Here is a 57,052-nt window from a genome sequence, read left to right on the forward strand (position 1 = left end):
GTCGAACGCCTTGTCGATCACGTCCTGCGTCATGCCGATACCCGTGTCGGTGACGGACAGCGCCAGATATTCTCCGTCCGGTATGTCGGCCGACCGCATTGCGCCGCGATCGAGCCGCCGATTGACCATCTCGATCGTGATGCGGCCGCCATCGGGCATCGCATCGCGCGCGTTGATGCACAGGTTGAGCAAGGCGTTTTCCAGCTGAGGCGCATCGACCAGCACCGTCCAGGGATCGTCGCCGCGCGTCTCGACCGTGATCCCCGGGCCGACGGTGCGGCGGATCAGGTCGGTCATGTCCGCGACCAGCCCGGCGACATCGGTCGGGCGCGGGTCCAGGGTCTGCCGCCGGGAAAAGGCGAGCAGCCGGTGGGTCAGCGCCGCCGCACGCCGGGTCGCCCCCTGCGCCGCGTCCATATAGCGGTCGAGATCGCCCACCCGCCCCTGCGACAGCCGCAGCGCCATCAACTCCAGCGAGCCGGAAATCCCGGCGAGCAGATTGTTGAAGTCATGCGCGAGGCCACCGGTCAACTGGCCCACCGCCTCCATCTTCTGCGACTGGCGCAGCGCCTCCTCGGCGCGCATCAATTCGGCGGTGCGGTCGGCGACACGCTGTTCGAGCTGGTCGGTCAGCGCGCGCAGTTCGGCGATGGCGTGATCGCGCTCGGCCTCCAGCGCGCGGCGGATCCCGACATCGATCATCACGCCCGGAAATCGCAACGGCGTGCCGTCCGGCGCATGATCGACCCGACCGATCGCCTCGACCCAGTGATACCGCCCGTCATGGCGTCGCACGCGATATTGGTGCGCATAGGGACCACCCCGCGTGATCGCCTCGCGAACCGCCTCGGACAATCCGGCGCGGTCGTCGGGATGCAGCACCTCCACCACCTCGGCCAGATTCAGCCCGGCATGACCGAGCGCGGGGTCCAATCCGAAATGGCGCGCAAAGGGCTCGTCCACCGTGAACCGGTCGGTCGGCAGATCCCAGAACCAAGTGCCGATGATCGCGCCCGCCTCCAGGGCCAATTGGACCCGCTCGGCGTTCAGATGCGCCCGCGCCTCGCTGTCGCGCAACTGATGCTCGATCCGAACGCGGTCGGTGATATCGAAGCTGACACCGGGAAATCGGACACAGCGCCCGGCCTCGTCGACGATACAACGCCCGCGCGCCGACACCCAGCGGGTCGCGCCGTCCGCGCGGATCAGTCGATATTCCGATATGAAGCGGCCCGCCTCGCCGCCCTCCTTCGCGCCCGCGAGGACGGCCTCGATCTCCGCCTCGACACGGGCGCGATCGTCGGGATGGATACCCCGGAAGAACTCGGCGATCGGCATACCCGCTTCCGCCGCCGCCGGATCGACGCCGTACATCGCCGCGAACCGCCCGTCCGAGCGGACCTTGTCGTTGACCACGTCCCAGTCCCACATGCCGACATGCGCACCCGAGCTGAGCGCCATGTCCAGCCGCTCATCGGCCTCGTGCTGGCGACGCTCGGCCAGCACACGCGCGGTCGTCTCTCCGGTAACGCAGATCATGCCCGCGATCGCGCCCCCGTTGTCGAAGACGGGCGAGTAGGAGAAGCTCCAATAACTCTCCTCCGGCTGTCCCTGCCGCGACAGGTCGAGCCGCATATCGGTCACCTGTGCGACGCCGCCCGACAATGCGCGATCGACCAGTGGCGCGATCTCATCCCAGATGCTGCTCCAAAGGATCCGAAAGGGCGTCCCCATCGCGGTCGCCGCGCGATAGCCGAGCATCGGCCGATAGGCGTCGTTGTAGAAGGACAGGAGGTCCGGGCCCCAGACCAGATACATCGGCACCGGGCACGCCAGCATCGTCGCAAGCTGGCTCCGCAAGGCGACCGGCCAAGTCTCGGGTCCGCCGAGTGAGGTCGCCGCCCAGTCGAAGCCGATGATCTCATCGACCACCGCCCCCGACACGCCGCTCAGAAATTCGAAGGAGGAGGAGTGCGCCATGGCTCCGTTCTGCAACAAAGCCCGATCGGGCGCCAGCGACCGATAGACCGCGTTCGGTCGTCGGAATGCAATGATTTCATGCTCCTACTTTGATCCAGGATAGACGGTCCGCCGGTCGGGCCCATTCTGTCCAAGTGACAAGCCCATGACCCTTCGCTACGCCCACTCGCGTGACGGCGATCCGAAGCCTGCTCGCGCAACGCCAATGGGCCGTGCTGATCTGCGCGGCGGCGCTGCTGCTCAAGCTGATCGTGCCGACCGGCTATATGGTCGGAGCGGTCGACGGGCGGGTCGCGATGATGCTGTGTCCGGGCACCCACACGATGGCCGTCACGCCGGACGCGCCGATGGCGATGGCCGGTCATGCGATGGCGGCCCGCCATCCGGTCGATCAGCCGCCCGGCCATTCGGACAGCGGCCACGGGCGGGAGATGCCCTGCGCCTTTGCCGGACTGGCGGCGCCGTTGCTCGACTCGATCGACCCGATCCAGCTCGCGGCGTTGATCGCCTTCGTGATGGCCGTCGGCCTGGCCGTGCGCGTCCTGGCCCACCCGGTCGACGCGCCGCGTCTCCGGCCGCCGCTCCGGGGACCGCCCGCGCTTTCCTGACCCGTTTCATCCGGCGTCGCCTGCCGCGACGCCTTCATGATCCTCGTCCGCCGCACCGAAGCGGCGGACCGGTCGAAAGCCTATCGATGTTCCTTCCCCCGACGATGCCGGACGCCGTCGCGTCCGGTCCACAATCCGCGCCTGCCGCGCCCACGGTCGTGGTCACGGCGCAGCGACAGCCCGATACCCCGGTCACCGCCGCAAGCCGCCTGCCGCTGACCATCCGCGAGACTCCGGCGACGGTCGAGATACTCTCGCAGGACGATCTCCAGAGGCGCGGGGTCCGCACCGCGCGCGAGGCGTTCGATCAGGTCGTCGGCGCGATCGCGGGCAACGTCCCCGGCAACCCCGCCGTCGTGTCGATGCGCGGTTTTGCGGGCAACACCGTCTCGATCCTGCAGGACGGCGTCCGCCTCGCCGCCTCCACCGTGGCGCAGCGCGACAGCAACATCTGGCATTATGACCGGATCGAGGTGCTGAAGGGCCCCGCATCGGTCCTGTACGGAGAGGGCGCGCTGGCGGGCGTCATCAACAAGGTGACGCGCAAGCCGGTGCTCGGCGAACGCCGTCTCGACATGTTGCTGTCGGGCGGTAGCTTCGGCACGACGTTCGCGGCGGCCGGGGTCAACCTGCCCGTCTCCCCCGTCGTCGCGGTCCGGGCCGACGCCAGCTACCAGCGATCGGACAGCCTGTACGATGTCGACCATAATGCCAGTCTTTCCGCCGGACTGACCGCCAGCGCGCTCTATCGACCGAGCGACCGGCTGTCGCTCCTCTTCGCGGTCGATCATTTCGAGGATCGCTACGACGCCACCTATCAGGGCCTACTCCTCATTCCGGCGCGCTACGCACTCGCGCCGAGCGATGCGGTCCGGACGAGCAGCGGCCTTGTCGCCGATCGTTCGCTTCGACGGCGCAACTACAATCCGCGCGGCGCCTGGTCGGGCGCGGACGAGACGACGATCCGGTCACGGCTCGACTGGGCGATCGGCGATGGCTGGACGCTGGCGGTCGACCTGACCGGCTATACCGCCAGGCGCGCCTTCCTGCTGGCCGATACGCAGAGTTTCCTGGCCCCCAGCGCACGGTTTCCCGATGGCGGCATCCGGCAGAGCTACCAGGATTTTCGCCACGATCAGCGGTTCTGGAACGTGCGCGGCGCGGTCGGGCGTGACGGCAGGATCGCGGGCCTTCGCCACCGTTTCACGCTGGGCGCCGAATATAACGACACCGATTTCACCAGCCTGCGCCAACAGGCGCCAGCGGGAGCGCTGCCCGATGTCGATCTCCGCGATCCCGGCGTCATCGCCGTTCCGGCGTCCCCGTCGGTGTTTACAAGCGGCAACGTCACCTTCGACTCGCGGCTCAGGCAGAGCGCGGTCTTTGCCGAAGATGCGGTGAACCTGACCGCCAAGTGGCTGATCGTCGGCGGCGTGCGCTGGGACCATATCGCGCTCGACCGCGCGACGATCCAGAATGTCGGCGGCGCGACCGATCGCAACGCGCCGCGCTTCGATCCGGTGTCGTGGCGCGCGGGCACGAGCTGGGCCGCGACGACCGGACTGACGCTCTATGCGCAATATACCACCGCTGTGTCGCCGGTATCGTCGATCCTGCTCGCCTCGATCGCCAACAGCCGTTTCCGCCTGACCCATGGCCGCGCGGTGGAGGCGGGGTTCAAGCTCACGGGCTGGGCCGGACGTGCCAGCCTGACGGGTGCGGCATACCGCATCGTGCAGACCGACATCCTCACCCGCGATCCGGTCAACCCGTCGCTCAGCGTCCAGGGCGGGCGGCAATCCTCGCGCGGGGTGGAAATGACGGGGCAGGTGACGCCCGTTCCGCCGCTGACCCTGTCGGCGGGGGCATCCTATACCGATGCGCGCTACGACCAGCTCGCCGAGACGATCGGCGGCGTGCGGTTCGACCGTAGCGGCAACCGGCCGATCAACATCCCCGATACGACGCTATACGCCGCCGCATCCTATCGCCTCGCTCCCGGCGTAACGCTGGGCGGGACGGTGCGCGAGGCTGGGGGCTTCTACACCGACACGGCCAACAGCATCTATGTGACCGGGCACACGCTGCTCGACGCCAGCCTGTCGCTGCCGGTTTCGCCGGGCATGACGCTGACGCTGCGCGGACGGAACCTGACCAATCGCTTCTACGGCGAATATTCGGGTTATCCGGCGACCAACATCTATATCGGCGCGCCGCGATCCTTCGAGGTCGCGCTGGCGGCCCGGCTGTGAGGGGACCGGCCATGCAAAGCGCACCCGCCTTTCACCGCACCATCTGGCGCTGGCATTTCTGGGCCGGGCTGCTGGTCGCGCCGGTCCTGCTGATGCTCAGCGCGACGGGGGCGATCTATCTGTTCAACGACGAACTGAACGACGCGCTCTATCCCCGGCTACGGTTCGTCGCGCCGCACGGGTCGACGGTGCCGGTGTCGCATATGATCGACGCCGCGCTCCGTACCTATCCAGGCAGCGCCTCGCGGATCGACATGCCCGCCACCAACGACCGGTCCGCGGTCGTCTTCGTCCAGCCCGACCATGGCGCGCCACGCCGTGTCGCGGTCGATCCCGGCAGCGGGCGGGTGTTGGGCAGCGTCGTCTATGACCGGACGCTGGTCGGCTGGGCCGATGCGACGCACCGCTCGATGCTGATGGGCTTGGCGGGCGAGCGGCTGGTCGAACTGGCGGTCAGCTGGGCGCTGGTGCTGCTCGTGACCGGCCTGATCCTGTGGTGGCCACGCGGGCGCTTCCACGCGGCGGGGACGCTCTGGCCGCGCTGGTCGGGCCGGGGACGGCGCTTCTGGCGCGATCTGCATGGACCGGTCGGCGTGTGGACCGTTGCGCTGATCGGGTTCCTGATCGTCACCGGGCTGCCCTGGGCGGGTGTGTCGGGGCCGCTGCTCCACCGGGCGAGCGGCGCGCTGGGCGTCGGCTACCCCCCGTCCTTCCGCCAATATAATATCCCCCACAGCCAGCCGATGAAGGCGGCGCTCGGCGAAGCACCCTGGACGCTGGAGGATGCCCCCATCCCGCATTCCACCATGCCCGCCATGCCCGCCATGCCCGAGATTCAGGGCGACCATGCGGGCCACGGCCCCGAAAGTCCCGGCGCGACCCGCGACCCGGCGGTGATCGCGGGGACCGACCGGGTCGCGGCACTGCTCGCCGCGCGGGGCTGGTCGGGCAGCTTCCGGTTGTTCCTCCCGAGCGGCCCGACCGGCGTCTATACCGCCTTCACCTATCCCGACCGACCAGCGGGACAGCGGACGCTCTATGTCGACCGCTACAGCCTGCGGCCGATCGGGCGCGAGGTCCGCTACGACCAATATGGCATCGTGGGCCGCGCGGTGGAGTCGGGCGTGCAGCTTCACATGGGCAACTATTTCGGACGCGCGAACCAGTGGCTGATGCTGGTTCCCTGCGTCGCGATCTGGGTGCTGGTCATCAGCGGGATCGCCATGTGGTGGAAGCGTCGCCCGAGGGGCCGGATCGGCGCGCCACCTCCGCTGTCGGGCGCGCGGGTTGGCGGACTGATCGCTACGCTGGTCATGGCAGGCGCGATCCTGCCGCTGTTCGGCATCTCGCTGCTGGTCATCGGCGCGATCGACCGGCTGGTGGCGAGGTTGGGAAATCGCCGGACCGCTGAACAGGGATAGGCCAGGACCGTTATCGCTAGCGCGATCGAGAGGACTGGCGATGACGGACGGACGGAAGACGGGATTTTCGCCATTGGTGGCGGGTGGCGTAGCGGTGGCGGTGCTGGGGTTGAGCGCGCTGGTCGGGCGGCGCAACGCGCCCGATCCTTCGCACCCGAAGATCCGGCGCTGGTATCGGCGGCTCGACAAGCCCGGCTTCACGCCCCCCGACAAGGTGTTCGGCGCGGTGTGGCCGGTCCTGGAAACGCTGGCGACGGCGGGCGGCTATCGGCTGCTGCGCCAGCCCGCCTCGCCCCGCCGCAATGCGGCGCTGGCGCTGTGGCTGGGCAACAGCGCGATGATCGGCGGCTGGACCGAGCTGTTCTTCCGCGAACGGCGGATCGGCACCAGCACCGTCGCCGCCGGGACGATGGCGGTCGGCACCGCCGCGCTGGCCGCGACGGCGTGGAAGATCGACCGCCCCGCCGCCGCGAGCGTCATGCCGCTCGCCACCTGGCTGGCCTTCGCGACGATCCTCTCGGGCGAGGTCTTGCGGCGAAATTCGCGACCGTGACAATTTGTTTCGCAGATGAACTTTCGATGAAGAACGCATGAACTATTCCACTATGGCAACGTTTGTTGGCCATGCGGGGGATCAGCGTAGCCATCATCGTCGGGTCGGCCGTTTCACTGACGGGATGTAACACGCATCAATCGACGCTCGCTCCGTTCGGGGCGGACGCCGCCGATATCCGGCATCTTTTCATCATCATGCTGGTCGGCGCCGTGGTCATCGCGGCCGCCGTCGCGCTGTTGATGCGCCACGCCGTCCGCGCGCCCGAAGGTGCGATCGGGCATCGAAAGGGGATGCGGCTCGTCCTGTGGCTGGGCGGGGTGATCCCGACCATCGTCCTGCTCGGACTGCTCGCCTATTCGCTGCCCTATATGCGCCCCAGGCCGGTGGCGCCGACCGACCTGACCATCGCGGTCGATGGCGAGCAGTTCTGGTGGCGCGTGGCCTATCAACCGCCGGGCCGCGCCCCCATCCTGGGCGCGAACGAGATCCGCATCCCCACGGGGCGCACCGTCGCCTTCCGGCTGGGCGCGGGCGACGTGGTGCACAGCTTCTGGATACCCGGGCTGGCCGGCAAGATGGACATGATCCCCGGCCGCATCAACAGCCTGGTCGTCCGCGCCGAAAAGCCCGGCCGCTATCGCGGGCAATGCGCCGAATTCTGCGGGCTGAGCCACGCGCTGATGGCCTTCGACGTGATCGCCATGCCGCCCGCCGCGTTCGACGCCTGGCTGGCGCGGCAGGCGCGGCCTGCCCAGGCGAGTGACGGCGCAGGAGCACGGCTGTTCGCCGCCAATGGCTGTTCGGGGTGCCACGCCATAGCGGGCGTGACCGCGCCCACGCGGATCGGCCCCGACCTCACCCATTTCGGATCCCGCCGGACGCTGGCGGCGGGCATCCTGCCGATGACGCAAGCGAACGTCGCGGACTTCATCCGCCATCCCGAAAAGACCAAGCCGGGCGTACGAATGCCCTCCTTCCCGCAATTGTCGGATGACGAGGCGGTCGCCCTCGCCCGCTATCTTCAGGGCCTGAAATGAGCCTCCACGCCCAGGACGACCCACAGCTTCGCGCCGCGCAGGAGGAACGCCTTCGCGCCGTCTGGAAGCCGCCGAGCGGCCTGTTCCTCCGCTGGACCGACACCAACAACAACCGGGTCGGCGTCTGGTACACGCTGACCGCGTTCGGTTTCATGCTGTTCGCGGGCGTGCTGGCGCTGATCATGCGCACCCAGCTGGCCGTGCCGGACAACGACCTAGTCTCGGCGAACACCTTCAACCAGCTGTTCACGCTGCACGGCTCGATGATGATGTTCCTGTTCGCCGTCCCGATGTTCGAGGCGGTGTCGATCATCCTCCTGCCCCAGTTGCTCGGTGCACGCGACCTCCCCTTTCCGCGCCTGTCCGCCTTCGGCTACTGGAGCTTCCTGATCGGCGGGGTGTTCGTCGGCGGCTCGATCTTCTTCAACGCCGCGCCCGATGGCGGCTGGTTCATGTATCCGCCGCTCACCACCCGCACCGACCTCAGCGGACTGGGCGCCGACATCTGGATGCTGGGGCTGTCCTTCATCGAAGTGTCGTCGGTCGCCGCCGCGGTCGAGCTGATCGTCGGCGTGCTCAAATGCCGTCCGCCGGGGATGCGGCTGAACCTGATGCCGCTCTATGCCTGGTACATCCTGGTCGTGGCGGTGATGATCCTGTTCGCCTTCCCGCCCCTGATCGCGGGCGACCTGTTGTTCGAGATGGAGCGGCTGCTCAACTGGCCATTCTTCGACGCCGCGCGCGGGGGCGATCCGCTGCTGTGGCAGCACCTGTTCTGGATTTTCGGCCATCCGGAAGTCTATATCGTCTTCCTTCCCTCCATCGCGCTGTTCGCGATGCTGATCCCGACCTTCGCGCAGCGCCACCTGCTCGGCTATCCGTGGATCGTGCTGGCCGCCGTCGGCACCGCCTTCCTGTCCTTCGGCCTGTGGGTCCACCACATGTTCGCGACCGGACTGCCCAAGATCAGCCTGGCCTTCTTCTCCGCCGCATCGGAAGCCGTCGCCATCCCCACGGGGGTTCAGATCTTCGCCTTCATCGCCACGCTGTGGGCGGGCAAGGTCAAATGGTCGACGCCGCTCCTCTATGCCAGCGGAAGCCTCGCCATCTTCGTCATCGGCGGGCTGACGGGCGTGATGGTCGCGGTCGCGCCGTTCGACTGGCAGGCGCACGACACCTATTTCATCGTCGCGCATCTCCATTATGTGCTGATCGGCGGGACGCTGCTGCCGCTGTTCGGCGGGCTCTATTATTACTGGCCGCTGATCACCGGCAAGAAACTCTCCGACCGGATGGGGCGCACCGCCTTCTGGATCATGTTCGTCGGGGTGAACCTGACCTTCTTCCCGATGCACCTGTCCGGGCTGGAGGGGATGCCGCGCCGCGTCTTCACCTATCCCGAGGAGTTGGGCATCGGCTGGCTCAACCTGGCATCCACGCTCGGCTCCTACATGTTCGCCGCGGGCGTAGCGGTGCTGGTCGTCGACCTCGCCTTGTCGCCGACCCGCGCCAAGGCGCCGCGCAATCCGTGGAATGCGGGCACGCTCGAATGGCTGGCGCACCCGGATGACGAGGATTGGGGCATCCGTTCGGTCCCGTTGATCGAAAGCCGCTACCCGATCTGGGACCAGAAGGATTTCGTCGCCAAGGTCGACGAGGGCCGCTTCTTCCTCGCCGATGCCGAGGAAGGCCGTCGCGAGACGATCATCACCTCGGTCCTAGACGCCAAGCCCGTCTCGGTGATCCGGCTGGGCATGCCCAGCGTCAAGCCGATGCTGACCGCCGTCGCATTGGGCAGCGTGTTCATCCTGACCACCTATCACCTCTATCTGATCGCGGCGCTGGGCGGCGTGGTGACGCTGGCGTGCATCCTGTGGTGGCTGTGGGACACCGCCGAAATCCCCGAAAAGCCCGAAAAGCCGATCGGCCATGGGATGCGCCTGCCGCTCTATATTTCCGGCCCCGCCGCGCCCGGCTGGTGGGCGATGTTCATCACCATGATGGCGGATGCGACCGCCTTTTCGGGGCTGGTCTTCGGCTATTATTTCTACTGGACGATCCATCCCGATTTCGGTGCCGGGTTCGATGGACCGGGCAGCGCGGGGCCACTCCTCGCACTGGCCCTCTCACTGGCGAGCTGGGCGGCGACGCTCGCCGCGCGCGAGGTTCATCGCCGGGGCGGCGTGATGGCCGCCCGCGCGCTGCTGGTGATCGGAGCGGCGGTGTCAATCGCGAGCCTATTCGCCGGGCTGCGCTGCCTCGACGGGCTCGATCCGGAGGCCAATGTCTATCCGGCGATCGTCTGGGTGCTCGTCGTCTGGACCGTCGCCCATGCCGCCGTGGCCGCGATCATGCAGCTCTATACGCTGGCACGCAGCATCGCGGGCCGGATGACGCCGACGCACGATGCCGACATCCGCAACATCACCGTCTACACCCATTTCTTCGCGCTGACCGCCATCGTCACCTATCTGACGATCGGGCTGTTCCCGGAGACGGGGCTGTGAGGCGCTGGCTGAAGCGCGCGCACCGGCTGCGCGTCACCCTGTGGACGCTGATCGTCCCGCCGACGACCTGGGCGGTGCATTTCCTCTTCTCCTATCTCTGGGCCGCGATCTCATGCGAGCGGATCGGCGAGTGGGCGCTCTTCCCCACCGCCTTCGCGATCGGGACGATCGTCGCGCTGCTGGTAATCGTCGCCTCGGGCGTGATCGCCTGGCAGCAGTCGCGCACCCCCGGCGATCCGCCCCCGCATAACGAGGGCACCGACATCGATCGCCTTCGCTTCCTCGCCTATTCGACCCTGTTGCTGGCGGCCCTGAGTTTCGTCGCGGTCCTGTTCACCGCCATGCCGGTCCTGATGCTGGGCGATTGCCGGTGAGGCGCGGCTTTCTCGTCCCCGGCCTGGTGCTGCTCGGCTGTGGCTGGGCCGCGAGCGGGCAAGGCATGACCGGGCATATGGTCGCGCATATGATAGCCGTCGCGGTGGCGGCACCGCTGCTCGCGCTCGCGGTGCAGGAATCCCGCTACGACCCCGCGAGACGGTGGCCGCGCCTGGCCAATCCGATGATCGCCGCGCTGATCGAGGCGGTGATCGTCTGGGGCTGGCACGTCCCCGCGCTGCGACGGCTGGCGGATCACGCGCCCCTCTGGCTGGTCGTGGAGCAGGCGAGCTTCCTCGTCGCTGGCCTGCTGCTCTGGTCGGCGGTCCTCGCACCCCGGCACCGCGCGGCGGGCGTGGTGGCCTTGCTGGTCACCTCGATGCACATGACGCTGCTCGGCGCGCTGATCGGGCTGGCGCCGCGTCCGCTCTACAGCCATCACGGCGCCGCCGCGCTGGAGGATCAGCAGATCGCGGGCGTCGTCATGCTGCTCATCGGCGGCATCGCCTATCTGTGCGGCGGCCTGGCAATGCTCGGCCGCCTGCTCCACTCACCCACGGAGGCGCGCGCATGACGATCCGCATCACCTGGAAGCGCGTGATCGCCACGATCCTGGGACTCGCCGCGCTGGGTATGGCCTTTGCCTGGTCGGGGGTGATGAACCTCGCCGCGTCGAGCGGACACTGGGCGATCACCGACTGGTTCCTCCACTGGGCGATGCGCAATTCGGTACGCACCCACGCCGCCTTCAGTTCGCCGGACGACCCCGCCGATCGCACCGGGCTGGTCAGCGCGGCGGGGCATTTCGCCAATGCCTGCGCGGTCTGTCACGGCGCGCCGGGCCAGAAGCCCGCGCCCGTGATGCAGGCCGCCACCCCGCCTGCCCCCGATCTGGCGATCAACGCGCGCGAATGGAGCGACAAGCAGCTCTTCTGGATCCTTCAGCACGGCGTCAAATATACCGGCATGCCCGCCTGGGCGGTGCAGGACCGCCCCGATGAGGTCAGGCGGATGGTCGCCTTCGTGCGCCGACTGCCCGGCATGACCCCGGCACAGTATCGCGCCCTGGTCGCCGAAGCCTCCCCCGTGACCGACCCGGACAGCTGCACCGGCTGCCACGGCACGGATGGTCGCGGACGCGGATCGCCGGACATCCCGATACTTGGCGGACAGAGCCCGGAATATCTGCTCGCTGCGCTGCGAGGGTACGCCGATGGCCGTCGCTCGAGCGCGGTGATGCAGCAGGTCGCGATGCGGATGGAACCGACGGACATGGAGGCGGCCGCGCGGCGCTTCGCGGCGATGCCGGGACTTGGCGGGACGCCAGCGGGCGATGCGGCGGCGGCGCGGATCGTCGAGCGTGGCCTGCCCGACAGGCAACTGCCCGCCTGCGCGAGTTGCCACGCGCCGGGCAAGCCCTATCCCGTGCTGGCGGGGCAGCGCGCCGACTATATCGCCGCGCGCCTGCGCCACTGGCAGGGCGACAAGAACGTCATCGACGCCCGCAAGAGCCACGCGACCATGCCCGTCATCGCCCGTCGTATCCCGAAGGACATGATCGATCCGGTTGCGCGCTACCTGGCGGGCGGGGACGTCGCCGCACGGTGATCGGCGGTATCGGGGCTGCGCCTCGACCGCCATGCCGGCGAAAGCCGGGATCTCCGGCGGCCAGACCGGACCGGCATCCGCACGCATTCCTCGCCTCGCAGGAGAGGAATGTCATCAGTGTCGAAGCCTGGGGCCCGCCAATGGCCGCAGCCTGCGCTGGGGCGACTGATGGGGGCGGCACGCACCGCAGGGAGCACTACCCAGCCCCGGGGCCTGCCACTACTATGATTGAGAACCGGCCTTTAACCATCCTCCCATCCTCGCGGATCGGCAAGGGAAGGATGGTGGGCGCGACAGGGATTGAACCTGTGACCCCACCCGTGTGAAGGGTGTGCTCTACCGCTGAGCTACGCGCCCGGTAACCGGAGGACGGGCCTTTAGGCGGCGTGTCGCCGCCTGTCCAGCCCAAAAATCGGGGTCTTAGTTGACCGAGTCCTTGAGGAGCTTGCCCGGCTTGAACTTGGGCTGCGACGACGCCTTGATCGTCATCGGCTCGCCGGTCCGGGGGTTGCGGCCGGTCGAGGCCTTGCGCTTGGACACCGAGAAGGTGCCGAAGCCAACCAGGCGAACCTCGTCGCCCTTCTTGAGCGCGGCGGTGATCGATTCGAATACGGCATCGACCGCCTTGATCGCATCACCACGCACGAGGCCCGAAGAATCCGCGACGGTAGCGATCAGCTCCTGCTTGTTCATTCCATAACCCCCTATGATGTCAAAGATTCGTCAGACGGACTCAGTGGCCGCTCAAACCCTAAAGGATCGATAATGCCGTTGTTGCCGCCGCTGTCAAACTGTTGTCGCGACCGGCACGAAAGACCCTCTAATCGCCGAACCGCGACAATGCCGTGACAATCGCCGACAGGGCCACCCGCCTTTCGACGAATGGCCCCGCCCCAGCGACGATCAATGCGGGCGTTCGGCCCCCGCCACCGCCGGGATCGCGGCGGGCGGCAGTGCCGCCAGTTCATCCGCATCGGTCCAGTCGATCGCCTCCAGCGGCCCGGTCAGCGCCAGCCGAAGCACCTCGTCGACATGCGCGACCGCGATGATCTTCAGACCCTCGCGGATGTTCGCCGGAATATCCGCCAGATCCTTTTCATTCTCGTGCGGGATGAGCACGGTGGTGATCCCGCCGCGCAGCGCCGCCAGCAGCTTTTCCTTCAACCCGCCGATCGGCAGCACGCGACCCCGAAGCGTCACCTCGCCGGTCATCGCGATATCCTTGCGTACCGGAATGCCAGTGAGCGTCGAGACGATCGACGTGACCAGGCCGATGCCCGCCGAGGGACCATCCTTGGGCACCGCGCCCTCGGGCAGGTGGATATGGATGTCCTTGCGATGGAACAGCGATGGCTTGATCCCGAAGCTTGGGCTGCGCGCCTGGACGAAGCTGAAGGCGGCCTGGACCGATTCCTTCATCACATCGCCCAGCTTGCCGGTGGTCTTCACCTGGCCCTTGCCCGGCACCGTCACCGATTCGATGGTCAGCAGCTCGCCGCCCACCTCGGTCCAGGCGAGGCCGGTGACCGCGCCGATCTGGTCCTCCTGTTCGGACAGGCCGTGGCGATACTTCTGGACGCCCGCGAACTCGTGCAGGTTTTCGGGCGTGATCGTCACCGACGTCGCCTTGCCCTCCAGGATCTGGCGCAGCGCCTTGCGCGCCAGACGCGCGATCTCGCGCTCCAGCGTGCGAACGCCCGCCTCGCGGGTGTAACGCTGGATCAGCGCGCGCAAACCCTCCTGGGTCAGGGTGAACTCGCCGTCCTTCAGGCCATGGGTCTCGACCTGCTTGGCGACCAGATGGCGCTCGGCGATCTCGACCTTCTCGTCCTCGGTATAGCCCTCCAGCCGGATGATCTCCATGCGGTCGAGCAAAGGCTGCGGCAGGTTCAGCGTGTTCGCGGTGCACACGAACATCACGTCCGACAGATCGATGTCGATCTCCAGATAGTGATCGTTGAACTTGGCATTCTGCTCGGGGTCGAGCACTTCCAGCAGCGCCGAGGCGGGGTCGCCGCGGAAATCCTGACCCAGCTTGTCGATCTCATCGAGCAGGAACAGCGGGTTGGACGTGCCCGCCTTTTTCAGGTTGGTGACGATCTTGCCCGGCAGCGAGCCGATATAGGTGCGGCGGTGACCGCGAATCTCGGCCTCGTCGCGCACGCCGCCCAGCGACTGGCGGATGAATTCGCGCCCGCACGCCTTGGCGATCGACTGGCCCAGCGAGGTCTTGCCGACGCCCGGCGGGCCGACGAGGCACAGGATCGGCCCCTTCAGCTTATTGGTGCGCGCCTGCACGCCCAGATATTCGACGATCCGGTCCTTCACCTTTTCCAACGCGTAGTGATCCTGGTCGAGGATCGCCTGGGCGGCGGCGATGTCCTTTTTGACCTTGGACTTCTTGCCCCAGGGCAGGCCCAGCAACACGTCCAGGTAATTGCGCACGACCGTCGCCTCGGCGCTCATCGGCGCCATGGTCTTCAGCTTCTTCAGCTCGGCGGTCGCCTTGGTCCGTGCTTCCTTGGACAGCTTGAGCGTCGCGATCTTCTGGGTCAGCTCGGCGATCTCGTCGCCGTCGCCGTCCTCGCCCTCGTTGCCCAGCTCGCGCTGGATCGCCTTGAGCTGTTCGTTGAGATAATATTCGCGCTGCGTCTTCTCCATCTGGCGCTTGACGCGGCTCTTGATCTTCTTCTCGACCTGCAGGACGCCGAGTTCGCCCTCCATCAGGGCATAGGCCATCTCCAGCCGCTTGGCGGGATCGGTTTCGACCAGCAGCGCCTGCTTGTCGGCGACCTTGACCGAGATGTTGGCGGCGACCGCATCGGCGAGTTGCGAGGCATCCTCGATCTCGCCAAGCTGGACCGCGGTCTCGGCGGGCAGCTTGCGATTGAGCTTCGCGTAATTCTCGAACTGGTCGACCACCGAGCGCATCAGCGCGGCGATCTGCGCCTTGACGTCATGGTCCTGCTCTTCGAGCGCCGCGTCGTCCTCGGGCACGAGCGTATCGTCGATCGTCGCGGTCAGGAACGCGCCCGATTCGTCGAGCTCGGCCAGGCGGCCACGGGTCTTGCCCTCGACCAGAACGCGCACCGTCCCGTCGGGCAGCTTGAGCAATTGCAGGACGGTGGCGGTCACGCCGATTTCATACAAATCCTCGCGCGAGGGGTCGTCCTCGGCCGGATCCAGCTGGGCGACCAGGAAAATCTCCTTGTCCGCCGCCATCGCCGCTTCCAGTGCCGCGACCGATTTGTCGCGACCGACGAACAGGGGCACGATCATGTGCGGGAAGACGACGATGTCACGCAGCGGAAGGACGGGATAGGACTGGTTCATGCAAACTCCGGTCGGCCCTGAGCGGGGCCCATTCGACACTATATATGGGGAGGGTTGCCGATCCATCAATCATCACTGCGACCAATGGCGTTCCGCGCCCGCTTGCCAAGCCGTCTCGCTTGGGCGACACCATGGGGATGGATCGTATACGGAATGTCGCCGCCGCGCTGATCGCCTCTTCCTTCCTCTGCGCGCTGCCGGTCGCCGCACAGACGGCGAAGCCGCTGCCCGCCAAGGGGGAGCCGCCGCTCACCGCGCAGACCATGATCTCGGGCGGCGTTCGCCCCCCTGAGCAATTGGCGATGCGGTTCGACAGCGCCGACCTGTCGTTCGAGGTTCTGCCCGACACGGAGGAGCTGAACGGCGTCGCGATCCTCGACTTCACCGCCAGGGCGCCGCTGGCGCGACTGGTCATCGATCTGGACAAGAACCTGCCGGTCAAGGCGATCGCCATCGACGGCAAACCGCTGAAGCCCGGACGATGGAGCAATCCCGAGGGCCAGTTGGTCATCACCCTCCCCCGCCCGCTTCGCGCCGGACAGAAGGTGCGGGCGAAGATCAGCTATGGCGGCACGCCGCATGTCGCGGTGCGCGCGCCATGGGACACCGGCGTCGTCTGGGCGAAGACGCCCGATGGCCGCCCCTGGTTCGCGACGACCGCACAGGGCTATGGCTGCGACCTGTTCTGGCCCTGTCTCGACTATCCGATGGGCGAGCCGGGCATGGTGACGCTGCACATCACGGTGCCCAAGGGGTTGAAGGCGCCGTCCAATGGCGTGCTGCTGGGCGTCGATACGCTGGCTGACGGTCGCACCCGCTGGAACTGGCGGGCCAAGCATCCCAACACCTATGCCATCGCGCTGAACGTCGGGCCTTATGAGGTGGTCGAGGGCAAGTATAAGAGCCGCTTCGGCAATACGATCCCGATGTTCTACTGGTATCTCCCCGGCGAGAAGGCGAAGGCGGAAGGGCTGTTCGCCGAATTCGCGCCGACGCTGGACTTCTTCGAATCGACGGTCGGTCCCTTCCCGTTCGGCGACGAGAAGCTGGGTGTGGTGGAGACTCCGCACAAGGGCATGGAGCACCAGACGATCAACGCCTATGGCAATGAATATGCCAAGGCGCCCGAGGGGTTCGACTGGCTGTTCCAGCACGAGTTCAGCCATGAATGGTTCGGCAACCAGCTGACCAATGTCGACTGGGACGATTTCTGGCTGCACGAGGGCTATGGCAGCTATATGCAGCCCAGCTACGGCCGCTGGCGCGAGGGCGAGGCGCGCTATGCGGTGATGATGGATGCGCAGCGCGGGCAGATCGCCAACAAGGCTCCCATCGTCCACGACCGCAGCATGACCGAGCAGGATGTCTATGAAGAGGCCAAGGGCGGCCCCGGTCTCGACATCTATATGAAGGGGTCGTGGATGCTGCACACGCTCCACAACCTGATCGGCGACAAGGCATTCTGGGACGTGACGCGGCTGGCCGTCTATGGCCGCACCGATCCCAAGCCGGGCAATTTCACGCCGCGCTATGGCTCGACCAAGGAATATGAAGGCTTTGTCCGGCAGGTGACGGGCAAGGACTATGGCTGGTTCTTCGACGTCTATCTGCGACAGGCGGCACTGCCCGAGATCGTCGAGACGCGCAGTGGCGACCAGCTGACGCTGACATGGAAGGTGCCGGGCGGCGGGCCTTTCCCGCTACCGGTCGAGGTTCAGGTCGGCGACACGGTCGAGACGCTGCCGATGACGGGGGGCACCGGCACGCTGAGGGTCCCGACCGGAGCGCATGTCGTGGTCGATCCCTGGGCAAAGATCCTCAAACGCTCGGTCGCGATCGAGCAGTTCCGGTCGTGGAAGGCGGAGCAGGCGGCGAAGAAAAAGGCCAGCTAACGGCCATCCCGTTCGGCACATCCGTTCGCACCGCGCGAAGTCGAAGTGCACGCCCCGAACCCATGGTCCTGGCGGCGTTCACCCCGTGGCCCTCGACTTCGCTCAGGCCGAACGGGCGTTCTGGCCAGGGCCGATCGACATTCAGCTTATTCTCCCCTCTCCCCTGGACAGGGGAGAGGGTTAGCGAAGCTTGCCAGCGTGCTGGCTAGCGCAGCTTGGGTGAGGGGTTGAGCGAGCCTTTGGCTCGCGCGCTCTTCGAGCGCTTCACCCCTCACCCAGCTCCGACTAAGCCTTTGCTACGCAAAGACCAAGTCTGCGCAACCCTCTCCCCTCTACGAGGGGCGAGGGAAGGACAGGCATAGTTGAATGTCGATCGGCCCTAGTTCATCACCACATGGAGCGCTATGTCGAACGTCTGAAAACGGGCGCTATCGCATTTTATGGAATGCCGGGCGAGGAGTCCCCGCCCTGCGCTAGCTTGACGATCACCGAAGCAAAACCGAGCCGATTGATTGGCATTTCCGCCTCATATGAGCATCGTTGCGAGGTCTGGATGTTGGTGAGAACGACAAAGCCGTTGTGACGACCGTAAGCTTCGCTGATCTGCTCGCGAAGATGCTTGGCCGAGATATTGCTCATATCAGTCACGGCATACCCGCAATGGCCCCGCTCCGTTGAGACAAATACGCGATACCAGCGGAGCGGCCGGCGGTACTGCCGGTCGGTCTTGTGCCACCGCGAGGCCAGCGATCAGTACCCAGGCTATTATGCAACTGTCGTGGCACGACTGCTGAGCGTCCGCCACTAGGCGAAAGCGGAATGTCCGCTCGTGAGTGAACCCATCCTCCCCCCTCCCCCATATCCGTAACCGGAACACCAACCCGACTGGCCGGTTGAGCGTCTATCAGGTCAGGAGGATTGCCCCATGCTCAAGCTCGCTATCACGTTTCTCGTCGTCGGACTGGTCCTGGGCGCGCTCGGGTTCGGGGGCGTCGGCGGGGCGTTCGTCGGGATCGCCAAGATCCTGTTCTTCATCGCGATCGCGCTGTTCGTGATCTTTCTGGTGCTCGGGCTGGTCGCGGGCAAGTCGGTGAAGAACGCGATCGACTGATCGGGCGATGCGCGACTTCGCGGCCTTGCTCGACGCGCTGATCTATACGCGGTCGCGCAACGCCAAGCTGAAACTGGTCGCGGATTATCTCGCCGCCACGCCCGATCCCGACCGGGGTTGGGCGATGGCGGCGCTGACCGGCGATCTCGATCTGCCGGGCGTCAAGCCCGCGCTGATCCGCGCGCTGATCGAGCAGCGGATCGATCCCGTCCTGTTCCGGATGAGCCGCGACTATGTCGGCGATACGGCGGAGACGGTCGCGTTGTTGTGGCCCGCGCCCGACCGACCGCTCGACCCGGAGCCGCTGTCGGTCAACGCGGTGGTCGAGCGGTTGCGCCATCTGTCGCGGTCCGACGCGCCCGCCGTATTGGCCGACATGCTCGACCGGATGACCGCCGAGGAACGGTTCGCGCTGCTGAAGATGGCGACCGGCGGCCTGCGCATCGGGCTGTCGGCGCGGCTCGCCAAGACCGCCTTCGCGCAATATTTCGGGCTGGACGTCGATGCGGTCGAGGAGGTCTGGCACGGGCTGTCGCCGCCCTATGCCGAGCTGTTCGCCTGGGGCGAGGGCAAGGGCGCACAGCCGACGCCCGCCGACGTGCCGGTCTTCCGCCCCTTCATGCTCGCCCACCCGCTCGAGGATCTGCGTGTCGACCTCGCGGACTATGCCGCCGAGTGGAAGTGGGACGGCATCCGGGTGCAGATCGTCCATGTCTCGGGCCAGACCCGGCTCTACAGCCGGACGGGCGACGACGTCACGCACGCCTTCCCCGATGTCGCGAGCGCGTTCGCCGCGACCGGAGCGGTGGACGGCGAATTGCTGGTCAAGGGTGAGCATCAGGGCGGCACGCTGGAGGATGGCGGCGGCGCGGCGAGCTTCAACGCGTTGCAGCAGCGACTGGGGCGCAAGACGGTGTCGGCGAAGATGCTGGCCGACTATCCCGCCTTCGTCCGGCTTTACGACATATTGGTCGACGGGACGGAGGACCTGCGCCCCCTTCCCTGGACAGAGCGGCGACAGCGGCTGGAGGCGTTCGCGGCCAGGCTCGATCCCGAACGCTTCGACGTCAGCGCGGTGATCGAGGCGGCGGACTTCACCGCGCTGGAGGGCCTGCGCGAGACCGCGCGCGATGCGGCGATCGAGGGGGTGATGCTCAAGCGGCGCGACTCCCCCTATAGTGGCGGGCGTCGCGTCGGCCTGTGGTACAAGTGGAAACGCGATCCGCTGACCGCCGATTGCGTGATGATGTATGCACAGCGCGGCAATGGCCGCCGGTCGAGCTATTATAGCGACTATACCTTCGGGTGCTGGACCGAGGAGGGGGAGCTGCTCCCTGTCGGCAAGGCCTATTCGGGGATCACCGACGAGGAATTGCGCGCGCTCGACCGCTTCGTCCGCGCGCATACCGTCCAGCGTTTCGGCCCGGTGCGCGAGGTGGAAAAGACGCTGGTGCTGGAGATCGCGTTCGATTCGATCCACGATTCGAAGCGACACAAATCGGGGGTCGCGATGCGCTTCCCCCGGATCGCCCGCATCCGCACCGACAAGCCCGCCGAGGAGGCGGACCGGGTGGCGACGTTGAAGAGGCTGGTTACGTGATTCCGGCGTTCGGCGGGGCCACCACGGCCAGCGCCGTGCCCCTCCACCATCGCTTCGCGGTGGTCCCCCTCCCCAAGCATGGCTTGGGGAGGAACAGGGGTCAGTCGCCGACGCGTTCGATGTCGGCGCCGACCGCGGACAGCTTTTCTTCCAGCCGCTCATAGCCGCGATCGAGATGGTAGACGCGGCTGACCGAGGTTTCGCCCTCGGCGGCGAGGCCCGCCAGGATCAGGCTCATCGAGGCGCGCAGGTCGGTCGCCATCACCGGCGCGCCGGTCAGCTTGCCGACGCCCTTCACCATCGCGGTGCGGCCATGCACCTGGATGTCCGCACCCATCCGCGCCAGTTCGGGCACGTGCATGTAGCGGTTCTCGAAGATCGTCTCGGTCAGGGTGCTGGTGCCCTCCGCCTTGCACAGCATCGCCATGAACTGCGCCTGCATATCCGTGGCGAAGCCCGGATAGGGTGCGGTCGACAGGGTCAGCGGCTGGAGCGGGCCATGCGCCGTGACGCGGATCGAGTCGCGCGTCTCCTCGACGGTCACCCCGGCCTCGACCAGGGCGGCGAGCGTCGCGCGCATATCGTCGGCACAGGCGCCGACCAGTTCCAGGTCGCCGCCGGTGATCGCGGCGGCACAGGCATAGCTGCCCGCCTCGATCCGGTCGGGCATCACCGAATAGGTCGCGCCGTGCAGCCGCTCGACCCCTTCGATGGTCAGCGTCTCGGTCCCGACGCCGTCGATCCGCGCGCCCATCGCGATCAGCAACCGGCACAGATCGACGATCTCGGGCTCACGCGCCGCATTGCCCAGCACCGAGGTGCCGCGCGCGGTGGCCGCGGCCATCAGCGCATTCTCGGTCGCGCCGACCGACACGACGGGGAAGGTATAGCGTCCGCCCGACAGACGTCCGCCCGGTGCGCTGGCCTTCACATAGCCGGCGGTCAGCTCGATCTCGGCGCCGATCGCCTCCAGCGCCTTGAGGTGCAGGTCGATCGGGCGGTTGCCGATCGCGCAGCCGCCGGGCAGCGACACCCGCGCCTCCCCCGCGCGCGCCAAGATCGGGCCGAGCACCAGGATCGACGCGCGCATCTTGCGAACGATGTCGTAGGGCGCCTCGGTCGAGAAGAGCTGCCCGGCGCGGATCGTCATGACCCGCCCGAAATCCTCGGGCCGCGTGCCCTCGACACGGGTCGAGGCGCCGATCTGGTTGAGCAGATGGCCGAACCCGTCGACATCGGCGAGACGCGGCAGGTTGCGCAACGTCACCGGCTCGTCGGTCAGGATCGCGCAGGGCATCAGGGTGAGGGCGGCGTTCTTTGCGCCGGAGATCTTCAGGCGGCCCGACAGCCGGTTGCCGCCGCGAATGAGGATACGGTCCATAGACCCCGCTCCCTAGCGGACCCGCGCGCCACCGCCAAGGGTCAGGCGTAACCCGTCGCCGACGAATCGTCCGATGAAATGCCCGGACGGACCGCCACGCAAGAATAGGGCCGGTTGATCGATATTAATGCAGCTTCCTGCCCTCCGTGGCTAAGGCATTGATCCGTTCGGGGGATGAGGTGTCAGTGTCAAATTTCGGACTTGCTGATCGCCTGGACCGATGGGTCGATCTGACCCCGGCCGAGCGTGATGCGCTGGCGCGGCTGGAGGAACGGCCAAGGCCGATCCGGCGCGGCCTGGTCTTGATGGACGAACAGGCGCGCAGCGACGACCTCTACGTCGTGCTGCAGGGCATGTTGATGTGCTACGTCCTGCTCGACGACGGCAGCCGCCAGATCGTCCGCTTCCTCTTTCCGGGCGATCTCTTCGCGATGTCGACATTGGTCTATGGCCGGTCGCCCGACACGGTGGTCGCGATCTCGAACGCGGTGGTCTGCGCGTTCGACCGGTCGCACATCACCCGGCTCGCGGTCGAGCATCCCCGCCTGTTCAGCCTGATCCTCGTGCTCAACCAGATCGAGCGGGTCATCACCACCGATCGGCTCGCCGGACTGGGTCGCACCTCGGCCCGCGCGCGGGTCGCGACGCTGCTGCTGTCGTTGCGTGGGCAGATGCGCCAGGCGGGACTGACCATCGGCGCGTCGTTCGTGCCCGGACTGACGCAGGAGGAGATGGGCGACGCGATCGGGCTGACCGCGGTGCATGTGAACCGGATGCTCCGCGTGCTGGAGGACGAAGGGCTGATCAAGCGCGAGGGCGGCCGCGTCTTCCTGGTCGACGAGGCGCGCCTGGCGCGCGAGGCGGGCTATATCGACCGGTTCGAGGACCTCGATCTCAGCTGGCTGCCGCCCGCGCGCTAGGCGGGACGGCATGACGCATCGTCTTTTCCTCCCCCTCCCCCTGGCAGGGGGAGGGGGAAGCGTCGGTCAGAACAGGTCGGCGGTCATGACCTTGTTCCACACCCGCACGAAGTCGCGGACCATGCGACCCTGGCCATCCTCGGCGGCGTAGAATTCGGCGATGTTGCGCAGTTGCGAATTGGCGCCGAAGATCAGATCGTTGCGCGTCGCGGTGAAGCGCGTCTCGCCGGTCCCGCGATCGTCGATGGTGAAGCGCATCCCCGCGTCGTCCTGCTTGGTCCAGACATGATCCATGTCGGTCAGCACGCGGAAGAAGTCGTTGGTCAGCACCCCGACCCGGTCGGTGAACACCCCGTCGGGCGATCCGTCCCAATTGGTGCCCAGCGCGCGCAGGCCGCCGGTCAGCACCACCCATTCGGGTGCGCTGAGCTTCAGCAGCGCCGCCTTGTCGAGGAAGAGCTGTTCGGCGGGCACCCGGCCTTGCGTCATCTCGGCGAAGTCGGGATCGACATAGTTGCGGAACCCGTCGACCACCGGCTTCAGCCATTCGAAGCTGTCGGCGTCGGTCAGTTCGTCGGTGGTGTCGCGCCGCCCGGCCGTGAAGGGCACCGCCTGTGCCGTGCCCGCATCCGCCGCCGCCTTCTCGACCGCCGCGCAGCCGCCCAGCACGATCATGTCGGCCAGCGACACGCGCTTGCCGTCCATCGCCGCCTCATTGAACGACGCCATCAACTCGCGCAATGTCGCGACGACGGGAACGGTGCGGCGATTGACCGCCCAGTCCTTCTGCGGCGCCAGCGCCAGCCGCGCGCCGTTCGCGCCACCGCGCTTGTCACTGTCACGATAGGTGACGGCCGCCGAAAAGGCGGTGAAGACCAGGTCGGAGACCGACAGCCCGCTATCCAGGATGCGCTGCTTCAACCGGGTCATGTCGGCGGTGTCGATCAGCGGGTGATCGCGAACCGGGATCGGATCCTGCCACAGCAGGTCGGGCTCGATGGTCACCTCGGGCCCGACATAGCGTTCGCGCGGCCCCATGTCGCGGTGGGTCAGCTTGTACCACGCCTTGGAGAATTGCTCGGTGAAATAGTCGAAATCGTTGAGGAAGCGCTCGCAGATCGGGCGATAGGCCGGATCGACCTTCAACGCGATGTCGCTGGTCATCATCATCAGCGCATGGGTCTTGCCCGCGATATGCGCATCGGGCGTGCGCGGCGCATCGGCATCGACCGGGGTCCATTGCAGCGCGCCCGCCGGGCTGCGCGTCTGCTGCCACTCCAGGCCCAACAGATTCTGCAGATAGCTGTTGTCCCAGTGTGTCGGATCCTGGGTCCAGCTTCCCTCGATCCCGTTGGTCATGGTGAACTCGGCATTGCCGGTGCCCTCCGGATTGTGCCAGCCCAGGCCCATCTCCTCGATCGGCGCGATTTCGGGCGGTGCGCCGATCCGGTCGGCCTTGACCATGCCATGGCTCTTGCCGAACGCATGGCCGCCCGCGATCAGCGCCACCGTCTCCTCGTCGTTCATCGCCATCCGGGTGAAGGTGATGCGGATGTCGCGCGCCGACGCCATCGGATCGCCGCTGGCATACGGGCCTTCGGGATTCACATAGATGAGCGACTGGTGCGAGGCCGCCAGCGGCTGTTCCAGATCGTAATCGGCATCGCCATTCTGGCCGCGCCAGCGTTTGTCGCGATTGACCATCTCGTCGAACGACCCGACCTTGGTCATGTCGAAGACCTCGGGGCCCCAATAGGTGGCGTCATCGGCCTCCCACGCATCCTCGCGGCCGCCGCCAAAGCCATAGGTGGGCAGCCCCATGATCTCGAGCGAGCAGTTGCCGGTCAGCACGATCAGGTCGGCCCAGGACAAGGCCGCGCCATATTTCTGCTTGATCGGCCAGAGCAGGCGACGCGACTTGTCGACATTGCCATTGTCCCACCAGCTGCTGATCGGGGCGAAGCGCTGCATCGCCTCGCCCGCGCCGCCGCGACCGTCGGCAATCCGATAGCTGCCCGCCGAATGCCACGACATGCGGATCATCTGCGGCCCGTAATTGCCATAGTCGGAGGGCCACCACGCGACCGAGCTGGTCAGGAAGCTCTTGATCTCCGCCTTCAGCGCCTCGAAATCGATCTTGGCGAAGGCGGCGCGATAATCGAACCCCTCGCCCAGCGGGTTGGCCTGGGGACCATGGCGGTGGAGCTGCTCGACGCGGAGCCGGTTCGGATACCAGTCGGCCAGCGTCGGTGGCGCGGTGAACGCCCCGCCGATCCGGTCGCCGCCGAAGGGGCACTTGCCCTCGAGAACCGTCTTATAGTCTTCCATACGCCCACCTCATATTCGGGGTCATCGTGAGAAACGCTGATTCTAGAGCGAGATAAGACTGGCGGGCTTGGGAACATCGTCACGACCGCGCCCAGACCCCGTCATCATCGTCACCGTCATGAAGGATCCGTCATCTTGCGGTGCCGGATCGGCACCGTCGCTGCTCATCGCGGTTAACGTCGCGCCGTCCCGGTCGATCCTTCGCGCACCGCGATGCAGCCGGAAAAAGCCATCATAAATCAGAATTTAGTCTTTGCGGATCGATTCGGATCGCCGGACGTACCGACATGGCCTGGCGCGTCCTGTCGGGTTTTCGGGCACGGGAGACGTGATGGGATCGGCGGCGATCGTCGGCGCGGGGATGGCGGGCCTGGCCTGTGCCGCGGAACTGGTGGAAGCGGGCTGGCGGGTCGCGCTGTTCGACAAGGGCCGCCACCCCGGCGGACGCATGTCGAGCAAGACGGTGCGGGCCGAGGGGCTGGACTTCGCCTTCGATTACGGCGCGCAATATATGACCGTGCGCGATCCCGGCTTCGTCGAACAGGTCCGCGCCTGGGAGGGCGACGGGGTAACCGCGCCCTGGCCCGTCATGGGCGAGGATAGCTGGGTCGGCGTGCCGGGGATGAGCGCGATCCTGGCGCATATGGCCGAGCCGCTGGCACCGCGTTGGTCGACGCATATCCGCGCGCTGACGCGCGACGACGATGGCTGGCACCTCGACCATGACGGAGGGCGCGAGGGGCCGTTCGATGCGGTGGTGCTGGCGCTTCCCGCGGAGCAGGTGCTCGCGCTGGCCGGGCAGCACGCCCCCGAGCTGGCGGCGCTGGCGATGGCCAGTTCGTCCGCGCCATGCTGGACGGTGCTGCTGGGATTCGACACGGGCCTGCCCGCCCCCGACAGGCTCGACGCGGCGGGACCGATCGACTTCGCCGCGCGCAACGGCGCCAAGCCGGGTCGTCATGGCGGCGAGGCCTGGACGATCCACGCCACCGCCGACTGGTCACGCCGGCATCTGGAAAGCGACGCCGCCGGGGTCACCGCGCTGCTGCTCCGCGCGCTGGAGGAGCGGGTCGGCACGCTGCCGACGCCGGTCCACGCCGCCGCGCATCGCTGGCGCTATGCCCGGTCGGCCAGGGCGGGGATCGGCGCCTATCACGCGCCCGCGATCGGGCTGGCGGCCTGTGGCGACTGGCTGCTCGCCCCCAGAGTTGAAAGCGCGTGGCTGTCGGGCCGACAGGCGGCGGAGATGATGCGCGAAGGCTGATCCTCCCGCCACGGGGAGGAGGCGTACGGCAAGGGAGCCTGCGCCCCCCTTCGTCAGGCCGTCACGCCTTTTCCAGCGTGCATTGCAGCGGGTGCTGGTTGGCGCGTGCGAAGTCGATGACCTGCGCCACCTTGGTCTCGGCGACTTCGTACGAGAAGACGCCGCACACACCGACGCCGCGCTGATGGACGTGGAGCATCACGCGGGTGGCGTCGTCCATGCTCATGCGGAAGAAGCGCTGGAGGCAAAGCACGACGAATTCCATCGGGGTGTAATCGTCGTTGAGCATCAGGACGCGGTAGGGAGTCGGCTGCTTGGTGCGCGTGCGGGTCCGCGTCGCGACGCCCAGGCCGTTGCCGTCGTCGTCTCCGTGATCGGGGCCCCGACCGGGCCCGCGTCCCGGCCCATTGCCGGTCATTCCCAGAGGATGGGTGAGTAGGTCGCTGTTCAGGGCCATGATGACGTAAAATATGGCATGGCGGGGGGTGGGCACAAGTCCTTGGCGCCCGAAACCAACGCATAAATCGAAAGCGCGGTCTCCACCCTGTCCGGCAGAGAGGGAGCTTCTCGAAATGGCCGCCCTAATGGAAATCGCGCGAACGGGGCAGCAGCCGGACGTCGCGCGGATGTATCCCGCGCTGCGCGACCGGACCGCGCGGGTCGTGCGAGCGAGTCGGGGCGGCGGGAATATCCTCCAGCCGGGCCAGCATCGCGCTGCGATCCTCGACCCCGGCGGTCATCACATGCACCACCCCTTCCTCGCTGCGCTGGATCACGCCATGGATCAGCATCAGCCGCGCCGCCATCACCGCGCGCCGGTTCGCCTCGAAATCCCGTGCCCAGAGCAGCGCGTTGACGACTCCCGTCTCGTCCTCGATCGTGACGAAGATCGCATTGCCCTTGCCCGGCCGCTGGCGCACCAGCACCACCCCCGCCACCTTCACCCGCCGCCCGTCGCGCAGATTCCGGAGGTCGGCGGCACGGACGATACCCTCGACCGCCAGTTCACCGCGCAAAAAGGCCATGGGATGCCCCTTCAGCGACAAGCGGGTCGCCCGGTAATCCGCCGTCACCTCTTCGGACAGCGCCATGGGGGGCAGGACGACGTCGGGTTCGGCGGCCATTTCGGGGGCCTGCATCGCGGCGAACAGCGGCAGCTGCGCCGATTTCATCCGCCGCGCCTCCCACTGCCCCTCGCGTCGTCCCTGCCCCAGCGTGCGATAGGCGTCACCCTGGGCCAGCAGGTCGAGCGCGCGGCGCGGCAACCCACCGCGGATCGCCACCGATTCGATCCGGTCATAGGGGGCGTTGGCGGCGATCGCCGTTCCCCACAGCTCTCGAAACCCGTCGATCTGGCGAAAGCCCAGCCGCAGCGCGAACGTCCCGTCGCCGCGTCGTTCCAGCCGGTTGTCCCAGCCGCTGTGATTCACATCGACCGGCCGCACCTCGACCCCGCCATTCTCGCGCGCGTCGCGGACCAGTTGCGCGGGGGCATAGAAGCCCATCGGCTGCGCGTTCAGCAGCGCGCAGGTGAAGATCGCGGGCTGATGGCATTTCAGCCAGGCCGAGACATAGACCAGCCGCGCGAAGGACAGCGCATGGCTTTCGGGGAAGCCATAGGAACCGAAACCCTCGATCTGCTTGAAACAGCGTTCGGCGAAGTCCGCCTCGTAACCGCGCGCGACCATGCCGCCGACCATCTTGTCGCGAAAGCCGTCCATGGTTCCGACATTGCGGAAGGTCGCCATGGCGCGGCGCAACTGGTTCGCCTCGTCGGGCGTGAATTTCGCCGCGGTGATGGCCAGCTTCATCGCCTGTTCCTGGAACAGCGGCACGCCATAGGTCTTGCCGAGCAGGGTCCGCAATTCGTCCGCCGGACCGTGATCGGGGTGGGGCGAGGGATAGACGACCCGCTCCTTCCCCGCCCGGCGGCGAAGATAGGGGTGCACCATGTCGCCCTCGATCGGTCCCGGCCGGACGATCGCGACCTGCACGACGAGATCGTAGAATTCGCTGGGCTTCAGCCGGGGCAGCATGTTGATCTGCGCGCGGCTTTCCACCTGGAAGACGCCGATGCTGTCGCCCTTTTGCAGCATCGCATAGACGCGGTCGTCCTCCTCCTGCGCCAGACCGTCCAGATCGGGGCGCGGCAGCCCGTTGGCCTCCATCAGGTCGAACGCCTTGCGGATGCAAGTCAGCATGCCGAGCGCCAGGATATCGACCTTCATGATCTTCAGTTCGTCGATATCATCCTTGTCCCATTCGATGAAGGTGCGCCCCTCCATCGCGCCGTTATGGATCGGCACCGTCTCGTCGAGCCTGCCTTGCGTCAGTACGAAGCCGCCGACATGCTGCGACAAATGACGCGGCGCGCCGAGCAGCCGGTCGACCAGCATCCGCAGCCGCGCGATCTCGGGATTGTCGGGGGAGAAGCCGGTTTCGTGGAAGCGCTTCTCCTCGAACTGCTTGGCAAAGCTGCCCCAGACGGTGCTGGTCAGCCGCTGCGTCACATCCTCGCTCAAGCCCAGCGCACGGCCGACTTCGCGCACCGTGCTGCGCGGACGATAATGGATGACAGTCGCGGCGATGGCGGCGCGGTGGCGGCCATAGCGGTCATAGATATACTGGATCACCTCCTCGCGCCGCTCATGCTCGAAATCGATGTCGATATCGGGCGGCTCCTTGCGCTCGGTCGACACGAAGCGGGAGAAGAGCAGGTCGTGCTTGGTCGGATCGACCGAGGTGACGCCCAATATCCAGCAGACCGCCGAATTGGCCGCCGATCCCCGCCCCTGACAGAGAATGGGCTGCGGCCGACTGCGCGCGAACCGCACCACGTCATGCACGGTCAGGAAATAATGGGCATAGTCGCAGTCGCGGATAAGGGTCAGTTCCTCGGCCAGCGTGGTCCGTAGCTTGTCAGGCACGCCATCGGGAAAGCGCTCGGCGGCCCCCCGCCGCACCAGTTCCTCGAGCCAGTCCTGCGCCGCCCACCCCTCTGGCACCGCCTCATGCGGATAATCATAGGACAGGTGATCCAGCCGGAACATGATCCGGTCGAGGATTTCCACACTCGCCGCCACGGCCTCCGGCCGGTCGGCGAACAGCCGCGCCACCTCGGGCGCGGGCTTCAGGTGCCGCTCGGCATTGGCGGCCAGCCGCCGCCCGCCGGTTCGGACGGTCAGCCCCTCGCGGATACAGGTCAGTATATCCTGTACCGGACGGTCGGCGGGCGCGGCGAACAGCGCATCGGTGGTGGCGAGCAAGGGCACGCCCCGCGCCTCGGCCAGCGCGGCCTGCGCCATCAACCGCCGCCGGTCCGTCCCCGATCGCGGCATCGTCATGCCCAGCCACACCCGCCCCGGCGCCACCTTTACCAGCCGATCCAGCGTCGCCCCCAGCCCCGGATCGGCGCGCTGCGGGGGCAGCATCGCATCGGTCATCGGCTCGCAAGGCCGCGCGCTCGACATGGGGAGCACGATCAGTAGCATATCCTCGGCATGGCGCGTCAGGTCGCCCAGCCCCAGGATGCAGCCACCCTTGCGCGCCCGCTTGTTGCCCAGTGTCAGCAAGCGGGTCAGCCGCCCCCAGCCCGTCCGGTCGATGGGATAGGCGACGATGTCCGGCGTGCCGTCGGCGAAGACGAGCCGCGCCCCGACGACCAGTTCGAACGGGGGCATCCATTGGCCGAGCTTCTGGCGGATTTCGCGCAGCGCCCGATGCGCCCGCACCACCCCCGAGACCGTGTTGCGATCGGCGATGCCAATTCCGCCCAGCTTCAACAGGATCGCCCGCTGGACCATCGCCTCCGCCGAACTCGCCCCGTCGAGGAAGGAATAATGGGTCGCCGCGACCAGTTCGGCGAAATCGGGCATTTAATCCTCCCCGGCACGGGGAGGATCTTGGCAATCCCCCCTCATGCGAACAGCCCGTGGACATACCAGCGCGGCCGCTCGGTTTCGCTGTAGAGGCCGTGGCGGAAGATCCAGAAGCGCCGCCCGCGCACATCCTCGACCCGGTAATAGTCGCGCGTCGGCGGGGCCATGTCGGCGCGGCGCCACCATTCGCCCGCGATCCGCTCCGGCCCTTCCGCCCGCGCCACGTCATGCATCTTCCGCCGCCAGCGAAACCGCGCCGGCGGTCCGTCGGGCGTCTCGGCGGCGAGCGATTCGATCGGCTGGGGCGGGTCGAACAGATGGATCGGCCGCATCGGCGGCTCGCCCGGTTCGGGCCGGATCCATTCGGCGCAGGGCGCATCCTGAGTCGCGGGCAGCAGCAATTCGGCCTGTTCGGGGATATGGCTATCACGCGGATGGATGCGCCGCACCCGCTCACGCCCCAGCCGCGTGCCTAGCCGGTCGATCAGCGCCGCCACCGCCTCCGACTTGGCCTCGCCCCCCTCCAGCCGCAACTGCACCGCGTCCAGCTTCTCGGCCAGCCCCACGTCCAGCCGGATCAGGTCGTATCCGAATCCGGGATCCAGCGGATCGGCCAGCGCGTCGATCCGCTCGCGGAACAGCCGCGACAGCAAGGCGGGATCGCGGGTCGGCTGCCCCGTCTCGACGCGCAGGCTCTGCACCTCGCCATCCGCGCGGAACAGTCGCGCCTCCCAGCGCCTTCCGCCCTCGTGCCGCTCCTCCAGCGCCCGCGCTGCCTCACCCGCCAGTTCCTCCAGCACCGCCAGCATATGCTCGGTCCTGGCCACCGGCTCGGCGAAGCGGCGCTCGACCGCGATCGGCGCGGCCACCACGCGCGGGGTCAGCGGGCTGTCCTCCTCGCCGGTCAGCCGCCTGAGCGCGGTCGTCGCCTCGCGCCCGAAGCGCGACGCGATCGTCGCCATCGGCCGCGCCAGCACATCGCCGACCGACTTCAACCCCGCCGCGACCAGCGCCGCCGTCGCATCCTCGTCCAGTTCCAGCGCGGCCACGGACAGGCGGCGGATCGCGCCCAGCTCGTCCGGGGCGGGTGCGCCCGCATGCCGCGCCAGCGCGCGCGCCGCCTCGGGCGTGTCGCCATAGGCCAGCCGCACGGTGATCCCGCGCCGCGCCATCCGCATCTCGATATCCTCGGCCAGCCCGCGCTCGCCGCCGAACAGGTGATCCGCGCCCGCGCTGTCGAGCACCAGCCCCTGTGGCGGATCGAGCGCCACCGCCGGGCTGTAGCGCCGCGCGCCCTCGGCCAGCCGTTCCAGCCAGTCGGCATCGGCGGCGGGGTCGTGCGGATACACCTCGATCTCCGGCACCCGCGCCCGCGCATCGGCGAGGCTCAGCCCGACCGACAACCCCGCCGCCACCGCCCCCCTGTCGAGCGCGGCGAGCCGCATCGCGCCGCCCACCGATTCGGCAAAGACGATCGGCGCCTCATCGCGTCCCACGAACAGATGCGGGCGGCGAGCCCGCAACCGCTCGATCGGCAACCAGGGGAAGACGAGCGCCAGGTAGCGGCGCGGGATCGAAGCTTTGCGTGTCACGGTTCCACTCCACACGCCACCGGGCGCCCGCGGGCCCTCCCCGTCGGCGCAGCAATTCCAGGTCATAGGCGGGGGCGCCCGGCGCATCGGCGGCCAGCGCGCGCGACGGGGCGGACGCGACCGCCCAGCGGGTCGCGGCCGCACTCGGCACCGCCTGTCCGCCGACACGCAGCAGGATCATCACCACGCCCGAGGCTTCGGCCGAGAGCATCAACCGGCGCGAGGCGGTGAGGTCATAGCCCCGCATCGCCCCCCAACCCTCCGCGATCACCGTCCCCAGCCCCGGACAGCGCGCGCCATCCGCCGCCGCGCGCAGCAATGCGGCATCGTCGGCGACCACCACCACGACCAGATCGGCGGGGTCCAGCCCCATCGCGACCAGCCCCGGCCCATGGAGTCGCCCACCCTCACGCTCGGCGGATTCGGTCCGCAGCCACAGCAGCGGTCGCGCCGCCACCGCCAGCACGCACCCCATCGCGAACCCCGCTCCGCTGGCCGCCTCCTCAGAAGAAAGCGCATGAATTTCATGAAGTTGTGCCCGATCCAATCGGGGGATACCCGGCCCCGCCATGGCCGCGTCGTCGCCGCCCACATCCCTCGCCAGGGCGGCGGCGCGGCGCAAACGGTCGATCAGGGCGAAGGGCTCCTCCATGTATGTTCTTGTAATGTTCTATATTCCCGGCCGCCAGTCGGAAAAATTCTGAAAAAAGTGCTTGCCGGTTCGAAAACCCACATCTATTAGCGCGCCTCACCCCAGCCGGTTCGCCGGTTCGGAACGCCAGAGCGGGCGTAGCTCAGGGGTAGAGCACAACCTTGCCAAGGTTGGGGTCGAGGGTTCGAATCCCTTCGCCCGCTCCAGTCTTCTTAAAGACTTGCGACCAAGCCATCGGTGATGGCAAATATCCCGGTCCCCATAGCCGATACCGAAAGCGCGCTATCGCGTCGCGTCGGAGCGCCGTTCTTCTCCTGTAAAGGAATGCGGCAGGTCCAACGGTGGCACTGGCTGTGCCGGCCGCAAGAGCCGGACTGCCCTTGTGGAAGGTGACACCCCCTTCACCAGGCTTTGCATGGTCCGTCTTACCTTCGCCGGGATGGTGCGAGGAGCGTTGCCATGCCCGGAGTGCGGCTCCATAGTCATGGGCGTAGCCAGCACGCATGGCTTCCGGGGATTAGTACCCCCGATGTGACCGGTGGATGCTGACCGTAACAGCGTCACACTTCCTGACCCTATGGTCGGGGAGCCTGTGGCGTATGTCCAAGGCTTCTCGCCCAAAGGCCGCAGGGCCGAGTCACTTCGGTGTACTAACTCCCCGATCACCAAGGGATCAGGTGGGAAGTCCATAGCGGGGGCGTACCGCATCGGACTTCCGGGGAGATGGGCGATGCCACGAGGCACCCGGCATGTTCTCACTGGCACGCTGCGACGGACCCGGTTCGGTCATGTGCTCGAAATCGACGGCGGCGGGGTTTGGCAATTCGACGCGCCTTGGTCAGCCGCCAAGCGGCATTGCAACCAGCGGGTGACGGTAGAGGGAACCCGATCGGGCTTCGACCTGCTCGACGTCGACCGCATCGCCCCGGTCGATCATCCGACACGCTGATGGATCACGACGCGATGGCTTTTTATACCCCGGCCATGTCGATTCGCCCCGCCCGACCGCAAGACGCAGCCGCCATCGCCGCGATCATCCTGCCCGTGATCCGCGCGGGCGAGACCTATGCGCTCGACCGGGACATGGGCGAGGCGGCGGCCATCGCCTATTGGATGGGGAGCGACCGGGCGAGTTTCGTCCTCGAACGGGAGGGCGCGATCCTGGGCACCTATTACCTCCGCGCCAATCAGGCGGGTGGCGGGAGCCATGTCGCCAATGCGGGCTATGCGACCGCCGCCGCCGCGCGTGGCAAAGGGGTCGCGCGGGCGATGGCGCTGCATTCCTTCGATGAGGCGCGGGCGCGCGGGTTCACCGCGATGCAGTTCAATTTCGTCGTGAGCAGCAATGCCGCCGCGGTCCATCTGTGGACGGCGCTGGGCTTTGCGACGGTGGGCCGGGTGCCAGAGGCGTTCCGGCACCCGGCGCACGGCGCGGTCGATGCATTGGTCATGCACCGACCGCTCTGACCGTCTATCCCTCGCGCGCGACCTGGAAACCCGCGAAGGACTGGCTGACCGGCATCAGTTCCAGCCGGTTGATGTTGAGATGCGGCGGCAGTTCGGCGACCCAGAGCAGCGTCGCGGCGATGTCCTCGCCGGTCATCGGGTCGGACCCGGCATAGAGCGCGTCCGAGGCCGCCTGGTCGCCGCCGGTGCGGATGGTGGTGAATTCGGTTTCGACCATGCCCGGTTCGATCGAGGTCACGCGCACGCCCTTGCCATGCAGGTCGGCGCGCAGGTTCAGCGAGAATTGCTTCACGAACGCCTTGGTCCCACCATAGACGTTGCCGCCGCTATAGGGATAGTTGGCCGCGACCGACGACAGGTTGATGATCCCCCCGCGCCGCTCGATCAGGCGGGGAAGCAGCCGGTGGGTGATGGTGATGAGGCCGTCGATATTGGTCGCGATCATCGTGCGCCACTGCGCCAGGTCGCTGTCCTGCGCGGGCTTTGTGCCGAGCGCCAGCCCGGCATTGTTGATGAGCAGGTCGATCGCGGCAAAATCCGACGGCAGTCCCGCCAGCGCGGCGTCGAGCGCGTCCTCATCGGTGATGTCGAAGACGAGCGGGTGGAACGCCCCGCCCAGCTCCCCGGCCAGCGCCTCCAGCCGGTCGGCGCGGCGGCCGGTGCCGATCACCCGCCAGCCGCTGGCGACGAAGGCACGCGCCGTCGCGGCACCGATTCCGGCGGTCGCGCCGGTGACGAGGACTGTACGGGTCATTCTGGCAAATCCCTCTCGAATGGACGCGAAGGACGCTATCCGCCGCGCCCGCGTCTGGCAAAGCATGTCCCGGCAAAAGCCGTCACCATGATGATGCGTTCCAACGCTATCCGACTGTCGCGACCGGGTTTTCCCCGGATGGTCCGGATCGTCGCGTCCGGCCAGGACGATGGTGGGAGAAACGCGATGACCCTCTGCACGGAGACGAACCGGCTTATCATCGATCCATCGGCGGACGGCCGCTTCCCGCGCGCGCAGGGTGGGCGATGCGACTTCCGGCCGGCGCTGGGCCCGGCACTTGAAGGCGCGATCGCATCCGACATGGGCGATCCGGCCGCCGTCCGTACCGTCTATCCCCGCCCGTCCTCGCCCGTGGATCGCGAAGACTGGGTGCGTATCCGCTGGTAGCGGGGATGGTTGCGGGGCGACGGCCCCTCTCCCACATAGGCGGGACGCTGGCGGCACGGCCGCATCATCCAGGACTTCGCATGTCTCGCCCGATCCGTATCGACTTCGTCTCCGACGTCTCCTGCCCCTGGTGCATCATCGGCCTGCGCGGCCTGGAGATCGCGCTCGAGCGGATGGGCGACGCGGTGGAGGCGGACCTGCATTTCCAGCCGTTTGAGCTCAACCCCGCCATGGCGCCCGAGGGTGAGAATATCGTCGAGCATATCGGCCGCAAATATGGCGCGAGCCCCGAACAGTCCGCCGCCAACCGCGCGACGATCCGCGAACGGGCGGCGGCGGTCGGCTTCACCATGGCGATGGGCGATGATGCGCGCATCTACAACAGCTTCGACGCGCATCGCCTGCTCCACTGGGCGGGGATCGAAGGGCGACAGGCCGAATTGAAGCACGCGCTGTTCGACAGCTATTTCACGCGGGGCGAGGATATCTCGAACCCCGACATCCTGATCGGCGCGGTCGTCCGCGCAGGCCTTCCCGAGGCGGAGGCGCGCGCGATCCTGGCGTCCGACCGCCATGCGAACGAGGTGCGCGAGGCGGAGCGGCAATGGCAGGGCAAGGGCATCCAGTCGGTGCCCGCGATCGTCATCGACAATCGCTACCTCATTTCGGGCGGTCAGCCGCCCGAAGCGTTCGAACAGGCGCTGCGCCAGATCGCGGCCGAAGCCTGAATTTTCCCGGAGAAGGAGTTCCCCATGGCCGACCCCCGTTACGCCAAGACCGAGGAAGCCCTGTCGCGGCTGACCCCCGAGCAATTCTACGTCACCCAGCAGAGCGGCACCGAGCGTCCCGGCACCGGCGAATATCTCAACACGCGTGAGCCGGGCCTGTATGTCGACATCGTCTCGGGCGAGCCGCTCTTCGCCTCGGCCGACAAGTTCGATTCGCATTGCGGCTGGCCCAGCTTCACCCGGCCGATCGAGCCCGCGCATGTCAACGAACTGCGCGACGCCAGCCATGGCATGATCCGCACCGAGGTCCGCTCGGCGCATGGCGACAGCCATCTGGGCCATGTTTTCCCCGACGGCCCGCCCGATCGCGGTGGGCTGCGCTACTGCATCAACTCCGCCTCGCTACGCTTCGTGCCGCTGGGGGAGATGGAGGCGCAAGGCTATGGCGACTATATCGACCAGGTTCGCGCGGCGGAGCAGGGCTGATCCACGCCTCCCCCGCTGGGGGAGGAGGATCGATTGACGTTTACGGCACCTTTTCCCCGTCCGGTCGTTGGGCTCGCGCAACGACAAGCGATCGGACACGGGGGGTTGGGTAATGGCGATGATCTGGGGCTGGACCCCCTTGCTGCTGGGCGCGCCCCTGTCGCCGCAACAGACGACCGATCCGGTGCCCACCGCCGCCCGTGCCGCGCCGACCAGTGCGGAGGGCGATACGCAACGCCCCCCGACGCGCCGCCGCCCCGTCCGCCCCTCGGACAGCGCGCCGTCGGCGATCACCGCGGACACCCGACGGACGCCGCCGCCGGGGATCATCGGCGACTGGCACGAGATCCGCACCCGCCTCAACGATCGCGGCATCACCGTCACCGCGCGCTACGCGTCGGAGACCGCGGCCAACCTGACCGGCGGGCGCAAGACATTGATTCGCGAGACGGGGCAGTTCGATGCTGGCGCGCTGTTCGATCTGGAGAAGGTCCTCGGGCTCAAGGGCGGCGCGTTCCAGGCCACCCTCACCTATCGGCGCGGCCGCAACCTCAGCGATGACGCCGCGCTCGGCACGCTGCAGCAGGTACAGGAGGTCTACGGCCGCGGCCAGACGCTGCGCCTGACCCAGTTCTGGTATGAGCAGCGGCTGGGCGACCGGTTCGAGCTGAAGCTGGGCCGCACCAATCCGGGCGAGGATTTCGCGATCTTCTCCTGCCATTTCATGAATCTGAGCTTCTGCGGCGCGCAGCCGGGCAATCTCGTCGGCGATGCCTGGCAGAACTGGCCGATCAGCCAGTGGGGGGCGCGGCTGCGCTACGAACCGCGCGACGACCTGTATGTCCAGGGGGCGGTCTACGAGATCAACCCGCGCAACCTCGATACCGATTTCTTCATAGGCCATTTCAAGGGTGCGACCGGCGTGCTCGTTCCCGCAGAGATCGGCTGGATCAACAATGCCGGTTCGGGGCGGATCGGATCGTACAAGCTGGGCGGTTGGGTCGCGACGGCGGATGCGGCGGACGTGTTCCTCGACATCAACCGCAGACCCGTGGCGATCACCGGACTCGCCCCGCTCGAGCGCAGCAGCCGCTACGGCGTCTACGTCAACATGCAGCAACAGCTTACCGGCGAGACCAGGGACGGCAAGGCGGAGAACGGGCTCAGCGTCTTCGTGAACGCGACCCAGGCCGACCGCGCGACCAGCGTCACCGACAATCAGGTCGCCGCCGGGCTGTTCTACAAGGGGCTGGTTCCCGCCGTGCCCGGCGACGTGCTGGGCATCGGTGTCGCGCGCACGCATGTGAACGGCCGCGTCGCCGAGGGAGAGCGGCTCGATCCCCGCCGCCCGGCGGTGCAGGGATCGGAATATGCGGCGGAAGTCTATTACAGCATCCACCCCGTCGAATGGCTGGAGATGCGACCCAATATCCAGTTCGTCCACCATCCCGGCGGCTATTCGCAGGCCGACGACGTCACCATATTGGGGATGAAGGCCGCGTTCATCCTGTGAGCCCCCCGATTCACGACCCGTTCAATCGCTTCCGCGCAGGACGGGTGCGCCAAAGGAGTTTGATATGATCCGTTCGATTGTGGCGTCCGCCCTGATGGCGCCGACCGCCATGGCACTGGTCGCCGCCCCCGTCCCCGCCGCCGCGCAGACCGGTGGCGACCTGGCGGCGGTGCAGCGCCACCTGCAATCGGTGCAGACGATGACCGCCGACTTCACCCAGACCGACCGGGCGGGGAAAGTCCTGACCGGCACGCTGACCATGAAGAAGCCGGGCAAGATCCGCTTCCAGTATGAAAAGGGCGTGCCGCTGCTGATCGTCGCGGACGGTGGCAGCCTGTGGTTCCTCGACTATTCGGTCGGGCAGAAGCAGCGCTGGCCGATCAAGAACTCGCCGCTGGGCGTGCTGCTCGACCCCAGCCGCGACATCGGCCGCTATGCCAAGGTCGTGCCGAGCGCCGATCCGCGTCTGCTCTCGGTCGAGGCGAACGATCCCAAGCATCCCGAATATGGCAAGATCACGCTGGTCTTCGCACGCGATGCGTCCGCGCCCGGCGGATTGATGATGCAGGGCTGGGTCGCGCTCGACAGCCAGAACAACCGCACGACGATTCGCCTGTCCAATCAGCGATTCGGTGTGCCCGTGGACGACAAGGCGTTCCGATTCAACGATCCGCGGAGGGCGCCGACGCGAAACTGAACGGTGGCGAGCCGTTTCATTCATCCGGGCGACAGGTTCGCTGCCCTATCAAGGCGCTGCGGTTGAGGGGTCTTCGAGATTCCCCCCTGTTGCTCGAATGAGCACCCTCATCCCGCCTGCGTGACGAACGCTAGGTCGGCCCTCGTTCCATGCCCCCGGAGCGAGGGCCTTTCCTTTTTCCATCCCCTCCATTCCGCCCCTTGCGGGTCTGGAATTGCGGGGCCGCACAATCTTGTCTCCCCCCCGCCCCGCCGCTACATCGGCAGCCGTGAAAATCGCCTCCTGGAACATCAACTCGGTGCGGTTCCGCGCCGCCATCGTCGAGCAATTCCTGAAGGATGCCGCGCCCGACATCTTGTGCCTGCAGGAGACGAAGGTCGTCGATGACGACTTCCCCTTCGACCTGTTCCGGTCGCTGGGTTACGACCACATCATCATCCATGGCCAGCGTATGCACCACGGCGTCGCCATCGTGGCCCGCGTGCCCATCACCGAGGACGACCGCCTGGACTGGCAGGCCAATGCCGAGGCGCGGCATGTCGGCATCCGACTGCCGAACGGCGTGCGGCTGGAGAATGTCTATATCCCCGCCGGCGGCGACGTGCCGGACCGCGAGGTGAACCCGAAATTCGGGCAGAAGCTCGATTTCCTCGGCCGCATGATCGACTGGTCGGGCAAGCTCGACTGTCCGACGATCCTGACCGGCGACTTCAACATCGCGCCGCTCGAATCGGACGTGTGGAGCCACAAGCAGTTGCTGGACGTGGTCAGTCATACCCCGATCGAGGTGGAGACGCTGGCGAAGCTCCAGGCGTCGAACGACTGGGTCGATCTGGGCCGCCACTTCATCCCCGCGCCGCAGCGGCTCTATACCTGGTGGAGCTACCGCGCGAAGGATTGGGCGGCGTCGGATCGCGGGCGGCGGCTCGACCATATGTGGGCGACCCGGGACGTGGCGGCAAAGGCCGTGTCGCATCAGGTGTTCGAGGGGTGCCGGAGCTGGCTCAAGCCGTCCGACCATATCCCGATCATGACGGAATTCGATTTTTGAGCACCGATGCCAAGGCCGCCGCGCGCGCGATCGATGCGCTGCGCCGGGGCTGGCCGATCGCGATTGAGGGACAGGCGCTGCTCGCGGTCGAGACGGCCGACCCGTTGCGCCTGTCCGCCTTCGATCCCGAGGGCCGGGCGCCCGTTCTCATTTCGGCGGGACGCGCCGCGACGCTGAAGTTGACCAATCAAGCGGAGGCCGCCGACCCCGATGCCGCCGTGCTGGTCGAGCGCGCGCCGTGGATCGACTTTGCCGCCGCGACCGCGCTCGCCGATCCGCAATTCGATCTCGCGACCCCGCTGAAGGGCCCGTTTCGCGCGCTGCCCCTGCCCGACCCGGCCATCGCGGCGGCGGCGATCCGGTTCGCGCGGATCGCGGGGATGCTGCCTGCCTTCTTCGTCGGCGGCGACGGGGTCGAGGCGGAGATCAGCCTCGCCGATATCGCCGCGCACGAAGATGCCGAAGCGCTCGCCATCGCCACGCGCGCGCGCCTGCCCGTCGCGGGCGCGGAGGATGCCGAGATCGTCGCCTTCCGCTCCCCCCATGCGGCGGGCGAGCATGTCGCGCTGCTCATCGGCCAGCCGGACGGACACCCGCCGCTGGTTCGCCTGCACAGCGAATGCCTGACCGGCGATGTGCTCGGCAGCCTGAAATGCGATTGCGGCCCGCAATTGCATGCCGCGATCCACGCCATCGCCAAATCGGGCTGGGGCATATTGCTCTATCTGCGGCAGGAGGGGCGCGGAATCGGGCTGGTCAACAAGCTGCGCGCCTATCAGCTTCAGGATCAGGGGTTCGACACGGTCGACGCCAACACCCGACTGGGCTTCGCGATCGATGCGCGCGATTTCGGCGTGGCGGCGCGGATGCTGCGGTTGCTGGGGCAGGACCGGGTGCGGTTGCTGACCAACAATCCGGCCAAGGTTGCGGGGTTGGACGCCGCGGGGGTACAGGTGATCGAATGGGTCGCGCACAGCCTGCCGCCCAATCCGCATAACGAGCGTTATCTGGCCACCAAGCGCGACCGGACCGGGCATCAGCTATAAGCCCGCGAGCGGAGGGCGGATGCGGGCAAGCTACATCAAAACCCCAATTCGCGCCGTACATCCTCATAATCCTGCGCGATCGCGGCGACCCCGATCTCCCGCAAGCGCTGGTCATGCCCGACCGCGCAATGGGTGCCCATGCACATGCCGATGACATGGCCGCCGCTCGCCACCGCGCCGGTCGCGCCGACGGGGGAATCCTCCAGGATCGCGCAATCCGCGATCGCGACGCCCAGCCGCTCCGCCGCGAACAGGTACAGGTCCGGCGCGGGCTTGCCGCGCGCGACATGCTCGCGTCCGCTATAGACATGGTCGCCGAACGCCTCGCGCAGTCCCAGATGACGCAGATGCCGATCGAGCCAGACGGTCGGACTCGACGACACCACGGCCTTGGGGAAATCGGCGGGCAACGAACGGACGAAATCGACCGCCCCTTCGATCGCCGCGACACCCTCCTCCATCGCGCGGGCATCCTCGTCGCGGCGCGCGGCATAGAAATGCTCGGGCAGCGTGTGCCCGATCCGCGCTTCGATCGTGGTGACGAAATCCTTGCCCGCCAGCCCCATATAATGGTGCATCGCCTCCTCCGGCGTATGCGGATGGCCATTGGCGGTCAGCCATTCGGCAAGATGGCGATTGCCCTCATATTCGCTGTCGATCAGGACACCGTCGAAATCGAACAATAATGCGGCGAAGCGGCTCATCCGCGCGCTCCGAACAGCGCGCTGCCGACCCGGACATGGCTGGCCCCCAGCATCGCGGCGACTTCATAATCCTCGGACATGCCCATGCTGAGCTTTTCGAGGCCCAGTTCGCGAGCCATCTTGGCGAGCAGCGCGAAATAGGGCGCGGCGTCGACCCCGTGGGGCGGAATCGCCATCAGTCCGACGATCGGTAATCCGGCGGCGCGCGCCGCCTCCAGCATCGCGGGCGTCTCGGCGATGGCGCAGCCGCCCTTCTGCTCCTCCTCGCCGATATTGACCTGCAGGAAGCAGTCTGGTCGCCTGCCGCTCTTCGCCATCGCCTCGCCCAACGCGGCGATCAGCGAGGGACGGTCGACGGTGTGGATCGCATCGAACAGCGCGACCGCGTCGGCGGCCTTGTTCGACTGCAACTGGCCGATCAGGTGGAGTTCGACACCCGGATAGGCCTCGATCAGCGCGGGCCATTTGCCCGCCGCCTCCTGCACGCGATTCTCGCCGAACACGCGGTGCCCGGCATCGAGCAGCGGGCGGATCGTGTCGGCATCATGCGTCTTCGACACCGCGATCAGCGTCGGGGCGGCATGATCCCCCAGACTGGCGGCGCGGCGGAGCTGGTCGGAGATGGTTGCAAGGCGGGAAACGCTGTCGTCGGTCATGCCCGGCGCTATAGTCGCGCGGATGGCCGACCGATACCCCGTGACATGGCTGATGACCGACGAACGGCTGGGGGATGGGCTGTGGACGGCGTTACGGGCGCTGCCACCCGGATCGGGGGTGGTGTTCCGCCATCACGCGACGCCTCCGGCCGAGCGCCGGGCGATCCACCGCCGGGTCTGGCGGATCGCGCGCGCACGGCGGCTGGTCCTGTTGGTCGCCGGAGGAGGCTTGCCGGGCGACGGTGTGCACAAGCGCGGACGGACGAACGGTTTGCGGAGCTGGCCCGCGCACAGCCCGGTCGAGGCCCTGGCCGGGCGGCGCGCCGGAGCCGAATTGCTGTTCGTGTCGCCGATCTTCCCGACACGCTCGCATCCCGGTGCGCCGAGCCTTGGCCCCGAGCGCGCGAGCCGGATCGGCCGCGGGCTCGGCCTGCCGCGCATCGCCCTGGGCGGGATGAATGCGCAGCGCTTTCGACGGTTGCGCGGGAGATTCCAAGGCTGGGCCGCGATCGATGCCTGGCTTACTCGAACCGATGTGGAGACGGGACGATGATGGTTTCGTTACTACTCATGGCCGCCACTGCGCAGGCACCTGCTCCAGCGGGGCTCGCCGCCTTCATCCGCGACATGGGTCTGGTTCGCTACGACGATGCGTTGACCGATCTGAACGGCGATGGTCGACCCGAAGCGCTCGTCTACGCGATGGCCACGAAGGATGGCGGCGGGCAAGCCGATTTGTGCGGTTCGGGGGGGTGCGAACTTTATGTCCTGTTGCTCGATGCTTCCCGTTACCGCGTGGTGTCCCACATCACGGTCAGCCGCCCACCTGTCGCCGTGCTGGCTGACGTCTCACATGGTTGGCATGATCTGAGCGTAGGGGTCGCTGGCGGTGGCATCGTGCCGGGCTATCAAGTCCGGCTGCGCTTCGACGGCAAAACCTATCCGTCAAATCCAACCGTTCCCCCCGCCCGGCGTTTGACCGGCAGGATGCGGGGCAAAATCGTGATGGCGGAAACGAGCCCGTGAGGGATGGACCCGCTCACTATGCGCCACGAAGCGGCGAGGATCAGAAGCGGAAGGCCGTGCCCAGATAGACCGCCTGGCTGTTGCGGCGATCGTCGTCGAGTCGCGCCAGACGCTCGCGGTCCGAACGGTAACGCACGCCCGCCGTCACATCGAGGTTGCGGGTCAGCGAGTAGGAGCTGCTCATGTCGAGCGAATAGCTGGACGGCATGTCGACCAGCTTGGTCACACCCTCGATCGGTCGATCGCTCGAAGCCTTGACCCGCCCGGTGAAGCGATTCGCGGTATAGCTGACCGCAACATCGGCCGTCTCGCGACTGCCCGGCAGGCCCGCCAGATCGACACGCGCCATGTCACCCGACACGGCCAGACGCTTCCAGCCCACCGCGACACCCAGATTATAGGAAATCGGTGCCAGCCCGACGACCGGCGCGGTGTTGGCGGCAAGCCGCTCGTCATTGGTGCGGCTCGTCCGCGCGCGAACCGCGACGGTGACCGGATGACTGGCGCCCCGCTGGCTTTCGGCGGGGGTAAAGCGCAGGTCGCCCGCATCCAGGCCGCTGCGCGCGAAGATCGCCGCGAGTCGCGGATCGGCCGCCGCTGGCGTGAACCCACCGCGTCCCATCAGGCTAAGGCTGCGCTTGGGAATGCGACCATTCTGGTCCACCGCACCGATCGCGGGCGCGACCATCGCCGTCGTGGCGGCAAGCGCCCCGATTGCGATTCCGATCACGACACGCCCGAACGACACGGTCCACCCCTTTTATGAGACCTCTTTGATACATGGCCTCTAACATGGAATCCGTCGTGAGCGATCCCATTGTTACGCAGCCATCGGCGAATCTTGTCCGAGTGTTGCGCATCTTCCACAGATTCCCTCTATCCGGCGCATATGCCGGAATGCTTGCCGGGGTGTCGGCACCCCTGTAGAGGCGATAGGCAACCCTTATTGCCAGTCAGGATAATGCCGATGCTTCGCCGTTCCGCCACCGCGTTCGCGGTTATCGCCGCCCTGTCGCTCGGCGGCTGCGCCAGCAAGAAGGCCCGCCCCCAGGGCGACATGGCCGCGTCGAAGGTGACGACGATCGGCGTGAACTCCTATCTCTGGCGCGCCAGCCTCGATACGCTCAGCTTCATGCCGCTGGCCGAGACCGACTCCAACGGCGGCGTGATCGTCACCGACTGGTACGTCAATCCGCAGATCCCGACCGAGCGGATGAAGGTGACCGTCACGATCCTCGACCAGGATCTGCGCGCCGACGCCCTGCGCGTGACCGCGCTGCGTGAAGTGAATCGCGGCGGCCAGTGGGTCGAGGCACCGGTTCAGGCCGCGACGATCCAGAAGCTGGAAGACATCATCCTCACCAAGGCGCGCGACCTGCGCCGCGCCTCGATCACGAACGGATAAAGACGAGACACATGGCCTCGCGTTTCAACGCCCTGAAATCGGATTCGACCTGGCAGCGGATCTGGGAGGAGCGGCGCACCTTCGCCGCCGACGATCACAGCACCAAGCTGCGCAGCTATGTCCTTGAGATGTTTCCCTATCCTTCGGGGCGCATCCATATGGGGCATGTCCGCAACTATACGATGGGCGACGTGCTGGCGCGCTATCGCCGGATGATCGGGCATGAGGTGCTCCACCCGATGGGCTGGGACGCGTTCGGGATGCCCGCCGAAAACGCCGCGATGGAAAAGGGCGTCCATCCGGGCGGCTGGACCCGCGACAATATCGCGACGATGAAGGCGCAGTTGAAGCGGCTGGGCTTCGCGCTCGACTGGACGCGCGAAATCGCGACCTGCGAGCCCGATTATTACGGGCATGAGCAGGCGCTGTTCCTCGACCTGTACGCGGGCGGACTGGTTTACCGGAAGGAATCGGCGGTCAACTGGGACCCGGTCGACATGACCGTGCTGGCCAATGAGCAGGTGATCGACGGGCGCGGCTGGCGCTCGGGCGCGCTGGTCGAGAAGCGCAAGCTGAACCAGTGGTTCCTGAAGATCACCGACTTCGCCGACGAGCTGCTGGAGGGTCTGACCACGCTCGAGCATTGGCCCGACAAGGTGAAGCTGATGCAGGAGAACTGGATCGGCCGCAGCAAGGGCCTTCAGTTCCGCTTCGCCCCCGTCGCGCCCTTCGCGACCCCGATCGAGGTCTATTCGACCCGCCCGGACACGATTTTCGGGGCGAGCTTCGTCGCGATCGCGGCGGATCATCCGATCGCTCGCGAACTGGCCGAGTCGAACGCGGACGCCGCTGCCTTCATCAAACGCTGCAAGGCGGGCGGCACCACCGCCGCCGAACTGGAGACGCAGGAGAAGCTCGGCTTCGACACCGGCTACCGGATGCAGCATCCGATGGACGGGAGCATCACGCTCCCCGTCTATATCGCGAACTTCGTGCTGATGGATTACGGCACCGGCGCCGTCATGGGCGTGCCGGCGCATGACCAGCGCGACCTGGATTTCGCGCGCAAATACGGCCTCTCCGTCACCCGCGTCGTCGCCGATGGCGAAGTGACCGACCCGGTGTTCGAGGGCGACACCGCCTATACGGGCAGCGGCCGTCTGGTGAACTCCGGCCCGCTCGACGGCATGGACGTGGAGGCCGCCAAGGCCGCCGTCATCGCGCGCGCCGAGGGGGAAGGCTGGGGCCAGGGCCAGACCGTGTACCGCCTGCGCGACTGGGGCGTCAGCCGCCAGCGTTACTGGGGCACGCCGATCCCGATCATCCACTGCGAGAGCTGTGGCGCGGTGCCGGTGCCCAAGGACCAGTTGCCGGTCACCCTGCCTGATGACGTGACCTTCGACGTGCCGGGCAATCCGCTCGACCGTCATGCGACGTGGAAGCATGTCGACTGCCCGTCCTGCGGCAAGCCCGCCCGGCGCGAGACCGACACGCTCGACACCTTCGTCGATTCGTCCTGGTATTTCATCCGCTTCGCCAGCCAGCCCAGGGATCGCCCATTCGATCCCGAGGTGGTGAAGCAGTGGCTGCCCGTCGGCCAGTATATCGGCGGCGTCGAACATGCGATCCTGCACCTGCTCTACGCCCGCTTCTGGACGCGCGCGTTGAAGCATATCGGCCTGATCGACGTGGCGGAGCCCTTTGCGGGTCTGTTCACGCAAGGCATGGTCACGCACGAGAGCTACAAATCCTCGGACGGCCGCTGGCTCGCCCCCGGCGAGATCCGCGATGGCGTCGAGATCGCGACCGGTCAGCCGATCACCGTCGGCCGTGTCGAGAAGATGTCCAAGTCCAAGAAGAACACCGTCGATCCCGAGCCCATCGTGGATCAATATGGTGCGGACGCGGTGCGCTGGTTCATGCTGTCCGACAGCCCGCCCGAGCGCGACCTGCCCTGGTCGGAAGCGGGAATCGAGGGTTCGTGGCGCTTCGTCCAGCGCTTGTGGCGCCTGTTCGACGCGTCTGAAGCGGCCGAGGGCGAGGACAAGCCGCTCTCGCGCAAGCTGCACCAGACCATCGCGGGCGTCGCGGCGGACATCGAGGCGCTGGCGTTCAACAAGGCCGTCGCCAAGCTGTACGAGCTGGTCAACGCCATCGAAAAGGCCAAGCCTTCCGCCGCCCGAAACGAGGCGATCCGCACCACCATGTTGCTGGTCGCGCCGATGGTCCCGCATCTGGCCGAGGAAGCTTGGGCAGGGATGGGTCAGGACGGCCTGATCGCCGACGCAGCCTGGCCGATGGTCGACGAGAGCCAGCTGGTCGAGGACGAGGTCACCGTCGCGGTGCAGGTCAACGGCAAGCTGCGCGATACGCTGACCATCGCCAAGGGCAGCCCCAAGGATGTGCTCGAAGCGACCGCGCTGGCCTCGGACAAGATCGTCCGCGCGCTCGATGGCGCTACTCCGAAGAAGGTGATCGTGGTGCCCGACCGTCTGGTGAACATCGTCGCATGACCCGCCCCCTCCCCTTGCTCGTCGCGGGTCTCGCCCTGACGCTGGGCCTGTCCGGTTGCGGACTGCACCCCCTTTATGCGGGGGGCGGTTCGGGTCCGGTGGCGAACGCGCTGACGCAGATCGAGGTCGCGCCGATCCAGGGGAAGGCGGGTTGGCTGATGGCCAATGCGCTCAACGATCGGCTCGGCGGCGGCAAGGGCGGTGCGCGCTATCGTCTCGACGTGAAGCTGGACGACCAGATTCGCGGCCTTGGCGTGCGGCGCGACGATTCGGTCGTCCGCGAACGTCGTATCCTGCGCGCACGCTACCAGCTGGTCGACCAGACCAGCAACGCCGTGCTGGTCGACTCCACGGCGGGTTCGGATGCCGGGATCGACGTCGTTCGTTCCGAATATGCGACCATCGCCGCCGAGAACACCGCCTTGGAGCGCCTGTCGGTGATCGTGGCCGATGAGATCGTCGCCCGGCTCGCCACCTATGCCCGGTCACGGCCCGGCGAATCGATGGCGCCCGCCCGGCCGTGAAGGCCAATGCCAATCAGATCCGCCAGGCGCTAGGCCGTCCGTCCGGCGATATCCGTCTCTATCTGCTTCACGGTCCCGACGAAGCGGGAGCGAGCGAGCTGGCGCGTCTGCTGGCCACCGCGATGGGGCAGGATGCCGAGCGGATCGATCTCGATTCGGCAACGCTGAAGAGCGATCCCGCGCGTCTGACCGACGAAGCGGCCTCCATGTCGCTATTCGGTGGCCCCCGGCATATTCGCATCGGCAGCGTCGGCGAAGAGGGCTTGGCGGCGTTCACGGCGCTGCTGGAGGCCGACTCGGCGGGCAATCCGGTGGTCGCCATCGCGCCGTCGGTCAAGACGACCGCCAAGATCGTCAAATTGGCGCTCGATTCGCCCCGTGCGATGGCGTTCGGCTGCTATGCGCCCACTGCGGCGGATGCCGAGCGTCTGGCGGTGACGATCGGGGGCGAGATGGGCCTGCGCCTGGCGGCGGGCGTTCCGGCCCGGCTGGTCGAGGCCGCCGCCGCCGACCGTTCGGTGATGACGCGCGAGCTCGAAAAGCTGGCGCTGTTCCTCGACGCCGCACCCGATCGGCCGCGCGAGGTCGACCATGCGGCGCTGGATGCGATCGGCGCCGATCTGGGCGAAGTCGAGATGAGCGACGCGGTCGAGGCCGTGGTCGAGGGACGAGTCGGCGATCTTGGCGGCGAATTGGCGTTGCTCGATGAGGGCGGTGCGTCGCCCATCCCCTGGCTGCGCGCGCTTGCCCGGCGGCTGGTGGCACTGGCCGAGATGCGGGCCGATATCGATACCGGCGAGCCGGTCGAAGCGGTGATGAAGCGGCACCGCGTCTTCTTCCGCGACGAGGCGCGCACGGCACGAGCGCTTCGACGCTGGACACCCGCCATGCTGGCACGGGCACTGGCCAGGATCCGGGCGGCCGAACGCGCGGTGATGGCACCGGGCAATGCCGGTGCGGTGTTGGCCGAGGCGGAAGCGACGATCATCGCACAGGGCATCGCGCGGCGGGGCTGATTCCCCTGGGCTTGGCCTTCGGCGCGATGCGGCGAAGCTTTTCCTGAGCGGCCGACGAGGCCTATCCCAAACCCTGTGAAGCTGGGCGAAGCCGAAGCCCACGCCCTCGCCCACCTCAAAAATCAAATACGAGTTGCGCCCGTCCGCGAAACAGACCGGCGTCCCGCTTTCAAATTCCCTCACCGGTCAGCCGCTGGCACACCATGTCGAGCTGATCGAGCGTCGAATAGCTGAGGGTGATCGTCCCCCCCTTCTCGCCATGCGCGATCCGTACCGACAGCCCCAACAGGTCGGCGAGCTGCCCCTCCAGCGCCGCGAGATCGGCATCGGCCGCGTCCTGCCCCAAGGGCCGTGGCGCCTTGTCCCCGCCAGCGCCCTTGCGCCCGCCACCCTTGGCTTCGCGGGTCAGCTTCTCGGTTTCGCGCACGCTCAGCCCGCGCGCGATCACCTGATCCGCCAGCGCCTCGACCTCGTCGGCACCAAGCAAGGCGCGGGCATGGCCCATCGACAAGGCGCCGCTGACGACCTGCGACTGCACCGTATCGGGCAGCTCGAGCAGGCGGAGCAGATTGGCGACATGGCTGCGCGACTTGTGGACGATCTTGGCCAGCGCCTCCTGGGTATGGCCGAATTCACCCGCCAGACGTTGATAGGCCTGCGCCTCTTCGATCGCGTTCAGGTCCTGGCGCTGGATATTCTCGATCAGCGCGACTTCGAGCGTCTGGGCGTCGTCAAAGTCCCGGACGACGACCGGCACCTCGTGCAGCCGCGCGCGTTGCGCCGCGCGCCAGCGGCGCTCGCCCGCGACGATCTGATAGTCCTTGCCGTGTGGGCGAACGACGATCGGCTGGATCAGCCCACGCGCCGCGATCGAAGCGGCGAGTTCGTCGAGCGCGGCTTCCTCGAAATGACGGCGCGGCTGGTCGGGGTGCGGCGACAGCGATCCGACGGGCAGCATCCGCACGCCGCCCGATACCGGCTGGTCACCCGGCCGGATCGGCGTCTCCCGTGCCATATCGCCGAGCAGCGCGTTGAGCCCGCGCCCCAGGCCCGGACGCGGGCGCTTGGTGGTCATCTCGCCGCTCATGCCGCCGCCGCCCCGGGCTGCGTTCCCAACGGCAGACGCGCGATCAGCTCGCGTGCCAGCGCGATATAGGCCTGGCTGCCGACGCAGCGATGATCGTAGATCAACGCGGGCAGGCCATGGCTAGGCGCTTCCGAAAGCCGGACATTGCGCGGAATCACCGTATCGAACACCACACCCCCCAGGACCGCGCGCACATCCGCCGACACCTGGTCGGTCAGCCGGTTGCGCCGGTCGTACATCGTCAAAGCCACGCCCAGGATCGCCAGCCCCGGATTGAACCGCGCGCGTATCCGCTCGACCGTGGTCAGCAATTGCGACAGCCCCTCAAGCGCGAAAAACTCACATTGCAGCGGCACGAACAGCGAATCGGACGCGACCATCGCGTTGATGGTCAGCAAGCCCAGCGACGGCGGGCAATCGATCAGGACGATGTCCCAATTGCCCTGCGAGCGTCGCATCGCCTGATCGAGACGGTGGGTCCGGTTCTCGAAATCGACCAGTTCCAGTTCGGCGCCCGACAGGTCGACCGTGGCGGGCACGACGTCAAGGCGCGGGACCTGCGTATGGACGACCGCATCGTCGATCCGCGCCTCACCCAGCAGCACATGATAGCTGGAAAACATCCGCTGGCTGTTGGAGATACCAAGACCCGTCGAGGCGTTACCCTGCGGATCGAGGTCGATCAGCAGCACGTTCAGGCCGGTCGCCGACAGTGCCGTGGCGAGATTGATGGCGCTGGTGGTCTTGCCCACCCCACCCTTCTGGTTCGCGATGGCAACGCAGATCATCGGGCCCCTACTCGGTCGAGGATCACGATCGACGACTCCGCCGAGGTGATGCTATGTTCCACGTGAAACACGAAACGCCATTGCTGCTTGAGCGTCCTGATCTCGCGCTCGTCCAGGCGACCGCGCGGTAGCAGCCACCGCGTATCGGGTTTGCCGCAATGCGCCGCCGCACGCAAAAGATTTTCGACTGTCGCCACCGCGCGAGCAGAAATAATGTCGGCCTTCACCTGGACCGCCTCGATCTTGGAAGCATGGACCGTCACGCGGTCGGCGACGCCAAGCTGCTCGGCGCACTCGCGAAGAAAATCGGCTCTCCGCCTGCGCGGCTCGACCAGTGCCATCCTGCCCGGCCAGACGAGTGCGACGACCAGCCCCGGAAAACCACCGCCCGTGCCGATATCGACCCACTGCCCATCCGCACGATCGGCCAGGGGGACGAGTTGGACCGAATCGAGCGCGTGCCGTGACCAGATGGTGGGAATGGTGGACGGTGCGACGAGATTCTGCTGGTCGTTCTCGACAACCACCAGATTCAGGAAAAGATCGATACGTTCGGCCGCCTCCTGGCCGAAGCGCTCCACCACCCAGTCGCGAGCCTGTTCTTCGGTCATGCCGCCATCTTTCGCGCGTGGAGAAGTACCGCCGATAATGCGGCGGGCGTGATGCCCCGGATCCGCGACGCGGCTGCCAGTGTGGCGGGGCGCGCCAGACTGAGCCGGTCGATCATCTCCTGCGACAGGCCAGGGATCGCCCGATAGTCGAGCGCGGGCGACAAGAGAATCTGCTCGTCGGCGCGGAGCCGTGCCACTTCTTCCGCCTGTCGCTCGACATAGGGCGCGTAGCGGGCGTCCTCCAGCGTCTCCGCCACGACGGCCGGATCGCATCCCTCCGCCGCTTGCGGAGCGACATGCGCCAGCGTGACGCCATCGAAGCGCAGCCAGGCATAGGCCGAACGCCGCGAACCGTCCTGCGCGATGGCGGCACCGCGGCGCGCGAGATCGGAGGCCGTGCGCTCCACCGCCAACCGCTCGCGCAACACCTGTTGCTGTGCCTGCCGTCGCCGCCGATGCGCCAGTCGTTCGGGCGACAGGCAGTCCGCCGCCTCGGCCAGGTCGCCGAGCCGCGTCTCCGCATTGTCGGCGCGCAATGACAGTCGATATTCGGCGCGCGCGGTCAGCATCCGATAAGGCTCGGTCACGCCCTGCAGCACCAGGTCGTCGATCATCACCCCGAGATAGCTCGACGCGCGATCGAGTATCACCGGCGACAGGTCACAGGCGTGCGCCGCCGCGTTGAGCCCGGCGATCAGCCCCTGCCCCGCCGCCTCTTCATAGCCGGTTGTGCCGTTGATCTGGCCTGCGCAGAACACCCCCGCCAACGCCCCCAGCGCGAGCCGGGCGTCCAGCGCGCGCGGGTCGATATGGTCATACTCGACCGCATAGCCCGGAAGCGTGATGACCGCCCGCTCCAGCCCGGGCATCGAGGCGATCATCGCCGTCTGCACATCGGTGGGCAGCGACGTCGAGAGGCCGTTGGGGTAGATCAGGGGATCGTCCAACCCCTCGGGTTCGAGGAAGATCTGGTGACTGTCGCGATCGGCAAAACGCTTGATCTTGTCTTCGATCGACGGACAGTAGCGCGGGCCGTTCGCCTCGATCGCACCGGTGAATAGCGGCGAGCGATGGAAGGCCGCCGCGATGATCGCATGGGTTTGCTCGGTCGTCCGGGTGATCGCACAGGCGATTTGCGGCAGGGGCCGTGCCGCCGTCATCGGCGACATGGTCCAGGGGTCCGCGTCTGAATGCTGCTCGTCGAGCCTCGCCCAGTCGATCGTTCGCCCGTCGAGACGCGGCGGCGTGCCGGTCTTCATCCGCGCCATCGGCAGGCCCAATGCGCGCAACTGCTCGGCCATGCGGGTCGCGGCACGCTCGCCGATCCGGCCGCCCAGATGCCGCTCATCCCCCCGGAAAAGCCGTCCGCCGAGGAAGGTGCCCGTCGCCAATACCACCGCGCGCGACGACAGGATCGTGCCGTCGCCGAGCTTCACGCCCGCCACCCGGTCGCCCTCCAGCACCAGCGCCTCGGCCTCACCCTCGACGATCGTCAGGCCCGGCTGAGCCGCCAGCATCGCCTGGATCGCTCCCGCATAGCGCCGCCGGTCGGCCTGCACGCGCGGCCCCTGTACGGCGGTGCCCTTGCTGCGGTTGAGCATTCGGTAATGGATCGCACCCTGGTCCGCCGCGCGCCCGATCAACCCGTTAAAGGCGTCGACCTCGCGCACGATATGCCCCTTCCCCAATCCGCCGATCGCCGGATTGCAGGACATGGCGCCCAGGCCATGACGATCGAAGGACAAAAGGGCCGTCCGCGCGCCCCGGCGCGCAGCCGCCGCAGCGGCCTCGGTTCCCGCGTGACCGCCACCGATCACTACGACATCAAACATGGCGCAGCCCTACCGGAATGGGCGCGCAGCGTCAAAGCGATCCGTCGTCAACGTTCCACGTGGAACAATCATTTGCCGAGGCAGAAACGCCCGAACAGCGCGTCGAGCATCGTTTCGGTCGCACTGACGCCCAGAAGCTCGGCCAAGGCCTGACGCGCAATCCGCAGCTCTTCCGCGATCAGCAATATGTCATCCGAATGCGCCCGGCCCAGCGCATCCGCCGCCCGACGGCATTGCGCCTGCTGATGCCGCTTGAACCCGATGGAATCCTCAAGTGGGAGGAGTCCCGCCGCCGTAGCGGCGATCACGTCCCAAAGGGCGGCGATACTCGAGGCATCATCCCGACACACGGCGAGCCGTCGGCCTTCCGGTAGCTGCTCACGCCCCGGCAAGTCGGCGCGACTGTGCAGCCAGATCGCATCGGCACGAGGCGGGGGCGTGTCGGCCATCCACAACAGGATATCGGCCTGGCGCATCGCCTCCTGCGCGCGGGCGACGCCGATCGCCTCGATCACGTCGTCCGTATCCTCCGCCAGCCCCGCCGTGTCGGTCAGCACATAGGCCAGTCCGCCGCGCAGCACGCTCGCCTCGATCCGGTCGCGGGTCGTCCCCGCGATCGGCGAGACGATCGCCGCGTCGCGCTCGACCAGCAGATTGAGCAGCGTCGACTTGCCGCTGTTGGGCGGCCCCGCCAACACCACCCGGATGCCGTCGTGCAGCCGATCGACGGGCGGTCGATCGACCGCGTCGCGCATCGTGGCGGCTAGTGTACGCATCGCCTCGGTCACCGGTGCGAGCGCGGCACCATCCAGCGGCACGTCGTCCTCTTCGGCGAAATCGAGCATCGCCTCGACCATTGCCGAAAGCGTCGCGAGCCGGTCCATCCAGCCCCGGACCTGCTGGCTGACCCGCCCCTCGACCGCCGCGATCGCCGCGCGCCGCTGCCGCTCGGTCTGGGCCTCGAGCAGATCGGCGAGCCCCTCCGCCTCGGCCAGATCGATACGGCCGTTGAGCAAAGCCCGTCGGGTGAACTCGCCCGGCTCCGCCCGACGAACGGCGGGATACATCGCCAGCGCGGCTTCGACCGCAGCCACCACCGCACGACCGCCATGGCAATGCAGCTCGGCCAGATCCTCGCCGGTCGCGGTCGCAGGGCCGGGGAAGCAGAGCACCAACGCCGAATCGAGCAGCGCACCCTCCCCGTCCCGCAGCGCGCGCAGCCCCGCCCTTCGCGGTTCGGGCAGTCGTCCGGCCAGCCGCTCGACCGCCGCGAAGGCACCCGGACCACTCACCCGGATCACCGCGATCGCGGCGGGCGGCTGTCCACTGGAAACGGCGAAGATCGTGTCGGCCATCGAAAGGATCAGCCCTTCTGCCCCTCGAACATCCGCCGCCACATGCTCATGCTCGCCTCGCCCATCGGCGCCCAGTTGCGCATCATCGCCTCGATCATCTCGGGCTTCACTCCCGACTGCATCGTGTCGAGCATCATCTGGACATAGCGTTCATGGATCGGCGTCAGGTCGGGCAGGCCCATGGCGCGGCGAGCTTCCTCCGGCGTGCAGTCGATTTCCACATTCACTTTCATGCGCCATTCTCCATCACGCCACCAAGACGGGCATAAGGCGTTATCGTCGCGACGACCACAGGAGACCAGCATGACCGCCACCAAGACCATCGCCGCCACGCACGGCGACGGCCCGTTCAACGCCTATTATGCCGAACCGGAGGGTAAACCGACCGCCGCCGTCATCGTCATCCAGGAGATTTTCGGGGTGAATGCGGGCATTCGCCGCAAGTGCGACACGCTGGCGGAGGCCGGCTATCTCGCCGTCGCGCCCGACCTGTTCCACAAGATCGCCGAGGGTATCGAACTCGACCCCGACGTGCCCAACGAGATGCAGCAGGCGCTCGACCTGATGGGCAAGTTCGATCAGGACGGCGGCATCCGCGATATCGAGGCCACCATCCATGCGATCCGGGCCGAACATGGCGCGGACTTCAAGGTCGGGGTCGTCGGCTACTGCCTGGGTGGGCGGCTGGCCTTCATGACGGCCGCGCGCACCGACGTGGATGCCAGCGTCGGCTATTACGGCGTCGGCATCGACGGACTGCTGGACGAGAAGAACGCCATCGCCAAGCCGGTCCTGCTCCATATTCCGGCGGAGGATCACTTCGTCGACAAGGACGCGCAGAAGCGGATGCATGAGGGGCTGGACGATCACCCCAAGGTCACGCTGTACGATTATCCGGGCGAGGACCACGGCTTCGCAGCGGAGTTCGGCCAGCGCCGATCGGAGGATTCGGCGCGGCTGGCCGACGAACGCACCATGGCGTTCTTTGCGGAGCATCTGGGGTAAACAGGCAAACACCCTTACCCTTCCGGCGCTTCGGGCCTCCCTTCCTCTCCCATCGGGAGAGGGAAGGGGCCCGCCCGCAAAGCGGGTGGGAAGGGTGAGGGTGGGCGTTTTTTACGCCGTCTTGGCCAACGCCTCGGCGATCAGCTTGCGGCTGTTATCCACACCATAAAGCGCGATGAAGCTGCCCATGCGCGGTCCCTGCGCCGACCCGAGCAGCGTCTCGTACAGCGCCTTGAACCAGTCGCGCAGCGAGGGGAAGGCGTCGGTCTTGCCGATCTCGTAGACGATGTTCTGGATATCCTCCGCGCTTGCACCCGAAGGCAGCGCGGCGAGTTGCGCGTCGAGCTGGCGCAGGGCATCCGCCTCATGCGGCTCGGGCGCTCGACGCTGGAGCGTGGGCGCGACGAAATCGCGGGCATAGGCCAGCGCGTGATCGATCAGCCGGTCGAGTTCCGGATATTTCTCCGCCGAGGCTTGCGGAACATAATTGGCGAGATAGCCCCATACCTGCGGCTTGGTCGCCTCGCCCATCACCCCGACCAGATTGAGCAGCAGCCCGAAGGTCACCGGCAGCTCGCCCTGGGGAAGCTTGCCGTCATGGATGTGATGCACCGGATTGCCCAGCTGTTCCTTGAGCGACTGGCCGGGATAGTTGGTGCGGAACTGCCAATATTCATCCACCGCGCGCGGGATCACGCCCATGTGAAGTTGCTTGGCCTTCTTGGGTTCGCGATAGGCGTAGAAGGCCAGGCTCTCCTCGGGCCCGTAGGTCAGCCACTGGTCGAGGCTGAGGCCATTGCCCTTGGACTTGGAGATCTTCTCGCCATGCTCGTCGAGGAACATCTCGTAGTTGAAGCCCTCGGGCGGTCGACCGCCCAGCACGCGCGCGATCTTGGACGACTGGGTGACCGAGTCGATCAGGTCCTTGCCCGCCATCTCGTAATCGACGCCCAGCGCGACCCAGCGCATCGCCCAGTCGACCTTCCATTGCAGCTTGGAAAGGCCACCCAGCGCGGACTGGACGATCCGCTCGCCCTCATCCTCGAACGCGATCAGCCCGGCTTCGGCGTCGATCACCTCGACCGGCACCTGCAGGACGATGCCCGACTTGGGGCTGATCGGCAGGACCGGCGAATAGGTGGCGCGGCGCTCGGCACGCAGCGTCGGCAGCATCACATCCTGGATGCCCTGAAAATGCCGGAGCACCAGCCGAAGCGCGTCGTCGAACCGACCCGTGGTGTAATATTCGGTCGAGGACGCGAACTCATAGTCGAAGCCATAGCGATCGAGAAACTGACGCAGCAGCGCATTGTTATGCGCGGCGAAGCTGTCGAACTTCTCGAAAGGATCGGGCACCTGGGTCAGCGGCTTGCCGAGATGCTCGCGCAGCAATGCCTGGTTCGGCACATTGTCGGGCACCTTGCGCAGGCCGTCCATATCGTCCGAAAAGGCGATCAGTCGCGTTTTCTGGTCCGACAGCGCATGGAAGGCGTTGCGGACCATGGTGGTGCGCAACACCTCGTTGAACGTGCCGATATGCGGCAACCCCGAGGGTCCATAGCCCGTCTCGAACAGGATCGGCTCGCCGCCCGGCTTTCCGTCGGGATAGCGTTTGAGGAGCTTGCGTGCCTCCTCATAGGGCCAAGCCTTGGACTCGAGAGCGGTAGAGCGTAGTTCGTCTGTCATAGCGCCGCCATGTGGCAAGCCAGGACACGATGCACAACGTATTTTGCGTTATGCACGTGTTGTTCGCAGGGTTATCCACAGGGTCGCGTGTTCCACGTGGAACAAACGGGGAGGGATCCTGCTTGGCATTCCCTCCCCCATCCCCTCCCGCCTGCGGGAGGGGCGCGCCTAGCAGAAGCGACAAGCGCGCCCCACGCGGTAAGCCCCTCCCGCAGGCGGGAGGGGTTTGGGGAGGGCAGCGCCACATACGATTCGGCATCTGGAAAGACGAAATCCCCCCGCCCCCGTTGCCAACCTGTTCCAACCATCCGATATCCCCTTGGTGACCACGCTCCCCCACCCCGCCCTTCATGCCAGCCATAGCGGTGTGTGGATTTCGGCCCAGGGACAGACCCGCGC

Annotated in this window: 52 protein-coding genes and 2 tRNA genes (2 of these 54 running past the window's edge); 32 read left to right on the forward strand and 22 right to left on the reverse strand. The window is 67.2% G+C overall.

The window, feature by feature from the left end; all coding sequences use genetic code 11:
- Positions 1-1,980, reverse strand: the 5' portion of a protein-coding gene (locus LRP66_RS05785; RefSeq protein ID WP_230481564.1) for a PAS domain-containing hybrid sensor histidine kinase/response regulator. The gene continues 609 nt to the left of window position 1, outside the view; the window shows 1,980 of its 2,589 coding nt (coding positions 1-1,980); the start codon lies at positions 1,978-1,980; the stop codon falls past the left edge of the window.
- Between the two features lie 170 nt (positions 1,981-2,150).
- Between LRP66_RS05785 and LRP66_RS05790 the strand changes: the two genes are divergently transcribed.
- From LRP66_RS05790 to LRP66_RS05830, 9 genes are all read left to right on the forward strand, one after another.
- Positions 2,151-2,588: a hypothetical protein gene (locus LRP66_RS05790; RefSeq protein WP_230481565.1), complete on the forward strand. Its 438-nt coding sequence runs from the start codon at positions 2,151-2,153 to the stop codon at positions 2,586-2,588.
- 86 nt (positions 2,589-2,674) lie between these two features.
- Entirely contained in the window at positions 2,675-4,840 is a 2,166-nt protein-coding gene (locus LRP66_RS05795; protein WP_230481566.1) for a TonB-dependent receptor, read from the forward strand.
- A gap of 11 nt (positions 4,841-4,851) precedes the next feature.
- The gene (locus LRP66_RS05800; RefSeq protein ID WP_230481567.1) at positions 4,852-6,261 is read left to right on the forward strand and encodes a PepSY-associated TM helix domain-containing protein; all 1,410 of its coding nucleotides are present in this window, start codon (positions 4,852-4,854) and stop codon (positions 6,259-6,261) included.
- Positions 6,262-6,301: 40 nt separating this feature from the next.
- Positions 6,302-6,814 carry a TspO/MBR family protein gene (locus LRP66_RS05805; protein WP_230481568.1) on the forward strand — a complete coding sequence of 171 codons (513 nt, stop codon included), beginning with the start codon at positions 6,302-6,304 and terminating at the stop codon, positions 6,812-6,814.
- Positions 6,815-6,885: 71 nt separating this feature from the next.
- Positions 6,886-7,854, forward strand: coding sequence for a cytochrome c oxidase subunit II (coxB, locus tag LRP66_RS05810; RefSeq protein WP_230481569.1), 969 nt, complete (start codon positions 6,886-6,888; stop codon positions 7,852-7,854).
- Complete coding sequence (gene ctaD, locus LRP66_RS05815; RefSeq protein ID WP_230481570.1) at positions 7,851-10,361, forward strand: cytochrome c oxidase subunit I; 2,511 nt, start codon at positions 7,851-7,853, stop codon at positions 10,359-10,361. The genes coxB and ctaD overlap by 4 nt, the downstream gene beginning before the upstream one ends.
- A complete protein-coding gene (locus LRP66_RS05820) occupies positions 10,358-10,735 on the forward strand; it encodes a hypothetical protein (protein ID WP_230481571.1) in 378 nt (125 codons plus the stop codon). Before ctaD ends, LRP66_RS05820 begins: the two co-directional genes overlap by 4 nt.
- The gene (locus tag LRP66_RS05825) at positions 10,732-11,310 is read left to right on the forward strand and encodes a cytochrome c oxidase assembly protein (protein WP_230481572.1); all 579 of its coding nucleotides are present in this window, start codon (positions 10,732-10,734) and stop codon (positions 11,308-11,310) included. Before LRP66_RS05820 ends, LRP66_RS05825 begins: the two co-directional genes overlap by 4 nt.
- Entirely contained in the window at positions 11,307-12,344 is a 1,038-nt protein-coding gene (locus tag LRP66_RS05830) for a c-type cytochrome (RefSeq protein ID WP_230481573.1), read from the forward strand. Before LRP66_RS05825 ends, LRP66_RS05830 begins: the two co-directional genes overlap by 4 nt.
- A 282-nt stretch (positions 12,345-12,626) precedes the next feature.
- On the opposite strand, the gene LRP66_RS05835 is transcribed toward LRP66_RS05830, so the two are convergent.
- The 3 genes from LRP66_RS05835 to lon all read right to left on the reverse strand — a co-directional run bounded on the left by LRP66_RS05835 (position 12,627) and on the right by lon (position 15,677).
- A tRNA-Val gene (locus LRP66_RS05835) sits at positions 12,627-12,701 on the reverse strand.
- A 63-nt stretch (positions 12,702-12,764) separates the two neighbouring features.
- Positions 12,765-13,037 carry an HU family DNA-binding protein gene (locus LRP66_RS05840; protein ID WP_230481574.1) on the reverse strand — a complete coding sequence of 91 codons (273 nt, stop codon included), beginning with the start codon at positions 13,035-13,037 and terminating at the stop codon, positions 12,765-12,767.
- A gap of 210 nt (positions 13,038-13,247) precedes the next feature.
- Positions 13,248-15,677 carry an endopeptidase La gene (gene lon, locus LRP66_RS05845; protein WP_230481575.1) on the reverse strand — a complete coding sequence of 810 codons (2,430 nt, stop codon included), beginning with the start codon at positions 15,675-15,677 and terminating at the stop codon, positions 13,248-13,250.
- A 137-nt stretch (positions 15,678-15,814) separates the two neighbouring features.
- Here lon and LRP66_RS05850 point away from each other — a divergent pair, with 137 nt between their 5' ends.
- On the forward strand, positions 15,815-17,569 hold the full coding sequence (locus tag LRP66_RS05850; RefSeq protein ID WP_230481576.1) for a M1 family metallopeptidase: 1,755 nt from the start codon (positions 15,815-15,817) through the stop codon (positions 17,567-17,569).
- 438 nt (positions 17,570-18,007) lie between these two features.
- On the opposite strand, the gene LRP66_RS05855 is transcribed toward LRP66_RS05850, so the two are convergent.
- Positions 18,008-18,208 carry a hypothetical protein gene (locus LRP66_RS05855; RefSeq protein ID WP_230481577.1) on the reverse strand — a complete coding sequence of 67 codons (201 nt, stop codon included), beginning with the start codon at positions 18,206-18,208 and terminating at the stop codon, positions 18,008-18,010.
- A 286-nt stretch (positions 18,209-18,494) separates the two neighbouring features.
- Here LRP66_RS05855 and LRP66_RS05860 point away from each other — a divergent pair, with 286 nt between their 5' ends.
- Positions 18,495-18,680 (forward strand): DUF1328 domain-containing protein, encoded by a 186-nt coding sequence (locus tag LRP66_RS05860; RefSeq protein ID WP_230481578.1) that lies wholly within the window; start codon positions 18,495-18,497, stop codon positions 18,678-18,680.
- Positions 18,681-18,687: 7 nt separating this feature from the next.
- Positions 18,688-20,280 (forward strand): cisplatin damage response ATP-dependent DNA ligase, encoded by a 1,593-nt coding sequence (locus tag LRP66_RS05865; protein WP_230481579.1) that lies wholly within the window; start codon positions 18,688-18,690, stop codon positions 20,278-20,280.
- A gap of 100 nt (positions 20,281-20,380) precedes the next feature.
- Here LRP66_RS05865 and murA read toward each other — a convergent pair whose 3' ends face one another.
- A complete protein-coding gene (murA, locus tag LRP66_RS05870; RefSeq protein WP_230481580.1) occupies positions 20,381-21,661 on the reverse strand; it encodes a UDP-N-acetylglucosamine 1-carboxyvinyltransferase in 1,281 nt (426 codons plus the stop codon).
- Positions 21,662-21,846: 185 nt separating this feature from the next.
- On the opposite strand from murA, the gene LRP66_RS05875 reads away from it, so the two are divergent.
- A complete protein-coding gene (locus tag LRP66_RS05875; RefSeq protein WP_230481581.1) occupies positions 21,847-22,581 on the forward strand; it encodes a Crp/Fnr family transcriptional regulator in 735 nt (244 codons plus the stop codon).
- 66 nt (positions 22,582-22,647) lie between these two features.
- Here LRP66_RS05875 and katG read toward each other — a convergent pair whose 3' ends face one another.
- Entirely contained in the window at positions 22,648-24,909 is a 2,262-nt protein-coding gene (katG, locus tag LRP66_RS05880) for a catalase/peroxidase HPI (protein ID WP_230481582.1), read from the reverse strand.
- Between the two features lie 253 nt (positions 24,910-25,162).
- On the opposite strand from katG, the gene LRP66_RS05885 reads away from it, so the two are divergent.
- On the forward strand, positions 25,163-26,173 hold the full coding sequence (locus LRP66_RS05885; protein ID WP_230481583.1) for an NAD(P)/FAD-dependent oxidoreductase: 1,011 nt from the start codon (positions 25,163-25,165) through the stop codon (positions 26,171-26,173).
- A gap of 61 nt (positions 26,174-26,234) precedes the next feature.
- On the opposite strand, the gene clpS is transcribed toward LRP66_RS05885, so the two are convergent.
- The 4 genes from clpS to LRP66_RS05905 all read right to left on the reverse strand — a co-directional run bounded on the left by clpS (position 26,235) and on the right by LRP66_RS05905 (position 32,295).
- Positions 26,235-26,591, reverse strand: a complete 357-nt coding sequence (gene clpS, locus LRP66_RS05890; RefSeq protein WP_230481658.1) for an ATP-dependent Clp protease adapter ClpS — start codon at positions 26,589-26,591, stop codon at positions 26,235-26,237.
- Between the two features lie 163 nt (positions 26,592-26,754).
- The gene (locus LRP66_RS05895; RefSeq protein WP_230481584.1) at positions 26,755-30,048 is read right to left on the reverse strand and encodes an error-prone DNA polymerase; all 3,294 of its coding nucleotides are present in this window, start codon (positions 30,046-30,048) and stop codon (positions 26,755-26,757) included.
- A 41-nt stretch (positions 30,049-30,089) separates the two neighbouring features.
- Positions 30,090-31,643, reverse strand: a complete 1,554-nt coding sequence (locus LRP66_RS05900) for a Y-family DNA polymerase (RefSeq protein ID WP_230481585.1) — start codon at positions 31,641-31,643, stop codon at positions 30,090-30,092.
- Complete coding sequence (locus tag LRP66_RS05905; protein ID WP_230481586.1) at positions 31,534-32,295, reverse strand: ImuA family protein; 762 nt, start codon at positions 32,293-32,295, stop codon at positions 31,534-31,536. The genes LRP66_RS05900 and LRP66_RS05905 overlap by 110 nt, the downstream gene beginning before the upstream one ends.
- A gap of 131 nt (positions 32,296-32,426) precedes the next feature.
- Here LRP66_RS05905 and LRP66_RS05910 point away from each other — a divergent pair.
- From LRP66_RS05910 to LRP66_RS05920, 3 genes are all read left to right on the forward strand, one after another.
- Positions 32,427-32,501: transfer RNA gene (locus tag LRP66_RS05910), tRNA-Gly, on the forward strand.
- Positions 32,502-33,025: 524 nt separating this feature from the next.
- Positions 33,026-33,244, forward strand: coding sequence for a DUF5818 domain-containing protein (locus tag LRP66_RS05915; protein WP_230481587.1), 219 nt, complete (start codon positions 33,026-33,028; stop codon positions 33,242-33,244).
- A 14-nt stretch (positions 33,245-33,258) separates the two neighbouring features.
- Entirely contained in the window at positions 33,259-33,762 is a 504-nt protein-coding gene (locus LRP66_RS05920) for a GNAT family N-acetyltransferase (protein ID WP_230481588.1), read from the forward strand.
- A gap of 4 nt (positions 33,763-33,766) precedes the next feature.
- Here LRP66_RS05920 and LRP66_RS05925 read toward each other — a convergent pair whose 3' ends face one another.
- Positions 33,767-34,516 carry an SDR family NAD(P)-dependent oxidoreductase gene (locus tag LRP66_RS05925; RefSeq protein ID WP_230481589.1) on the reverse strand — a complete coding sequence of 250 codons (750 nt, stop codon included), beginning with the start codon at positions 34,514-34,516 and terminating at the stop codon, positions 33,767-33,769.
- 186 nt (positions 34,517-34,702) lie between these two features.
- On the opposite strand from LRP66_RS05925, the gene LRP66_RS05930 reads away from it, so the two are divergent.
- From LRP66_RS05930 to ribA, 7 genes are all read left to right on the forward strand, one after another.
- On the forward strand, positions 34,703-34,924 hold the full coding sequence (locus LRP66_RS05930) for a hypothetical protein (protein ID WP_230481590.1): 222 nt from the start codon (positions 34,703-34,705) through the stop codon (positions 34,922-34,924).
- An 80-nt stretch (positions 34,925-35,004) separates the two neighbouring features.
- On the forward strand, positions 35,005-35,652 hold the full coding sequence (locus LRP66_RS05935) for a DsbA family oxidoreductase (RefSeq protein ID WP_230481591.1): 648 nt from the start codon (positions 35,005-35,007) through the stop codon (positions 35,650-35,652).
- Between the two features lie 24 nt (positions 35,653-35,676).
- On the forward strand, positions 35,677-36,138 hold the full coding sequence (gene msrB, locus LRP66_RS05940) for a peptide-methionine (R)-S-oxide reductase MsrB (RefSeq protein ID WP_230481592.1): 462 nt from the start codon (positions 35,677-35,679) through the stop codon (positions 36,136-36,138).
- Between the two features lie 112 nt (positions 36,139-36,250).
- Positions 36,251-37,651 carry a carbohydrate porin gene (locus LRP66_RS05945; protein WP_230481593.1) on the forward strand — a complete coding sequence of 467 codons (1,401 nt, stop codon included), beginning with the start codon at positions 36,251-36,253 and terminating at the stop codon, positions 37,649-37,651.
- A gap of 64 nt (positions 37,652-37,715) precedes the next feature.
- Positions 37,716-38,348 carry a LolA family protein gene (locus LRP66_RS05950; RefSeq protein ID WP_230481594.1) on the forward strand — a complete coding sequence of 211 codons (633 nt, stop codon included), beginning with the start codon at positions 37,716-37,718 and terminating at the stop codon, positions 38,346-38,348.
- A gap of 268 nt (positions 38,349-38,616) precedes the next feature.
- Positions 38,617-39,399 carry an exodeoxyribonuclease III gene (locus tag LRP66_RS05955; protein WP_230481595.1) on the forward strand — a complete coding sequence of 261 codons (783 nt, stop codon included), beginning with the start codon at positions 38,617-38,619 and terminating at the stop codon, positions 39,397-39,399.
- Positions 39,396-40,445: a GTP cyclohydrolase II gene (gene ribA, locus LRP66_RS05960; protein WP_230481596.1), complete on the forward strand. Its 1,050-nt coding sequence runs from the start codon at positions 39,396-39,398 to the stop codon at positions 40,443-40,445. Before LRP66_RS05955 ends, ribA begins: the two co-directional genes overlap by 4 nt.
- 35 nt (positions 40,446-40,480) lie before the next feature.
- Here the strand turns inward: ribA and LRP66_RS05965 are convergent, their stop codons facing one another.
- Positions 40,481-41,149: an HAD family hydrolase gene (locus tag LRP66_RS05965; protein ID WP_230481597.1), complete on the reverse strand. Its 669-nt coding sequence runs from the start codon at positions 41,147-41,149 to the stop codon at positions 40,481-40,483.
- A complete protein-coding gene (locus LRP66_RS05970) occupies positions 41,146-41,805 on the reverse strand; it encodes a YggS family pyridoxal phosphate-dependent enzyme (protein ID WP_230481598.1) in 660 nt (219 codons plus the stop codon). Before LRP66_RS05970 ends, LRP66_RS05965 begins: the two co-directional genes overlap by 4 nt.
- Before the next feature lie 22 nt (positions 41,806-41,827).
- Between LRP66_RS05970 and LRP66_RS05975 the strand changes: the two genes are divergently transcribed.
- Positions 41,828-42,358, forward strand: a complete 531-nt coding sequence (locus tag LRP66_RS05975; protein ID WP_230481599.1) for a thiamine phosphate synthase — start codon at positions 41,828-41,830, stop codon at positions 42,356-42,358.
- The gene (locus tag LRP66_RS05980; protein WP_230481600.1) at positions 42,355-42,831 is read left to right on the forward strand and encodes a hypothetical protein; all 477 of its coding nucleotides are present in this window, start codon (positions 42,355-42,357) and stop codon (positions 42,829-42,831) included. The genes LRP66_RS05975 and LRP66_RS05980 overlap by 4 nt, the downstream gene beginning before the upstream one ends.
- 40 nt (positions 42,832-42,871) lie before the next feature.
- Here LRP66_RS05980 and LRP66_RS05985 read toward each other — a convergent pair whose 3' ends face one another.
- Positions 42,872-43,579, reverse strand: coding sequence for a hypothetical protein (locus LRP66_RS05985; protein ID WP_230481601.1), 708 nt, complete (start codon positions 43,577-43,579; stop codon positions 42,872-42,874).
- A gap of 219 nt (positions 43,580-43,798) precedes the next feature.
- On the opposite strand from LRP66_RS05985, the gene LRP66_RS05990 reads away from it, so the two are divergent.
- The 4 genes from LRP66_RS05990 to holA are packed head-to-tail and all read left to right on the forward strand — an operon-like array spanning position 43,799 to position 48,289.
- The gene (locus LRP66_RS05990) at positions 43,799-44,236 is read left to right on the forward strand and encodes a DUF3576 domain-containing protein (RefSeq protein ID WP_230481602.1); all 438 of its coding nucleotides are present in this window, start codon (positions 43,799-43,801) and stop codon (positions 44,234-44,236) included.
- Positions 44,237-44,247: 11 nt separating this feature from the next.
- Positions 44,248-46,749, forward strand: a complete 2,502-nt coding sequence (leuS, locus tag LRP66_RS05995) for a leucine--tRNA ligase (protein WP_230481603.1) — start codon at positions 44,248-44,250, stop codon at positions 46,747-46,749.
- Positions 46,746-47,273 carry an LPS assembly lipoprotein LptE gene (gene lptE / locus LRP66_RS06000; RefSeq protein WP_230481604.1) on the forward strand — a complete coding sequence of 176 codons (528 nt, stop codon included), beginning with the start codon at positions 46,746-46,748 and terminating at the stop codon, positions 47,271-47,273. The genes leuS and lptE overlap by 4 nt, the downstream gene beginning before the upstream one ends.
- A complete protein-coding gene (holA, locus tag LRP66_RS06005) occupies positions 47,270-48,289 on the forward strand; it encodes a DNA polymerase III subunit delta (RefSeq protein WP_230481605.1) in 1,020 nt (339 codons plus the stop codon). The genes lptE and holA overlap by 4 nt, the downstream gene beginning before the upstream one ends.
- A gap of 169 nt (positions 48,290-48,458) precedes the next feature.
- Here holA and LRP66_RS06010 read toward each other — a convergent pair whose 3' ends face one another.
- The 6 genes from LRP66_RS06010 to LRP66_RS06035 form a co-directional block, all read right to left on the reverse strand.
- Complete coding sequence (locus tag LRP66_RS06010; protein WP_230481659.1) at positions 48,459-49,364, reverse strand: ParB/RepB/Spo0J family partition protein; 906 nt, start codon at positions 49,362-49,364, stop codon at positions 48,459-48,461.
- Positions 49,365-49,372: 8 nt separating this feature from the next.
- Positions 49,373-50,164, reverse strand: a complete 792-nt coding sequence (locus LRP66_RS06015) for a ParA family protein (RefSeq protein WP_230481606.1) — start codon at positions 50,162-50,164, stop codon at positions 49,373-49,375.
- Positions 50,161-50,775, reverse strand: coding sequence for a 16S rRNA (guanine(527)-N(7))-methyltransferase RsmG (gene rsmG / locus LRP66_RS06020; RefSeq protein ID WP_230481607.1), 615 nt, complete (start codon positions 50,773-50,775; stop codon positions 50,161-50,163). Before rsmG ends, LRP66_RS06015 begins: the two co-directional genes overlap by 4 nt.
- Positions 50,772-52,607, reverse strand: a complete 1,836-nt coding sequence (mnmG, locus tag LRP66_RS06025; RefSeq protein WP_230481608.1) for a tRNA uridine-5-carboxymethylaminomethyl(34) synthesis enzyme MnmG — start codon at positions 52,605-52,607, stop codon at positions 50,772-50,774. Before mnmG ends, rsmG begins: the two co-directional genes overlap by 4 nt.
- A 68-nt stretch (positions 52,608-52,675) precedes the next feature.
- Positions 52,676-53,962, reverse strand: coding sequence for a tRNA uridine-5-carboxymethylaminomethyl(34) synthesis GTPase MnmE (mnmE, locus tag LRP66_RS06030; protein WP_230481609.1), 1,287 nt, complete (start codon positions 53,960-53,962; stop codon positions 52,676-52,678).
- Between the two features lie 8 nt (positions 53,963-53,970).
- Complete coding sequence (locus tag LRP66_RS06035) at positions 53,971-54,195, reverse strand: DUF6489 family protein (protein ID WP_230481610.1); 225 nt, start codon at positions 54,193-54,195, stop codon at positions 53,971-53,973.
- Positions 54,196-54,265: 70 nt separating this feature from the next.
- Here LRP66_RS06035 and LRP66_RS06040 point away from each other — a divergent pair, with 70 nt between their 5' ends.
- Positions 54,266-54,967, forward strand: coding sequence for a dienelactone hydrolase family protein (locus LRP66_RS06040; RefSeq protein WP_230481611.1), 702 nt, complete (start codon positions 54,266-54,268; stop codon positions 54,965-54,967).
- Positions 54,968-55,078: 111 nt separating this feature from the next.
- Here the strand turns inward: LRP66_RS06040 and LRP66_RS06045 are convergent, their stop codons facing one another.
- On the reverse strand, positions 55,079-56,653 hold the full coding sequence (locus LRP66_RS06045; protein ID WP_230481612.1) for a lysine--tRNA ligase: 1,575 nt from the start codon (positions 56,651-56,653) through the stop codon (positions 55,079-55,081).
- Positions 56,654-56,975: 322 nt separating this feature from the next.
- On the opposite strand from LRP66_RS06045, the gene LRP66_RS06050 reads away from it, so the two are divergent.
- Positions 56,976-57,052, forward strand: partial view of an ATP-dependent DNA helicase gene (locus LRP66_RS06050; protein ID WP_230481613.1) — the beginning only. 2,659 nt of this gene lie beyond the right edge of the window; only the first 77 of its 2,736 coding nucleotides appear in the window; the start codon lies at positions 56,976-56,978; its stop codon lies beyond the right edge, outside the window.

Origin of the sequence: Sphingomonas sp. Leaf21, assembly GCF_916858675.1 — a bacterium.
GTDB lineage: Bacteria > Pseudomonadota > Alphaproteobacteria > Sphingomonadales > Sphingomonadaceae > Sphingomonas.

Coding starts and splice junctions, on each gene's coding strand:
- LRP66_RS05975 (WP_230481599.1), top strand. CDS start 41,828: ATGGCCGACCGATACCCCGTGACATGGCTGATGACCGACGAACGGCTG.
- lon (WP_230481575.1), bottom strand. CDS start 15,677: ATGAACCAGTCCTATCCCGTCCTTCCGCTGCGTGACATCGTCGTCTTC.
- LRP66_RS06035 (WP_230481610.1), bottom strand. CDS start 54,195: ATGAAAGTGAATGTGGAAATCGACTGCACGCCGGAGGAAGCTCGCCGC.
- LRP66_RS06045 (WP_230481612.1), bottom strand. CDS start 56,653: ATGACAGACGAACTACGCTCTACCGCTCTCGAGTCCAAGGCTTGGCCC.
- LRP66_RS05935 (WP_230481591.1), top strand. CDS start 35,005: ATGTCTCGCCCGATCCGTATCGACTTCGTCTCCGACGTCTCCTGCCCC.
- LRP66_RS05805 (WP_230481568.1), top strand. CDS start 6,302: ATGACGGACGGACGGAAGACGGGATTTTCGCCATTGGTGGCGGGTGGC.
- LRP66_RS05865 (WP_230481579.1), top strand. CDS start 18,688: ATGCGCGACTTCGCGGCCTTGCTCGACGCGCTGATCTATACGCGGTCG.
- LRP66_RS05930 (WP_230481590.1), top strand. CDS start 34,703: ATGACCCTCTGCACGGAGACGAACCGGCTTATCATCGATCCATCGGCG.
- LRP66_RS05840 (WP_230481574.1), bottom strand. CDS start 13,037: ATGAACAAGCAGGAGCTGATCGCTACCGTCGCGGATTCTTCGGGCCTC.
- rsmG (WP_230481607.1), bottom strand. CDS start 50,775: ATGACCGAAGAACAGGCTCGCGACTGGGTGGTGGAGCGCTTCGGCCAG.
- LRP66_RS05920 (WP_230481588.1), top strand. CDS start 33,259: ATGGCTTTTTATACCCCGGCCATGTCGATTCGCCCCGCCCGACCGCAA.
- LRP66_RS05915 (WP_230481587.1), top strand. CDS start 33,026: ATGCCACGAGGCACCCGGCATGTTCTCACTGGCACGCTGCGACGGACC.
- mnmG (WP_230481608.1), bottom strand. CDS start 52,607: ATGTTTGATGTCGTAGTGATCGGTGGCGGTCACGCGGGAACCGAGGCC.
- clpS (WP_230481658.1), bottom strand. CDS start 26,591: ATGACCGGCAATGGGCCGGGACGCGGGCCCGGTCGGGGCCCCGATCAC.
- LRP66_RS05830 (WP_230481573.1), top strand. CDS start 11,307: ATGACGATCCGCATCACCTGGAAGCGCGTGATCGCCACGATCCTGGGA.
- LRP66_RS05925 (WP_230481589.1), bottom strand. CDS start 34,516: ATGACCCGTACAGTCCTCGTCACCGGCGCGACCGCCGGAATCGGTGCC.
- LRP66_RS05980 (WP_230481600.1), top strand. CDS start 42,355: ATGATGGTTTCGTTACTACTCATGGCCGCCACTGCGCAGGCACCTGCT.
- LRP66_RS06010 (WP_230481659.1), bottom strand. CDS start 49,364: ATGACCACCAAGCGCCCGCGTCCGGGCCTGGGGCGCGGGCTCAACGCG.
- LRP66_RS05855 (WP_230481577.1), bottom strand. CDS start 18,208: ATGAGCAATATCTCGGCCAAGCATCTTCGCGAGCAGATCAGCGAAGCT.
- LRP66_RS05795 (WP_230481566.1), top strand. CDS start 2,675: ATGTTCCTTCCCCCGACGATGCCGGACGCCGTCGCGTCCGGTCCACAA.
- murA (WP_230481580.1), bottom strand. CDS start 21,661: ATGGACCGTATCCTCATTCGCGGCGGCAACCGGCTGTCGGGCCGCCTG.
- LRP66_RS05945 (WP_230481593.1), top strand. CDS start 36,251: ATGGCGATGATCTGGGGCTGGACCCCCTTGCTGCTGGGCGCGCCCCTG.
- katG (WP_230481582.1), bottom strand. CDS start 24,909: ATGGAAGACTATAAGACGGTTCTCGAGGGCAAGTGCCCCTTCGGCGGC.
- LRP66_RS05905 (WP_230481586.1), bottom strand. CDS start 32,295: ATGGAGGAGCCCTTCGCCCTGATCGACCGTTTGCGCCGCGCCGCCGCC.
- LRP66_RS05895 (WP_230481584.1), bottom strand. CDS start 30,048: ATGCCCGATTTCGCCGAACTGGTCGCGGCGACCCATTATTCCTTCCTC.
- lptE (WP_230481604.1), top strand. CDS start 46,746: ATGACCCGCCCCCTCCCCTTGCTCGTCGCGGGTCTCGCCCTGACGCTG.
- mnmE (WP_230481609.1), bottom strand. CDS start 53,962: ATGGCCGACACGATCTTCGCCGTTTCCAGTGGACAGCCGCCCGCCGCG.
- leuS (WP_230481603.1), top strand. CDS start 44,248: ATGGCCTCGCGTTTCAACGCCCTGAAATCGGATTCGACCTGGCAGCGG.
- LRP66_RS05990 (WP_230481602.1), top strand. CDS start 43,799: ATGCTTCGCCGTTCCGCCACCGCGTTCGCGGTTATCGCCGCCCTGTCG.
- LRP66_RS05850 (WP_230481576.1), top strand. CDS start 15,815: ATGGATCGTATACGGAATGTCGCCGCCGCGCTGATCGCCTCTTCCTTC.
- LRP66_RS06015 (WP_230481606.1), bottom strand. CDS start 50,164: ATGATCTGCGTTGCCATCGCGAACCAGAAGGGTGGGGTGGGCAAGACC.
- ctaD (WP_230481570.1), top strand. CDS start 7,851: ATGAGCCTCCACGCCCAGGACGACCCACAGCTTCGCGCCGCGCAGGAG.
- LRP66_RS06040 (WP_230481611.1), top strand. CDS start 54,266: ATGACCGCCACCAAGACCATCGCCGCCACGCACGGCGACGGCCCGTTC.
- msrB (WP_230481592.1), top strand. CDS start 35,677: ATGGCCGACCCCCGTTACGCCAAGACCGAGGAAGCCCTGTCGCGGCTG.
- LRP66_RS05800 (WP_230481567.1), top strand. CDS start 4,852: ATGCAAAGCGCACCCGCCTTTCACCGCACCATCTGGCGCTGGCATTTC.
- LRP66_RS05860 (WP_230481578.1), top strand. CDS start 18,495: ATGCTCAAGCTCGCTATCACGTTTCTCGTCGTCGGACTGGTCCTGGGC.
- LRP66_RS05950 (WP_230481594.1), top strand. CDS start 37,716: ATGATCCGTTCGATTGTGGCGTCCGCCCTGATGGCGCCGACCGCCATG.
- coxB (WP_230481569.1), top strand. CDS start 6,886: ATGCGGGGGATCAGCGTAGCCATCATCGTCGGGTCGGCCGTTTCACTG.
- LRP66_RS05965 (WP_230481597.1), bottom strand. CDS start 41,149: ATGAGCCGCTTCGCCGCATTATTGTTCGATTTCGACGGTGTCCTGATC.
- LRP66_RS05970 (WP_230481598.1), bottom strand. CDS start 41,805: ATGACCGACGACAGCGTTTCCCGCCTTGCAACCATCTCCGACCAGCTC.